This is a genomic window from Photobacterium sp. GB-36 (genome assembly GCF_003026135.1).
Taxonomy (GTDB): domain Bacteria; phylum Pseudomonadota; class Gammaproteobacteria; order Enterobacterales; family Vibrionaceae; genus Photobacterium.
Genome location: NZ_PYNY01000004.1, coordinates 1 through 57,671, shown reverse-complemented (window position 1 = coordinate 57,671; position 57,671 = coordinate 1). Strand labels below are relative to the sequence as shown.

The window sequence follows — 57,671 nt, the reverse complement described above, 5'->3', positions numbered from 1 at the left end:
CTAGCGCCATGATCATACTGCGATAAAAAGGTTTGTTAGCTATCGCGATAGCTTCGCCGACGGCAGCACCTAAAACAAATAATACAATAACCCCAATGTAGTGCCACGCTTGTGGTGTATTGCCTGAGGTTAACAGTATGCCCACATGGGTTGTGTTACCACTCATAAAAGAGATAAACAGGCCATTTTTCAGATGGATAAAGCCAATAGCATCAACAATACCTGCAATAAAAAGCAGATAGAAGGGCATGGTTGAATGAAGGTGTTTTTTCTTAATCATTAGTCATATTCATAAAGTTAGGTGGTAAATGTCCATCGCATGAAGCTCAATTATAAAACAGTTTTTTCTTGTTTGTGGTTTTGTGTCGACACTACTGTCGAAATAAGGTGTCGATAGCAGTGTCGATAGGCGAACATCCTATGTTTATTTCCTTTTAGTAGTAATAAAAAGTGAAGAGTAGGAGAGCGCGCTAGGTATAAGTGAATGATCTTTAGCTAATAAAACACAAAGATACCTTATTGGTATGATTATTGCTTTTTGTGATGCTTTTTGCAATTAACTGGAAAGATCATGAAAAGCTTTGTTGTTGCAGATCCCGACAAATGTATCGGTTGTGGCACCTGCATGGCAGCGTGCTCCGAAGAACATAAAAAAGTCGGACTGCAAAGCCATCCTCGTCTTACCGTGGTTAAACATGACAATGCTACGGCACCTGTTATGTGTCGTCACTGTGAAGACGCGCCTTGTGCGGCTGTATGTCCGGTACAAGCTATTTCTAAACAAGCAGATCGTGTTGTTCTTAACGAGTCGCTTTGTGTTGGTTGTACATTATGTGCAGTCGCGTGTCCGTTTGGTGCTATCGCTTTTGATGGTAGTCGACCAATTGCGATGGCAAACAGTTACGATACCTATATCCCTTCTACTCCTCGTTCTAGTAACCCATCAACGTCAATACCTAGCACTTTTGGTCAAGATATTTTGGCATGGGAACCGGGCGTGAAAAGTATCGCAGTGAAATGTGATTTATGTGGTTTTCGTGAACAAGGGCCTGCCTGTGCACAAGTCTGTCCTACTCAAGCAATTGTGTTGATTGATGAGAGTAAAGTGATGAAAGCACGCCACAGTAAACGTGAAAGCGCGGCTGACAGTGCCGTTTCTGTGAAATCAGGAGCTATGAACAAATGAATCCGTTAGTTTTAGTTTTATTTGCTGTGATCAGCTACGGTGTAGCAGCCCTTATTTCTTGGCTTGGTCGTAAGGATGAACGTGATAGTTTACGTTTGGCGGGTGTGATTAGTGCATTTGGTGGCGTGTTTGGTGTTTTAGCGGGTGTGTCTACCATTGTGGGTCATTATGACTCAGCCGATTTTGCACTGGCGACGCGCTGTATGGTGAATATGGATATGCTTTCAGCCTTAATGGTGGTGGTAATATCCATAGTGACCATGGCGGCGTCTATTTATTCGATTAATTATTTAAAAGAATATCTGGGTAAATCGGGTTGGAAAATCAATATCCTATTTAACATCTTTGCTGCGGCAATGACGGTATTAGTGATTTCAGCCAATGTGATCACTTTTATGGTGTTTATGGAAGTGGTCTCAATCGCATCATGGTTGATTGTGATCAGCGATGGTAGTTTGGCAAGTCGTAAGGCTGGTTTGAATTACTTTATTGTCGATCATATTGCTAGCTTTTTGATCATGGCTGCATTTTTGATCCTATCGATAAATGCCCATAGCTATGACTTTAGTGCGTTCACTACTACACCAATAAGTGCTGGCTTTGCATCATTAACCTTCCTATTAGCGTTAGTTGGTTTCGGTATTAAATCAGCGGGTGTTGGTTTACACGGTTGGTTAATTAAAGCCTATCCTATTTCGCCTTCGTACTGCTCTACCTTGATCTCATGTGTGATGGTGAAGATTGGTATCTATGGCATCTTAAAATTCAGTATTATTTTCCTTGGCGCAACCCAGTTATGGTGGGGTTTCCTTGTTCTGATCTTCGGTGCGGTATCGTCTGTTTTAGGCGTAATGTATGCGTTAGCAGAACATGATATTAAGCGTCTATTGGCTTACCACACGATTGAAAATATTGGCATCATCTTAATTGGTGTCGGTGTCAGTATGATTGGTATCGCAAGCCATCATCCAGTGCTTGCGCTATTGGGCTTACTGGGTGGTTTATACCACTTATTAAACCATGCGATCTTCAAAGGCTTATTGTGTTTAGGCTCAGGCTCTATTGTGTACCGTATGCATACCAAAGACATGGATAAGATGGGCGGTTTGGGTAAGACCATGCCAAAAACAGCCATTGCGTTCTTAATTGGTACCTTAGCGATTTGTGCGTTGCCACCGTTTAACGGTTTTGTGTCTGAGTGGTTTATTTATCAATCACTATTTAGCATGGGTAAAGTAGGAACCGCAGCAAATATGTTGTTTGGCCCGTTCGGTATGGTAATGCTGGCACTAACAGGTGCATTAGCTTGTATGTGTTTTGTGAAGGTTTACGGTATCTGCTTTACTGGTGCACCGAAAACAGGACAAGCGGCGAATACTCGTGAAGTGGGCGCTGGCATGACAACAGCAACAACGATGTTAGCGATATTATGTATTGTATTAGGTGTGGGCTCGCCTTGGATTGCACCTTATTTCTCTGATATTGCATCTTCAATTCTTCATCTTGGCCCTGTTTCTGTTGCAACAGGCAGTGCGGTTTATCCAGCAGTGGCTGATCAAGCGATCCTCTCTACCCCTGTAATTGCGATTATGCTAGCGCTATTAGCACTGGTTCCAGCGATATTGCTTTATGTGTTCCGTCAACGTCGTTTGGTACGTCGTCAACAAGGTGATCCTTGGGCGTGTGGTTACCAATATGAGCAGCGTATGACAGTTTCTGCCGAAGGTATTACGCGTCCAATGCGTCATATGTTTAGCCTTATTTATGACAACCGTCCAAAGCAATCTTTGATTGATCGTCATGTCTTACCACATTTATTTGCGGTAGCTGACGGTAGTCAACTTGATGGTCGAAAAGTCTGCATTATGTGCTGTGCGGCTGCGCTATTTGTGGTGTTGTTCTTTCCTTTCATTTCAGGAGTGAGTTGCTAATGTCCCCACTTGAAATGCCTTCTGCTAGTTGGATCACGCTAGCTGTTGTTCAGGCTTTATTGATGCTACTGCTTGCCCCTTTAGCCACCGGATTTTCCCGTGTTATTCGCGCTAAAATTCATTCTCGTAAAGGGCCGGGAGTACTCCAAGACTACCGCGATATTTATAAGTTATTGCAGCGCCAGTCGGTATCACCGTCAAATGCAGGCTTTATTTTCTGGATCACGCCTTGGGTAATGGTGATCACTATGATGTTGATCGGTATGGCATTGCCAACCGTGACGCAAGTGTCACCTTTCCCTATTTCGGGCGATATTATTACCGATATTTACTTATTGGCTATTTTCCGTTTCTTCTTTGCGTTATCAGGTATTGATTCAAACAGTATGTTTGGTGGCTTAGGTAGTAGCCGAGAATTGACTCTTGGTATCTTGGTTGAGCCAATGCTGATCCTGTCGATTGTAGTTGTTGCATTAGCAATGGGTACAACCGATCTTGGTTATATTAGCCATGCGATGGCAAATGACAGCTGGCATTCGCCATTAGCGATTATCTTGGCAGGTCTTGTGTGTGCATTTGCACTGTTTATTGAGATGGGTAAATTACCGTTCGATAGTGCAGAAGCAGAGCAAGAGCTACAAGAAGGCCCTGTGACTGAATACTCAGGTGCTGGTTTAGCGATGGTGAAATTAGGCCTAGGTCTAAAACAGCTCGTTGTCGCTCAGTTCTTCCTTGCGATTTTTATTCCTTGGGGTAAAGCCCAATCATTAGGTTTCGGCAGCTTATTTTCAGCAACCGTGATCTTATTCATCAAGCTTTTTGTGGTTTTCTTCATTGCAGGTATTGCGGAAAACACCATGGCGCGTTTCCGCTTTATGAAAATCCACCGCGCTATTTTCCCTGTATTTTTAGTGGCCGTGTTGGCACTTATCTTTTTAATTTTTGGTTGGTAAGAAACAGTAATGACAAACAATACATTTGAACAATATGCCACTAAACCGCAATCAAATCGGATTGGCAAACAGTATGTCGATGGTGTGAATCATTTCTTTCCATCAGCCATTATTGATGAAGAGTGGCAAACGGATAATCAAGTGACCATCACGGTAAAAATGACCTCTTTGGTCGAAGTGATGAAGTGGCTTTATTACGATCAAGGCGGTTGGCTGACCGTTACATTCGGTAATGACGAGCGTACCTTAAATGGTCACTTTGCGGTTTATCACGCGCTTTCTATGGAAGGGGAAGTTAAAAGTTGGGTAACGGTAAAAGTACTGGTTGATGCCAATAGCCAAGAGTTTATTTCTATTACGCCAACCATTCCTGCTGCTGTGTGGGGCGAGCGTGAAGTGCGTGATATGTACGGCTTACGTCCAGTAGGTTTACCTGATGAACGTCGTTTAGTCCTTCCTGATGATTGGCCTGAAGATCTCCACCCACTACGTAAAGATGCGATGGATTACCGTCAGCGTCCGCAACCTACCACAGAAACTGAAACTTATAATTTTGATAATCAGTTAGGTGATGACAGCAACCGTATTGTACCTGTTGGTCCATTACACATTACCTCTGATGAACCGGGCCACTTTCGTTTATTCGTTGACGGTGAAGACATTATTGATGCGGATTACCGTATGTTCTACGTTCACCGTGGGATGGAAAAACTGGCAGAAACACGCATGGGTTACCACGAGGTCGCGCAGTTAACGGACCGTGTTTGTGGTATTTGTGGCTTTACCCATAGTGTGGGTTACAGCAACACGATTGAAAATGCGTTATCGGTTGATGTGCCATTCCGCGCCAAGATGATCCGCACTGTTTTACTTGAAGTTGAACGTCTACACAGCCACTTACTAAACATTGGTTTATCTAGCCACTTTGTTGGTTTTGACTCAGGTTTCATGCAGTTCTTCCGTGTCCGTGAAAAGACTATGGAGCTTGCTGAGCTACTAACAGGTGCCCGTAAAACTTACGGTATGAACTTAATTGGTGGTGTACGTCGAGATTTTCTTAAAGATCAACGCTTAAAAGGTATTGCGATGGTCAAAGAAGTACGCAAAACCTTTTCTGAGTTGGTGGAAGTGCTTCTAGCAACACCTAATATCGAAAGCCGTATTGCAGGTGTAGGTATTTTATCGAAGCAAGTTGCTCGTGATTACAGCCCTGTTGGGCCACTTATTCGTGCTAGCGGCTTTAAGCGTGATGTACGTATTATTCATGGACAATCTTTAGAGTCTTACGGTGATGTTCCAATGGAATTACAAACCATGGACGGCGGTGATGTGCAATCACGTGTGATGGTTCGTATCCGTGAAGTATTTGATTCACTAAATATTGTTGAATACGGCCTTGATCACCTACCACCGGGTGCAATTCTCACTGAAGGTTTTAACTACGTACCGAATAAGTTTGCGTTGGGCTTTACTGAAGCGCCGCGTGGTGAAAACGTGCACTGGAGCATGACAGGGGATAACCAAAAACTATTCCGCTGGCGTTGTCGTGCAGCAACGTATGCGAACTGGCCTACGTTACGCTACATGTTACGAGGTAACACCGTTGCTGATGCGCCGTTAATTATCGGTAGTTTAGATCCATGTTACTCATGTACTGACCGTGTCACCATTGTCGATACGAAGAAGAAGCGAAGCAAAACTATTCCATATAAAGCGATTGAGCAGTACAGCATCGACCGTAAAAACTCACCGTTTAAGCTGTAGGAGGCGTTGTGTTTAAGTTATTAAAGACCGTCTTAAAAACCGGTGAAGTCACAACCAAATACCCATTCGCACCATTGGAAGTGAATGAAGACTTCCGTGGTAAGCCAGAGCTAGATGCAGATCAGTGTCTGTCTTGTGCTGCGTGTATGCGTGCTTGTCCTGCCAATGCGTTGGTGATGGAAACTGACGAAAAAGCCGGTACACGCCGTTGGGAATTGTCGATGGCGCGATGCATTTACTGTGGTCGCTGTGAAGAAGTCTGCCCAACGAAAGCCATTAAGCTTTCGCAGAACTTTGAATTAGCGGTAACCCGAAAAGAAGATCTGTACGAACATGCGGTGTTCCAACTGGCGAATTGTCGCCAATGTGAGCGTCCGTTTGTAGCGAAAAAGCTATTGGACTATGTGCTAGACACTTTGGCACAAACGGGTGTTTCAGCTGATCAATTAGAGTTACGTCGCCAACAATTAGAAACCTGTCCTGAGTGTCGTCGCAGTAACAATATGCTAGATAGCGAAAACGTTAGCCATCTACGTTACCTTGAGGAGGAAATGTGAAAGGTATTAAACAGCTAAATGGTACAGCTCATACCCAAACTGTTCCTGTTCCATTACCGCCTAATAGCCAGAAATTAAAAGACGCGCTTATTAAGCAGATTCGTCGCTCGGCGTATGTTTACCGTGTTGACTGTGGTGGTTGTAACGCCTGTGAAATCGAAATTTTTGCAGCCACAACCCCTGTATTTGATACTGAGCGTTTTGGTATTAAGGTTGTTGCATCGCCTCGCCATGCCGATATTCTTCTCTTTACGGGGGCTGTGACTCGCGCAATGCGTGCACCCGCGCTTCGTGCTTATGAAGCGGCGCCTGATCCTAAAATTGTGATTTCTTATGGTGCATGTGGTTGTGATGGCGGTATTTTCCACGACTTATATTGTGTTTGGGGCGGTACTGACAAGATTGTACCTGTTGATGTCTACATTCCGGGCTGTCCTCCAACACCTGCGGCAACGATTTATGGTTTTGCAGTAGCATTAGGCCTACTTGATCAGAAACTGAAAGCGAAAACACACAATCCTGATGAGCAAAAAGCGAGCCTTAAACATACTGAAATTCCACTGGATATTAAGGTGATGATTGAGCGTCAAGCCCGCTTACTTGCCGGTTATGTTCAAGGCCAACGTATTGCAGATGAAGTGATGGATGTATTGGCAACCTGTAGTGCGGATAACGTTGATAGCAAGATTGCTGCTTACTTAGCGGAAAAAGACGATCCACGTTTAACCGAAATCGTGAATATTCTGCTGAGCAAAACCATGGCTGCATTAACGGGACAACCTGCGTGCGGGGCAGAGCAAAAAGCGTGCTGTGGAGGCGAAAATGCCTAATAGCAAGATTGCCGATTTACCTGAAGAGTTAACGCAATCTCGTCACCTTGAGCAGAATGTGTATTTCTACAGCTTGGGTCGCAAGTTTGTTGATGAAAGCTACGATGTACCAGAAGAAGCCAAGCAAATTATGTACTACAGCTTGGCGATTGGTCACCATCTTGGTGTGGTCGATTGCTTAGATGCGGTATTGAAATGCTCAGGTCATGAGTATCTTGAATGGATCAGTGGATTAGACCAAAGCGGTGAAGCATTTCGTAAAATGAAAGGTTTTCTAGTGTTTGGTGAAATCACGATTTATCCCGAGCATTTAAACATGTTGGCACTGGCGTTTGATGGTATTAATAGTACGACTCAAAGTGAGAAGTCAAAGCAGTTAACCCATGGGTTTATTGCAGCCTTAGGGGATATTCATCGCGAACCAACCATGTACATGATGATCCGAGGAGGACAGTAATTGTGCTAGAGGAAATTAACCTCTCTTCTGTCATGGGCGTAACGGTGTCGAATGACGATGTCGATCTGTCGGTCAGCAATATTGTATTGACGGTTGGTAACAGCATGATGGCAGACGATGGTGCTGGTCCATTACTCGCAAAGATGATGAAAGAGAATCCGATAGCGGATTGGAGCGTGCTGGAAGGCGGCTCGATGCCTGAGGATTGCTTACACCTTATTCGTAAAGCAATGCCGAAACGGGTGCTGGTGGTTGATGCTGCAGATATTGGTGAAGAAGCAGGGGAAGTACGAATTATTGATCCTGAGACTATCGTTGATATGTATGTGGTGTCGACCCACAGTTTGCCGTTGAATTTCTTAATCGATGAATTAAAGACCTTTGTACCAGAAGTGATCTTCATTGGTATACAGCCTGCGATTGTTGCTTTTTCATTCCCTTTAACGGAAATGGTACAACAAGGTGTTGAGCAAATTTATCAACAATTACCAACTTGGCAAGGCTCGGGCGGATTCACCCACTGTTAGCAGTAAACTGCGACAGTGACGATGCTTAATCGTTGGCCTGTCGATAAGGTGTCGATGAGATGTGACGAAGTGTGTCGATGATGGTTATCGATACATATCAGACATGTTCATTGCTATAAATAAAGCCTGATTTCGATCAGGCTTTATTTTTTTGTCTTAAATATTAATAGTTTGCGTTTTTGCTGTTCAAGGTGTAAAAACTGGCATAGCTCATGCTTATAAGGTATCGCAATGCGGATATGTATTGCGATGTATCGACATCAACAAGGGATACACCATGAACCGATTTGTTTTTGCAGATCCAAATTTGTGTATTGGATGCCGAACTTGTGAAATCGCTTGTGCGTTATCGCATCAAGCAGAAAATACGGTAGCAGGAATGGCACCATCGGATTTTGCACCACGTTTAACCGTCGTGAAAAATGCCCATGTAACTACGCCTGTAATGTGTCGTCAATGTGATGATGCGCCGTGTGCTCAGGTTTGTCCCAATAACGCCATCGTATTAGAAGATGGTTTTGTCAAAGTGATTCAATCTCGTTGTATCGGTTGTAAAACCTGCGTTATTGCATGCCCCTACGGTGCAATGAATGTGGTGACAACGATGGTTGAAGAGACAAAAGGTGCTGCGTTGTTTACGCGCAAAGTACCGCAAACCCAAGCATTAAAATGTGATTTATGTCATCACCAAGAGTCAGGCCCTTCTTGTGTTCAAGTTTGTCCTACTGGTGCGATTCGAATCATTGAACCTGAGACGTTGACTGAAACTAGCCAACAAAAACGTGAAGCAGCGGCAATGAGCGCTGTAGTAGCAACAGGTTGCTAAGGTGATTGTTTAATCACAATGCTATTGACGTTTATTATTACAACCCAAGGTTAGTATGAAAAAATCAATTGTTGTTTGTCCCTACTGTGGTACTGGGTGCAAACTAAAATTGGTTGTCGAAAATAACAAAGTAATTGCAGCAGAGCCTGCAGATGGCCGTACCAACGAAGGTCAACTGTGTTTAAAAGGTTACTATGGCTGGGATTTCCTTAACGACACCAATTTATTAACTCCACGCTTGAAGCAACCGATGATCCGCCGTACACGCGATGCCGCGTTAGAAGCGGTTTCATGGGAAGAAGCTATTGATTTTGCCGGCGAAAAGCTAATGGCAATCAAGAAGCAATATGGCCCTGACGCGATCATGACAACTGGCTCTGCGCGCGGTCCAGGTAACGAAGCTAACTATGTGATGCAGAAGCTCGCACGTGCGGTGATAGGGACGAATAACGTCGATCACTGCGCCAGGGTGTGACACGCTCCATCAGTCTCCGGTCTGGAGACAACAGTAGGTAATGGCGCAATGAGTAACGCCATTCCCGAAATTCAAAAAACAAAATGTTTACTCATATTCGGTTACAACGCGGCTGATTCTCACCCAGTTGTAGCAAGGCACATTCTTAAGGCTCGCGCTAATGGTGCGAAGATCATTGTTTGCGACCCACGTAAGATCGAATCTGCACGTGTCGCTGATCAATGGTTAGCGTTGAAGAACGGTTCAAACATGGCACTGGTTAATGCGTTAGCGAATGTCATTATTGAAGAAAACTTATACGACAAAGAGTACGTTGCAAATAACACTGAAGGCTTTGATGCGTTCCGTGAACTTGTATCTCGTTATACACCTGAAAGTGTTGAAACAACAACAGGCTTAAAAGCGGAAGATATTCGTTTAGCGGCACGTACTTATGCGGCAGCACCTGAAGCGATGATCCTTTGGGGTATGGGTGTTACCCAATACGGACAAGCTGTTGATGTTGTGCGTGGTTTAGCCGGTCTTGCATTATTAACCGGTAACTTTGGTCGTGAAGGTGTAGGTTGTGGTCCTGTTCGTGGACAAAACAACGTACAAGGTACCTGTGATATGGGTATGTTGCCACACCAGTTCCCAGGTTATCAGTCAGTAGAAGATGCCGACATTCGTGCAAAATTTGAAGCGGCTTGGGGTGTACAATTATCTGGTAAGCCGGGTTACCGCTTAACAGAAATTGGTCACAAAGTTGAGGAAGGGATCTGTAAAGCATTTTATGTTTTCGGTGAAGATCCAGCACAAACTGAAGCCGATCTTGCAGCGATGCGTGAAACCATGCGCAAGATGGAATTGGTGATTGTTCAAGATATCTTCATGACACAAACAGCAGAATTTGCTGATGTGATTTTCCCTGCGACAAGCTGGGGTGAGCATGAAGGTGTATACAGTAGCGCCGACCGTGGTTTCCAACGCTTCTATAAAGCGATTACACCACCGGGAGACGTGAAACCTGACTGGGAAATTTTCAGTTTATTAGCAACCCGTATGGGTTACCCAATGTCTTATCAAAATACCCAAGAAATTTGGGATGAGATGCGTCACCTTGCACCACTATATACAGGTGCAACGTACGAGAAGATGGAAGGGTTAAAATCTGTACAGTGGCCATGTCCAACTGAGGATCATCCGGGTACACCTTTCTTGTTTGAAGGTAATAAATTCAGTACACCATCAGGTAAAGGTCAGTTCATTGCTGCGGAATGGCGTGCGCCATTAGAGCAACCAGATGCCCAATACCCGTTAGTATTATCTACTGTGCGTGAAGTAGGCCATTACTCTTGTCGTTCAATGACGGGTAACTGTTCTGCATTACAGACATTGGAAGATGAACCGGGTTATGTGCAGATGCACCCGGATGATGCACGTCAGTTAGGTATTGACGATCAACAATTGGTTTGGGTTTCATCACGTCGCGGTAAAGTAATTTCACGTGCAAACTATAATGAGCGTGTAAATAAAGGCGTGGTATACATGACTTACCAATGGTGGATTGGTGCATGTAATGAATTAACCATTGAGCATGTGGATCCGATTTCAAGCACACCTGAATTTAAATATTGTGCCGTTAAGGTAGAAAATATTGAAGATCAGTCATGGGCGGAAAATTACGTACAAACAGAGTACAGTAATTTGAAAGCACGCTTGAAGAGCCATGTTGTTAATGCTTAATAACAAAAAATGAGTGTATTTGTTTATTTTATTATTCAAATAAACCATTAATGAAAATAAGGTTTCCAAGATAGAATATTGTATATTTTAAATTTGGAAACCTTATATTTCATTGCTTTGCTGTATATTGCTACTAGTCATTCATATCGCTCAAATAATTAGCATTTACTCTGTTTTTCATCATTAGTTTGCATTTATATTTATTGTTTATTGATTGATATCAATACTTGGTTACTAAAATGGTTGAGAATTGTATAATAAATGCTTGAATTATTACTCTCTATTCGAGCGACATTATCAGCAAGAGTTAATGCCAACATGGAACGCTTTGAAAGTGATTTGATGACTTTTTCTAAAGCCTTATTATCAATCAATGATATTTCAGGCGTAATGGATTTTCTTAACAATGAAGATCTATTATTTATCAATGTTGAACGTGTGAATCTACTTTTAAAAAATGATCTTGATAGTCAACCAAGCCTTTACTACCTTGATCAAGATAAACAATGTCAGCAATTTGATTACACTGGCTCAAGTATTGGATTGCATGGCGCTACCATGCGTGATTATTGCCATCAGATGGATGGTGAAACGCTATATCAAACTTTTCCTCAGCTAGAAAGTCATCCTGCGTATGACTCGGTTTTTAATTATTGCAAAATACCGCTATCTATTTGTAATCAACCTTTAGGTGCGATTGAATATATTAATCTAACTATGCCTGATGATAGTGAGAGCGAGAAGCAATTCAAATTATTTAATAATATGATTTCAGCAATGATTGAACATATTATAGAGCACCAAACGGCATCAACATTTACTGAAAAACTAACAACTGAAAAAAACAATTTTCAGGTTCTGGTTGATGTGACGAATACTGTTATAAGTCAAAGTACAAAAAAAGAATTGATAGGTTCATTATTACGCTTTTTATATCAGCATTTTGGTATGACTGATCTATCGATTATTCAATTACAAGATGGGCATTACAATCAACACTCTGCTTGTTTTATTAATAATGAAATTGATTATCAATGTCATTTCTTTACCAATGATAAACTAATTAAAAATGCAATTAAGAATAAACAGCCTGTATTTTTAAATGCGATAGATATTAAGAAAATGCAGGCTGATAATAATAGCCCGTACTTTCCTCGTAGTGTTAAAACTGCTTGTGTTATGCCACTCATATTTAGAGGCATTGCAGTGGGTTATATCAGTTTTATGAAGCCTATTGAAGCGCCATATCAAAATACGGATCTTGAGTTATTTAAACAGATAGCTGCGCGTGTTGCGTTAGCAATGCATAGTATAAAAACACATCAAGCGAGCATTCCTAATCAACCTATTACAAAGTTTGTAAACATCGATGAAGGGATGGGTGAACACGTTATTTTTGACGATATTATTAGTCAAAGTGAAGTGATGAATAAAGTCCTTGAACAAGTTGCCCTTGTTGCTTGTTGTGACAGTACGGTGTTGATTTTAGGCGAGTCGGGGACGGGAAAAGAATTAATTGCTCGTGCTATTCATAAGTTAAGCCTACGCAGCAAAACGGATATGGTGAAGATGAATTGTGCCGCCATTCCTGCTGGTTTATTTGAAAGTGAATTGTTTGGTCATGAACGTGGCGCCTTTACTGGCGCGATTAGCCAGCGTGTTGGTCGTTTTGAACAAGCGCATAAAGGTACGTTATTTTTAGATGAAATTGGTGATATGCCGTTAGAGCTTCAGCCTAAATTATTACGTGCATTACAAGAAAATGAAATAGAACGTGTGGGTAAGAACGCATTAATCAGTGTTGATGTGCGAATTGTTGTCGCCACGAATGTTGATTTATTACGCCGTGTAGAAGAAAAGAAATTTCGTAATGATCTTTATTACCGTTTGAATGTTTTTCCTATCCAAATTCCGCCACTGCGTGAACGTGCCGAAGATATCCCATTATTGGTTAAACATTTTACCCGTGAATTAGCCAAAAAAATGGGCAAAACGATCACCGTAATTGCAGCAGAAGATTTAGCGGTTATGAGCGCATTTCCATGGCCGGGCAACGTTCGTGAATTGCGTAACTTTGTTGAACGCTCTGTGATTTTAACGCGTGGTAATGTGCTTAATGTTCCTGTTCATGAGCTAAAAACAGCGTCTCATTCTGCCTGTGTACCAACCGAGAATGCGCCTTCTGTCGGATTGGTTACCCCTGAAGCTACTGGTGTTATCAATACGCCAGAATCAACAGTGAAAGGTGACGTAGTTAAACCCATTATTAGTAAAGCAGACGTGATTAAAGCATTAAAGGCTTGTCATGGTGTGGTCGCAGGGCCGAATGGTGCGGCAAACCAATTAGGACTGAAACGGACAACCTTGTTATCTCGAATGCAGAAAATGGGGATTAATAGCCAAGATTTTCGAGGTGGTATCTGATGCGTTTTATACCAGCCTACATTTTTATTTAATTATAGGATCACTATTTTGACCACTCTTGAGGTGCAATCAACCGATGCCGTTAGTGATGCTTGTCAGCGTCCGATCATTCGCTATCGCAAAGGAGAAAGCGATTTTAGAGAGATGGATTTCATTATTGAAGAAACGCCTGTTGCTCTTGCGTTTAATGGCGTTGCGTACACCGTGATGATGTGTACTCCTCATGATTTAGAGCCGTTTGCGATAGGCTTTTCATTGTCTGAGGGAATTATCGATCATCACCGTGATATTCACGATATACTGATTACCCATCATGATAATGGGATCAATCTTGATATTACAGTTGCAAATCGTTGTGCTGAGCGTTTAAAGCAGAAACGTCGTTCATTAGCGGGTTTAACGGGCTGTGGTATTTGTGGTGAAGAAAAATTGGAAACCGTATGTCGGATGCTAATGCCATTGCCGATGACAGTTGAGTTTGATTTAAGTCATTTAGAACAAGCGTTACAGCAATTACTTCAACACCAAGCACTTAATCAACTCACAGGTGCAGCACACGCGGCAGCATACATCGATGCCAATGGTCAATTACTCGCAACATTTGAAGATGTTGGTCGCCACATCGCGTTAGATAAATTAATTGGTTATATCCATCAACAGCGTTTATCTGGCGGTGCTGTGTTAGTCACCAGTCGCGCTAGTTTTGAAATGGTACAAAAGGCGGCCTCAGCCGGTGTTGAAGTGTTACTTGCCGTATCTTCTGCAACAAAAATGGCTGTCGATTTAGCGGATCGTTTAAATATGACGTTATTAGGGCATTGTCGCCGTGGTCGAGCCGATGCTTATGCTCACCCAGAACGTATTTTTGGCATGATTTGATCTCGTGCTTTCATCGTACTTTACGCTTAGTTATCGCGTGAAGTGTTTTATAACCCTCCGGATTTCCGGTTACTTTTATTAAGAAGATATTAATATGAAAATGAAACATCTAATGTTGGGCTTGCTAACTACTTCTTTTTCTCCTCTTGCTTTAGCACACCCTGGTCACATTGGTCCTCACGCTTCTGCGTTCATGAGTGGTTTTGTTCACCCATTTACTGGCATGGATCACCTAAGTGTTATGGTGGGTGTGGGTCTATTAGCAGCAATGATGGGGGGGAAAGCGATTTCACGTTTACCTCTTGCTTTCATCTCAATCATGATTGTAGGTGCTGCATTAGGTGTATCAGGTGTTGTGATCCCAGGTGTTGAGCTAGCTATTGCAGTGTCTGTGATTGCGATGGGTGGCATGCTATTAGCGGGTGGTCGTATCTCTGCAAAAGTAGCGACAGGTGCAGTAATGGCATTTGCATTATTCCACGGTATGGCTCACGGTATGGAAATGCCTTTAGGCGCTACGGCTGTTGAGTTCTTTATCGGTTTCGTACTTGCAACGGCAATTCTACACGCGTGTGGTGTGGTATTAGGTAAAGCTATCGCGTCTTCAGCTGCTAATCGCCGTGTTACTAATGTCCTAGGTGTCGTTATGGCGGCATTTGGTGGCATCTTAATGCTGTCTTAATTCAGGGCAGTTAGCGTGACAGACAACATTGCACGACAATATATTCATATTACCGGCATTGTACAGGGGGTCGGTTTCCGCCCCTTTGTCTACCAACTAGCGACACAACATGCGCTAGTTGGTTCGGTGATCAATGATTCAGAAGGGGTGAAAATTGATGTGCAAGGCTCTCTTGATACATTAGCTATTTTCACTTCGCAGTTAATTGACCAAGCGCCTCCTTTAAGTCGCATTGATGATGTGGCAGTTCGCACTTTATCGCTATGGTCTGAATTGGAAAAGCCGAATACTTTTGATATAGAGCAAAGTCAGTGCGGTGACAGCACAACGGTATCTATTTCACCAGATCAAGGGCTTTGTGATGCTTGTAAGCGGGATATTTCCAATCCAGATTCTCGATACTTTCAATACCCATTTACCAACTGTACCCATTGCGGTCCACGTTACAGCATTATAAAAGCGCTACCTTATGATCGTGCAGCAACCAGTATGCAGGATTTTTCGTTGTGTTCTGATTGTGCCGAGGCATATCAAAATCCAGTCGATCGTCGTTATCATGCTCAGCCCATTAGTTGTGACTGCTGCGGCCCTTGGGTAACGCTTTATGATGCACAGCAGCGAGTAAAATCTAGCGCAGAATTACCACTTGTTGCAACCAAACAAACAGCGATTGAGCAGCTTGCGCAACAGATTAAAGACGGCGAAATTGTTGCAGTTAAAGGCATCGGTGGTTTTCATTTAGTGTGTGATGCCACGAACGCTCAAGCTGTGGCGAGTTTACGTAAGCTTAAGCATCGGCAGTCAAAACCGTTAGCCATCATGGCGGCAAGTGATGACATTGCTCAACAATTCGTTGCAGGCTGTGATGCGGAATGGAGAGCATTAGCAGCGCAAGCGAGACCGATTGTTCTTATGAATAAGCGGTTAGATATTGTGGCAGAAGAAGTGACACGAACAGATGGCGTATTAGCTGAAAATGTTGCTCCGAATGTACCGTATCTTGGAATCATGCTGCCGTATACGCCATTGCATTATTTGTTGTTTGATGAATTAAAAGCAATCGATGCGACAAGTACACTTGTTATGACCAGTGCGAACTTATCAGGTATGCCTATTGCGACTGAGTTAGCTCAAGTCTGTACTCAATTTTCAGGGAAAATCAGTGGTGTTTTAGATCATAATCGTCCGATTGTGAGTGCGTGCGATGATAGCTTGGTACATTATGCTGGTGGAAAGCTCCGTGTGCTACGTATGGCAAGAGGCTATGCGCCTGTGAGTCATTTCGGTACAGGTAGTGAACAAAGTACAGGTAATATCACCGTTGCTTTAGGTGCTGAGCAAAAATCAACCATAGGGTTAGCATTACCTCAGCAATGGCTAATATCCCCTTATATTGGTGATTTAGACGATCTCGATACCGAGTTACGTTATCAAGAAACCTTTAACCATTTAACAGCGCTTTATAATGTTAAGCCACAGCAGTTGGTGTGTGATAAACACCCTAATTATCATTCCTCTCAATTTGCTGAAAAATACCAAACCCAAGCCCATTTGGTCACACCACTTTTAAAGGTGCAGCACCATCATGCCCATGTATTAGCTGTGATGGCTGAGCATAATTTAACGGAGCAGGTTTTAGGTTTTACCTTTGATGGGACTGGTTGGGGTGACGATCACACCGTGTGGGGAGGTGAAGTCTTACTTTCTACACCACAAAGTTATCAACGTGTCGGACATTTACGTCAATTTCGCTTAATTGGAGGCGAAAAAGCGATAAAAGAGCCAGCTCGTTTGTTATTTGCCCTTTTATTGGAATGTTACTCAGTCGATGCGATTAAAGCGATGCAGTTATCAGCCTTTAAAGAGTGGAGTGATATTTATTTTAATAATTTATACCAATTATGGCTAACAGGCAGTCAATCGCCTTATACCTCATCGATGGGACGTTTAATTGATGCGTGGGCAAGTTTGTTAGGTTTGGTTGATCGCGTTGATTATGAAGGTGAATGTGGGTTGAAACTCGAACAAGCGGCAATGAAAGATCGATGCCATCAACCTATTTCTTTTGCTGTTGATGCTAATGGTGTGATTGATTGGCAACCACTTTTTGAATATGCATTACCACTGTTAAGTTTAGTTGCCGATGATTATCGCCCAGCATGGCGAAATTGTTTGGCGCACAGTTTTATTAGTGCCATTGCTGACGTCATTGTCACCATAGGACAAACGTATAAGCCATTACCGATTGTTTTAGGCGGTGGGGTATTCCAAAACCGTGTATTAGTTGATGAAGTGTTTGAAAAAGCCAGCGCGCACAGTTTATCCCTTTTTTGTGGTGAATCACTTCCTGCTAATGATGCATCTATTTCAGCAGGTCAGTTGTGGTTTGCCATACATCAAAAATAAGAATGAAGAGATCTCGTCATGCATGAATTATCACTGAGTATGAATACGGTAGATACCGTGGTTGAACAGGCGAAAAAGCAAGGCTTTCATCGTGTAACTCGAGTGACATTATCGATTGGGACATTATCGTGTATAGAGCCCCATGCATTGGCAACAGGATTTGAATTTGCAACACGAGGAACGATTGCAGAAGGCGCGAAGTTAGCCATTGAGTCTGTACAAGCTCAAGTTTGGTGTATGGAGTGTCAGCGCTATATCGAAATGGATGAGCGTGGTGTCTGCTGCCCTCATTGCCAAGGTTATCAGCTTAAAGTTGAAACCGGTGACGAATTAATGATTAAAAATATTGAGGTAGAGTAATGTGTAATGTATGCGGCTGCGGAGATAGCCATGTAGAAGGTGTCGATCACCATCATCATGGTTCTCACCACCACGATCATCATGGGCATAGTCATCACAATGACCATCACCATGATCACGCGCACTCCAATGTTCATAAAGCGAGTAATGAACAGCCTGTTGTGATCCATCATCACTACTATCATCAAGGTGATGTTCATCATCATGTGCATTACACGTTACCTGCAACATCGCACCATGAACACAGCCACCCACATCATCAACATTCTCACCATGACCATGCATCGCACGTACATCACAACCATGCTCATGATAGCCATGACCATCATCAGCCTGAAACCTTAGATAAAGGTGATTTGCACTACGGTAAAGGCGAAGCTGAAGTGCATGTGGCTGGGGTTTCTCAACGTCAACTTCTGACGTTAGAGATGGATATTCTAGGTAACAACAATAAACTGGCTGAACATAATCGCGAGCATTTCAAAGCCAATAAACAGCTTGTGCTGAATCTAGTATCAAGCCCAGGCTCTGGTAAAACGACCTTGCTTACTGAAACCCTGATGCAGCTAAAACAGCAGTATCCATGTGCAGTGATTGAAGGGGATCAGCAAACCTCTAACGATGCGGATCGTATTCGTGCTACCCAAGTGCCCGCTATTCAAGTTAATACAGGAAAAGGCTGCCATTTAGATGCACAAATGGTGCACGATGCTTATCATCAATTAGCAATGAATGAGCCAGGTTTCTTGTTTATCGAAAACGTGGGTAACTTGGTGTGCCCTGCGAGTTTTGATTTAGGTGAGGCATGCAAAGTCGCGATTTTGTCTGTTACTGAAGGGGAAGATAAGCCGCTTAAATACCCTAATATGTTTGCTGCCGCTGACTTAATGCTGATCAACAAGGTCGACCTATTGCCGTATGTTGATATCAACATAGAAGATTGTATTGCTAATGCACGAAAAGTGAATCCCAATATTCAGGTCATAAAACTTTCAGCTAAAACGGGTGAAGGGATGGATGCGTGGTTAAATTGGCTGACTGAGCAACTTCAACAACATCAATAGTTATTACGGTTCAGTAGACATTTAAAACCACAGGTTCATGAAAAGTGCCTGTGGTTTTTTATAAAGATGCGCACAAAAGTATGCATTAAAATGTAATGCCCCTTATTTACCTTCCTCTCAATTCACATCCTCTGTGTTTAATTTTGCTATAACTAATCGTTTCATCAATAGTTTACAAGTTAAAGAAATGAGGTGAGATGATGATAAGTGCTACAGGTATTGAGTATCGCTATATAAAGCATCACAGTGCTAAAGATTGTGTAGTGATTAATACGGGAGCTAACGTTACCATTGAAGATAACCGATGGTTACAAGACGAGTTAGCAAAGCGTTACAGTGTACTTTTATTTAATCGAGGTGGTTATGGCAGAAGTCCACTCAATACAAAGGTAAGGACACCAGAGGTTGTATCTCAGGAGTTGCATAGTTTACTTATAGAGTTAGATATTAAAAACGCCATCTTACTTGGTCCGTCCTTGGGGGGACTTTACGGTCGATATTTTAACTATAAATACCCTGATTTAGTTAAAGCCTTGGTGGCTGTTGATTCGCCAATTAGCTTTATTTTTGAGAAAATTGAAGCGCGCCTTCCAAAAGATATTAAGCAATTTGTTCAGCAAGAACTTTCTCTTTTAAAGCCAATAAATCCCGTTGTTGACTCTGAGCTGCTGGAGGTAACTCAACTGGAATTTACGGATTTTTCTTATCACCAAAAGCCGGTATTAAATTTTTATAATACCTATTTAGGCGATGGCGCAGAGTTTGTTAGTCAGTTGATTGTTGATGTTGCTAAGCAAGAAGCAGAAAAAGAAGGTTGCGTTAGATTGGCATTTTCAGCAACAGGACATGATATTATTTCTAATGATTTGGATTTTTTCTTGGCAACATTTCATCGTTTTATCGATGATATAAATAGTGACTCTAAATTTTAAATAACACAGTGAGGTTAAGTATCGGCTTTGATTGAAGCCCTGATAAACAGGGCATTATTGCTTACTTTTTATAAATAACAGAAATGATGTCTTCAGGTTGCTGATGATTTAATTGTGCTATTTGTACAATGGACTGCTTAGGATCATCAATCGTAAAACCAGCCAATTTTATTTTATCTACTAAGTTATTAATGGGTTGATGAGTTAGCTCTGACATCAACGTAATTGGAGCATTATCGATAGAATCAAACAAGGCGACAGAGACATTGTTAGACTGTTCGACTTCTTTATCACTTTGGATCATTGCGATACCCAGTAATAAAATAGCCGCCATCATGACAATGTTATTCTTACGTGATAAGTGCTTGATAATTGAGTTCTTATATAAGAAAGCATGCCCGAGAACGGCAATGACCATTAAGATACCAATCCATTCATGCATAAGAACAATATTTTTCGAATTAATATCTAAAAATAGGAGAGAACCAGAAGTTAGCACAAGTAGTGCACAAACGAGTGTTAGTGGTGTCCAGTATTTTTTCATTTGATCTACTTTTAGTGTTTATAAAGACAGAGCAAAAAGTAGCATGATTAAGCTTTGCTCATTTTCGTTTGAGCGCCAATATCATCATTCTTTACGCCATTCCTATGAATAAAGACATTCTCTAAATTGTGTATCTCGAATAAGGTGCAATATTCATTAGCCTGTTGCTAATTGATGCAACTAAGCAAGTTGCGTTAGATTGTTTTTTTTCGATAGGACATGACACAATGGCTAATGATTTGGGCTTTTTATTGGCAACTCTTCATTGTTTTATCAGTGGCTTAATAGCTTCTTAATAGGATATTGCTTCGATAATTAATTTCAGCAATGTTAAATTATCATATGTATTCGTTAAGCGTTATTTTTACAAGGAATTAACGTAATGCTTTATGAGAGTGACTGTCTTCAAAAGAATGATGATGGAGGTTAATTAACACTACCAATTTGTTTTTTTATCTATACAATTCCGCGCAACTTCGCTAATGGCATATCGTTGATATTCATTTTTCGCCTGCAATTAGTGACACATTTTGATGCTATGAATAGTCTACGATGAAAACTAAAATCTTACTGCTTGCTCTACTGCTTTCTGGCTGTGATATGACAGCAACTCCTTTTACTCCACCTTCTACCAATGATATCGAGCAGTGCCAAATTTTGGTAACGAATAAAACGCAATATACTGCTGAAACCATTATTGCTAATGATGTTGATAATCAATCTGAAAGTAATCGAGGCTGGGTGTTTGTCGATCATATAAAGCCGGCACATCGTGGTGATATTAACTTTCGTTGTAATTTAGAGAAAAATAGAGTGGAAGTATGGGCGCCGGGTGCCGCAATGTGGAATGAATTGTAATACTTTCATTGCTAGCGCTTAAAGTGAAGCCTAGCTTTTTGCTTGTATAGTAAAAACAACAGTAAAAAAACGGCGATACCCCAATATCGCCGTTTTTTTTAATCGTTATTTGCCGTTTTTAATCGGTAGTCAACACGCCCAAATTTTTTCTCTGCACTTGCTGTACGCCCAATCATCGCCGTCGTAATTAACATGAATAAAGACGGTAATAACCAACCTGCATGTGCGTTGTAAAGCGGTAATGTATCGCTGAAAAAGTCACCGAGATCTTTTGGCATCTTACCTAAGATATTAATCGCATCAATAGTACCGAAAAGCGTCGCTGTGATCAGAACCGCACTGTGTGTAAGGCGTGAAACGGTAAATGTTGAAGCCGCCAATGATGCTAATACTAATGCGATGGCAACCGGACAAAGTACAAGGATGGCAGGTAAACTTACTTTCAGAATATCGTTTAAACCAAAGTTTGCGATAACCCCTGTTAGCACAACAATGACTGTTGCTGTGAAACCAAACGAAGCTTTAAACGTATCTTGATAATACTCAGCACATGCATTGGTTAAACCCACTGTGGTGGTTAAACATGCCATTAAGATAATAGCGGCTAATAACCATTGACCATAATGACCAAACTCACCTGCAACGTAACGAGTTAAGATCACGCTACCATTAACACCATGTTCAGCAATCGTTGATGATGTTGCGCCTACGTAGCCCATAATGATGTAACAAGACGCCATTAACGTGGCGTAAATTAATGCGACTTTAATAGAAGTTGATGCAATACCTTGTTGTGTTGTAACACCCTTAGCTTTTATTGCATGAATGATAACCCAGCCGAAACCGACAGCAGCAATGGCGTCCATCGTCATGTAACCTTGGATCAAACCACTTGTAACAGCACCGACTTGGTAATCACCAGATGGAGCAGCAGGTGTACCGAGAGGGCTAAGAAATGCTGCTAAGCCTAATCCACATAGTAAAATAATCAGTGCAGGCGTCATGATCTTACCAATGTAAGTCACAAGGTTTCCTGGTTTAAATGCAAGAAATAGGGTAGCGGCAGAAAAAATGATAGAAAAAGCAACTAAATGGTCATGAGTAAAAAATGGTTGAATACCCATTTCATAAGCAACAGTAACGGCGCGAGGCATACCAAATGCAGGGCCAATAGCGGTAAAAAGTAATACCCAAAAAGTTGTACCTAGCCACTTAGGTAAAGCCTTGGTTAAATTATTGGTATTACCAATTCGACCTAGCACAATAATAGTAAATGCGGGTAAGCCTACGGCAGTAATTAAAAATCCGGCCATTGCGGAGGTCAGAGAAGTCCCAGCATCTAATCCCATTGCTGGTGGAAAGATCAAGTTACCTGCACCAAGAAAGAGGGCAAATGTTGTGAGACCGAGTACGAAGATGTCTTGTGTTTTCAAATGTAGTTCCTGCATTTTTGAAGTTATAGACAACCATCGCGATTAATGCGCAATGCGTTAAACGTCCATGATTGAAATCGTATTCCGCAGGTTTGCTGAAAGAAGATATTTGACTTGATAGTATCCTCCGCCAGCTCGGCTGACGGAAGCTTGCCCGCCAGCCTAGCGAATAATCACTAGGATAATAGCGGTAATAATTCGTGTTGTATGTTTTATATCAACAACAGAAGCCTCGCTCCAATTAGTAAATTGGCTCGATGCTAAGTTTTTTCGTGTTTTATGTTCGCAAAGTGCTGAATACATAACTTAACAACTTCTGTTTTGTGATTGAATTAACGCTTACAACATATAAAGAAAATATAGAGTTGTAAACGATTTTTTTATGGTATGCGTTTTATTGCGACTAAGTAAAAGCAATTAACTAAATAAAATCATATTGATAGTTAAATATGTGAGTGCTAGTGCCAGGTTTTGTATTTTTATGCTTCGATATAATAATTGAAAGCAGTGGTAACGCTGATATTGAAGCTATACCAATGGCATAGCTTCAATTTTAGTATCAGTAGGTAGCAACTGTATTTCGATTACGTTGAATAATATGGGTCACTTTACTGATACAAATGGTTACTAGAACAGGGAGTAGCCATGACGCATGAGCATTAAACAAAGGTAACCATGCCGTTAGATCTTGATGCATAGCGGAAGGGATCTTACCTAAAATGTTTAGTGCATCAATACTGCCAAATAACGTGGCGATAATGACGATCAGTGTTTGGCTCATCGAGAATTTACGCTTTGCGTTACTCACAGTGTTCGGCATAAAAATAATGGCGATGATGAGTGATACTGCGATAGGGCATAAAATCAAAATAGCAGGTAGGCTGACTTCAATAATCGTTTCTAAGCCAACATTAGAGATAATGGCTGTTAAGCTCATGATCACAACAGCACTGATTTTAAAAGGGATGTTATAAGTATTTTTGTAGTATTCGCTATTTGCATTGGTTAAGCCAATAGTTGTGGTTAAACAAGCCATTAAAGTAATCGTTGCTAATAAAATTTGTCCAAATGTACCAAACTCACCAGCAGCATAGCGTGTTAGAATTTCACCGCCATTGGTTGAGTTGGGAGCAATTGAAGAGGACGTCGCACCTAAATAACCCATAGCTAAATAACACAAAGACATCAGTAATGCGTAGATACCAGCAATACGTAATGTGTAGTAAGAAATCGCTTTATTACAGCTAATACCCGTACTACGAATCGTTTGAATAATCACCCAACCAAATGCGACCGCTGCGATAGCATCTAATGTCATATAACCTTGGATCATACCGTTAACCGTCGGTGCTGCTTTATAAACAGCAATGGCATCTGTCGGAGAGCCTAATGGGTTAATCAAAGCGGCAATCACTAAGACCGCTAGCATCACGATTAATGCAGGCGTCATTACTTTACCAATATAGCTAACTAACTTACCGGGCTTCAGTGCCAAAATTAAGGTTAATAAGCAAAATAGCACTGAAAACAGCATTAACCCGTTACCGTGGTAGAAAGGTTTAACACCCATTTCATACGCCACAGTTACCGCTCGAGGTAGAACAAAGGCTGGCCCCAGAGTCGTTAATACTAAAAACCAGAAAGTACGATCCATCCAATGTGGTAATGAGGCAGTGAGTTTATCTGCAGATGACAGTCGACCTAAAACGATCAGTGTTAAGGCGGGTAAACCAACGGCGGTTAGTAGGAAGCCTACTATGGCGATTAACCAGTTTTCACCGGCTTGTTGTGCCATCATAGGGGGAAAAATAAGGTTTCCTGCCCCTAAAAATAAGGCAAAAGTCATAAATCCAATGGCGGCAAGTTCTCTTCTCTTCAAACGGCGTACCTTCTACATGAATGGTCAGTTTGGCCGGAAGATAAAAAGGAGAGTTAACATATCCGCCAGCAATAGTAACTGACGAATAAGCTTAAACGTCAGCGTTATTTGACGACGACGACAGAGACAAGCGCAATAGTATTCATAACAAATACAGTAGAAGATACTGCTAAATTGTTGTGCTTAACTGAATACATAAGTGATGCGCTCGAATGAAATAATTGACCTAAAACTAAAGCTATTTAAGATGATTGTAAAGTGATATTCGGTAATTATTCGTATTTAATACGGAATGTATAATGTATGTATCGCGAATATAGAATAAAAATTCGCGATACATATCCGTTATTAGATTTAACCTGTTGTTTTTAAGCTAATATTTTTTCAAGTTCAGCCAGTGTTGAAACTTGATAAGTTGGCTTTATAGTATCTGGCAATAATTGATTTTGATGATTAAACCAGCATGTGTCTAAACCTGCATTGATACCGCCTAAGATATCTGATTGCGGGTTATCACCGACCATAAGTACAGAAGTAGGTGCAGGGTTGCCCATTTTTTCAAGACTATAATCAAATATACGGCGATCGGGTTTAGCGACGCCGACCTGCTCTGAAATAACGAGCAGATCAAAATAATCGGCTAGTCCTGTTTTTTCTAAGCGGATTTTTTGCAGTGCAGTAAAGCCATTAGTAATGATGCCTAATTTAACTCGACCATTAAGAGATCGAATCAGTGATGTTGTCCCCGGTAATACTTCGCAAATATCAGCCATTGCTTGCATGTAATCATCATTAAGCTGTTGTTCTGTTGTTTTTAGTTTTTTTGCCCACTCCCGAAAACGTGTTTGCTGAAGTTCACTGGCTGAAATATCGCCATTTTGATATTGCACCCATAGCGGGCGGTTAATTAATTCATATTGTTTGAAGTCAGCGTCACTAAAGGCGATATCATAACGAGAAAACATGAGCTGTAGCCCTTTAAAAGCATCAAAATAGAACAGGGTCTCATCAGCATCAAAAAGAATCCAATCGTATTTCATATGTATTATTGCCTTATAATATCTATCTATAGTCATCGAATAGCGCGCATATTACACTATAGTGAATGAATAAAAAGAGTGATTTTAGGTGAGAGTAATTTAAACGATCTTATGCCCTCAAAGTTAATCTAATCATATTTGGTATATAAGTTTCTTATGATTTTATAAACTTCCTGACAAAGAATTGAACTTCGTTAGTGGATACCTGTCTACACTTACCAATTATAAGTATTTACTATTTTTAAAAGTATAGGGGCTCTTAATGGGTATTTTATCTTGGATTATTCTTGGTTTAATTGCTGGTGCATTGGCAAAGTTTTTAATGCCTGGTAAAGATGGCGGTGGTTGGATTGTAACAATGGCATTGGGTATTGGCGGTGCATTTGTTGGTGGTTTTGTGGGTAAATTTATTGGTTTAGGTCATGCAACAGGTGTAAACATTGGTAGCATTATTACCGCTACCTTGGGTGCATTTATTATTCTGTTTATCTATAACCGTTTTATTCGTTAATCTAATGTAATAATACATTATAAAAGCGAGAAATTACCGCTAATATGACGGGTGATTTCTCGCTTTTTTCATTTTAGCTACTTAATGCTAAATGCTGCTCCGCCCCCCGAAGCATCGCATGTATTAATTCATTTGCTTCAAATTTTGTCAGTGCTTCTTGAGCACCAACTTGGTGTGCTTGAGACACACTTATTTCACTTGAAAGGGAGGTGTGTAAAATAATATAGGTTGAGACGAGCGCATCGGTGTTTTTGACATTGAATGCCAGCTCATACCCATCTAACCCTGGCATTTCGATATCACTAACCAAAATATGGAACGGATCGTTTGCTTGCGCAGCCGTTTGCATCATATTAAAAGCATCTTGCCCATTTTTGGCAACAAAGTAGGGCACACTGATACTATCAAGTGCTTGAGTTAATTGTTTTCTGGCGACGGCTGAGTCATCAACTAATAAGATTTTTAACGGACGTAAAATCTCACGTTCAATATCGGTAAGAGTAGGCAATAACGTTGAAGGATCATCTGGAAATATTTTAGAGAGAAGCAATTCAACATCTAGTAGTTGAATCAACTTATCGGCATCGCGCATAACACCAGTGACAAAAATATCGCTACCTAAATGTTGGGGAGGTGCTTCAATATTTTGCCAGTTACACTCGGTGATCCGTTCAATACCTCTGACTAAAAATCCAACTAACTTACGACGACAATCTGTAATGATAATAAAGCAACGTTGGCGCTCTTCAAGACTGATAGCGGGATAACCAATTGCTTTGGCCATATCAATAACAGGGACAGTGTCGCCACGTAATGTAGTGGTGCCAAGTACGGTTGGGTGAGATTTTGGGATAACACTTAAATTTGTATAGGGTACGATTTCACGGACTTTAAGCGTACCAATCGCAAAGCTTTGTAGTGTGGACAGCTTAAAAAGTAACATCCCTTGTGATGCATTCGTTGCATTCTTTATCATACCGAATCCATTGCATAGATAATTTATGTTAATAATTCATTATAATAACACTATCGTAATTTATACCAAACGTTTATAAATAAAAATTCACAATTAATATATTAGTAAATTTCGATATTGATTATCTTTTTTCTGTCTTAACTGGTTTTCTATGCGTTCGAAATAAAGGACATCAAATTGTTTTTATCAATGAAAACTTGAAGCATGAGCTGATTTTTCATATTAATGTTGATTAATTAGGTATGACGTATAAAGAAGTGATGTCGAATAATATTCTTTCATCCGATTTTATAACTTACCTTAACCATCATAGTTTAGCGACTGATGTGAGTGAAGATTCACAGCAAAGATTACTGAATGAAAATAAAAGGATAATACTCTCTATTTTGATATCATGGAATTTGACGCAATTATAAACACAGAAACTTTTTATTATACAGTTGAAAAGATATTACTTGCCTTTATAGAGAGAAAAAGCAATATCAGCATATCTCATTAATTGGTGAATTTAGTGGTTTATATAATAAGCGATTTATCAATAACCATTGTTTAACAAAAAAATCTTAATTATCATTGGTTTATATAGATTTAGGCGTGCGAATTATAATCATAACGATATAAAAGTGATGAATTAATTAAAAAATCATCTTCATTGTTGTGTTCAACTTTTTATTCGGAGGGCTCAGCTATTCGTTATGGTGGAGTGAATTTGTTTTCATTACTGAAAAAATAATTCCTTGGGAATTAAATACATAATTAATTTTATTAATGAAAAATAAGTTATGATTTTAGTGACTGACTATTTAGTTATGGTGCTGAAAGTTATCAAGGTGAACTTATTAAGATAATGAATGTTATAGATAAAAAAATGTATGAGAATAAGAAAGCAAAATTGTAAAATAATTTACCTTGAATGAATTTAATTATTTGAGGTCTTGTTCATCTTCGATTAATTTAAGAGACATAATATATCTGTTACAGGTTATATGCGTGGTCAACCAGTATTTTTGACCTTTTAAATTATGTCACTGTGCATAGAGGATATTTTATGAAACGTTCTATTCTAGCATTTGCAGGTATTGCCGCTGTAGCATGTATGAGTACTGCTGTGTGGGCTGCTAATAATACCACTGAAACTATCAAGCTATATCAAGAGCCTAATGTATCAGCTAAGGTAATTGAAACGATAAAAACAGATGTACCTTTGATCACTATCTATAAAAATGAGGGTTGGTCAAAAGTCGGTGATCCAAGTAATGGTCAAACGGGTTGGATTCAAACAGTTGATTTGAAGAATGTAGATAGTGCATCAGCTAATGTGCAACCAAACCAAACGACAAAAACGGTAAAAACCGATAATGGTGAAAAAACGGTTACTAAAGGGACAGTGCAGACTCCACAGGGCCCAATGAATTATGAGATTGTTCAATTTCAATCCAAAGGTGATAACGCCAAAGTAGATAAAGCATTCTTTAAACAGTTGCAGCAACAACAAATTGAAATGAATAATGTATTTGCAAACTCATGGAATGATATGGGGGGGATGCAAATGAATATGTCTAACTTAATGGCAAAACAACAGCAGCAAATGATGGAAATGCAAAAACAATTTCAGCAACTTACGCAGCAAACAACCGTGCCTTCCAATCATAAAATTGAATTAAAAGATGCAACACCAGCGCAGGTACAGCCAGCAGCGAAATAAGCTTATTTTTAGTTAAGCAAGAAAGCCTCCAATAGCTTTAACTCATAGAGTATAAAGGTTATTGGAGGCTTTTTTTTACTGAAATTAACAAGCCGTTTATGCAAAGCTCAGGTTTCAGATTGATTGAGGTGCTTGATTTGCTGAAATAGTTCATCAGCTTCTGCTGTTAAGCGGGAATAGGTTCTGATGTCGCCATTCCTTTGAGCATGCATGGCTTCTTCAAGTAGCATTGAGTGGCGTTTCTTTAATTTTTTAGCGGGATTATTTTTAAACCAAGAAAACATGTATATAACTCCAATAATTATATTTATATCGTATACGCAGTATGCGTAATAAAAGATTAATTAAGCTAGAGAGACTAACTTTAATTATGTTAAGATTTTGAATAGTAAGCGTTATTATGTTTTATTGTTTGTCTTATCTCGATTGGGAATACTACTGTGTTAATTGATATTCACTGCCATTTAGAAGGTGTATTAGCGGTCGATAGGGAGCGGTTTTTTAAGCAAAGCGGCAAAATAGGTGCCGTATCTATGACCAAGGCAAGTGCGTTAGAGTTGATACGCTTAAAACAACAATATTCAGAGCAGATTTATCTCTTTCTTGGTATTCACCCTGAGAAAGATGTCAGTGAACAAGAGATCCAAGCTGTTATTGATCTGATATACCAACATCGTCATTTATTATCTGGTATTGGTGAAATCGGCATTCCTTTTTTCTACTTAGACGAGAAAACAGAGCAAGAAAAACACCTTATTAAACAGCAGGGAAGTGAACGCTTAGCCCGTTTTGTTAAGATTGCAGCAGAGCTAGAACTACCTGTCAATTTGCATGTAGTAGAAGATGATATTCATTATGCGCTGCCTATTTTAAATACCTATCAAATCAAAGGGGCGTTGTTCCATTGGTATGAAGGCAGTGACGAAGACCTCGCCTTACTTCATCAACAAGCGCATTTCATTTCAGTAAGTCCTTGGATCTTTGTCGATCCTCATTACTTAGAGTTTGTTAAGAAAATTCCGCTTGATATGCTGTTGGTGGAGTCTGATTCGCCGTGTAAATACAATGGTGTGCAGGGGGAGCCAAATATGATCAATCAAGTGATTGACGTATTAGCAGAGCATCATCAATTATCACGGGATGTAATGACGACACTAATCCATGAAAATACCCAACGCTTTTTGAGAATTTGAATCTGATGGTTTGCAGGTTGTTTTTGAGTGCGGATATCTAGTTGACATATGAAAAGCAAAGCCGCCTTTAATATATTAAATCATGGAATATATGAAAGGCGGCTTTTATTGTGCTGTGTTTAGCAAAGTAGAGGGTTGCGCTTGGTCGCTTTAAGTACCCCAAGTTTGCTCAATAACTGTTTTTCAATACGATTCGGTGAGCGTCTGAAATAGAACAAATACTCGGTCATAACAGTCAGTTCTGCTTTTTCATTAACCGTTAACGCATCTACGCTTGCTAGTAACAAATCAACAGACTCAAGCTCTGTTATTTCACATTGTTTCTTTTTATGAAGTTGCTCATAGAAGAACTCTAAATTGATATCACACTCTTGTTTATAGCTCTGTCTTACCGCAATTAAACGGAGTAAAGCAATAATGTAAGCTTGGCTCATCTCTTTAGCTTCAAGTTCTGCTAACTGGTTAAGTACGTACACGCGTGCCGAAATACGTAATCGCACTTCGCTAAGGGCTTTTTGTTGTACCCATGCGTCCCAAAAACCCGTAATTAAGGTAGAAACCAACGGAATGTAAACACGCACGCTACTACGTGATAGTGATTTTTGTAGTAATGCCTTGATAATAAAATTACTGAGTATGTCTTTACCGGTATACAAGGCAACTTTGATATAGCGAAATTTACTAAACTGTTTATAAGGTTTTATTCCATGTATATTCTCAACGGGCTCTGACAGCTCCATAACCGCACGCACTAATGATGCTTTCATTCTGTCACAAAACTGGTATTTAGCTGACGCACGATTGATGAGAATTGCGGTGGTAATAAATCCAACCTCAAATAGTAAAAATAATTCTAAGCTGATAAAGACAATGTTAATAACAACGAGTCTAAGTAGGTTATCTAAGGCTAACCAGTTTTCTCCGAGTAACTCTAAATAGATTTCGAAAGAAACGATAAAAAAGGTTGTGATGAATCCAATAAAAAAAGAAAGCACAACACATAACTGACACAGTTTTTTATCATTTATTGTTTTAAAGAGACCCTGAGTTATGGGTAAATAACGCTCAACACGTTTGAGTCCCCAGTTTTCAATTTTTGCTTCAATCATGTTGAATATATCAAGCTCTTATAGAACATAATAATAGGTGAGCATTTTAATTTGTTGAGGGTGAAACACATAACTAATTTCTATAAGCGGATTAAAAATACGCAGTTAGAAAAAATATCTAACTGCGATTTAAAATAATGAGTTGCTTTTAACGCATAATCACACATGAAAAAGAATACAATGAAACAATGTTTATTGTAAGTGCTGCGTTAATTGCTACTTAGCAAGAAAACCAACGTGTGATAATTGTTTTTTTGCTGATTGTTCTGATGACTCATTTGATGATATTGGCGGTGTTTGTTCTGGCGTTTTCGCTGCTCGAGGAAGTAGACGGAACACGGGTTGACCATCTTCTTTTCTCACAAAAGCAACATCACGATAAAGTAGCTCGTTATCACTTTTAATGGCATCTAATTGTTGATCTTTAATCAGTGATAATGGGCCAATCATGGCTGTACAGTGATAGATTTTATGCTCGTAGTTATTAAATAATTTACAAGGTTGATCGAGTACAAAAGTTTCACCTGGTTCTAAATGACGGCTGTTTTCTACTGCGCGGTTGATGTCCGAGATGCTAGCAAATACTGTTGTTGATAAGCTTAATAACACAATACTCGCTAGCCTTGCTAAGGGATATTTCGATTTAAAAGTAGGCATAATGATTATCCAAACAAAAAGCCAATACCTTATTCATTTCGACTAAAATATTGGCTTTATTAGTATGATGGCTATTAAGACGGGAGTGTACTTCCGTCATGGGAAAATAAAAAGACAATTATCACAACGTCGTTTTTATTTACCACCGAGTGTTTGTTCTATAATCCAAACCCCGCCTAATTTTCTGAGTCTACAGCCCGTGAGATGCTAGCAAGTTATGGGTGTACATTGAGATACTAGCCCAGATTCGGGTGAACCAGCCGCCTTGCTGAACACTGTTGAGCGCGACAAGTGGTTCGGTTTTAATAACTTTGCCATTATAAGTGACAGTCATTTCACCTAACTTTTCACCCTTATCAACCGGTGCTTTGATGTCATGGTCAAATTGGAGATCAGTTTTCAGACCTTTTTCATCAACACTTGAAGGAAGAACCAAGGTTAATGGCTTCTCAAGACCTAAAGAGACTTTATCTTGTTTTCCTCCCCAAACGTGTTGTTCAGAAAGTTTGCTGTCTGCTGCATATAAAGTGTCTTGCTTGAAGAAGCGGAAGCCATAATTGAATAGCCCTTTGCTTTGCGCTGCGACATCATTCAGTGATTGCGTGCCCAGAACAACCGCAACCAACTTCATTGGGTTATCTGGCATTTGAGCAGAGCTTACCAGAGAGTACCCAGCGGCTTCTGTACTACCCGTTTTCATACCCGTCGCATATTGATAAGTGAACAATAAGCGATTGAAATTTGGTTGGCGGATATGATTGTATTCAAAATACTTCTGACTGAAAAAATGAAAGTATTGAGGGTAGTCGTTCATGATGTGCTCTCCGAGAAGACCAAGATCATAAGCGGTTGAGAAATGTGCAGGTGCTGGCAGACCCATAACAGTGGTGAAGTGGGTATTGTGCATACCTAACTTCACTGCCGTCGCGTTCATCATCGAAACGAATGAAGATTGCGATCCCGCGACGTAATTAGCCAGTGTTACAGCGGCATCGTTCCCCGATTCAACAATCACACCCTGAATAAGATCTTTCACTGACACATAAGAACCGGGCTTCAAGAACATTCTTGAACCACCAGTGCGCCACGCGACTTCTGGTACGAGTACTTTTGAGTCAAGTGAGATTACACCGTCAGCCAGTTTTTGCTCAACAATGTACATTAGCATTAACTTCGTGGTGCTGGCTGGGGCCATACGCATGTTGCCATTGTTGGATGCAATAATTTGTCCAGTGTTGGCATCGATTAAAATGAACGCCCGTGCTTTAAGACTAGGTGGGAATACGCCTGTCTGAGCCCACTTCTGTACCATAGTTTGTGGGATCCCATTCGCACCGCCGGCTTCTGCTGGAGCAGGAGGCACTTGCACATTTTCTGGGATATTGACTTTTACGTCGATAGCACCAAAGTTATTGAGTGGAGCTTTTGCTTCTTTGTATTGTGTTGCCGCATAGTAATCACTATCAGGCATGGTGTTCGCCGCATCGTTGCTAGGCGTGGCAAATACTGTACTGGAGGAAAATAATGCAGCGATTGCTACTGCTAAGGAAAGCTGTTTAATAGTTGTCATAAGGGTTTTAAATTTACAGTTATTCACAAAAAGCGCGATATAAAAAAGCGATTAGATTGGATACTGACTTCAGCAGGTAATTACTGCCCGTTGAGTCTATCCATCACTACCACGGCAATGGTGAGTGCTTTTCCGTTCTATTCAGCTTTACGATGACTTTGGTCACGGACCGCATTATCCATAATGATGTCCTGAGCGAGTGACCTGAATACTGTTGATAGCTATAACCAATCATGGTGCTTAAGCCCTGCCTTCTCAGCAAGTCATGCGTTCCCCGTATTGGTTATAGCCCTCGTATCTTGTCTACTTCTATCCTACCAGCTGAATCATTATGGAAACCTGAACGATAATGATGTTTATGCAGCAGCAAATTCGGCAAGTAGTTCTTTTTGACGTTCACTTAGGTTTTGTGGTGTTTCAATGACTAATTGAACAATTAAATCGCCAGTGTTGCCTTTACGATCTGTGACTCCTTTGCCTTTTAGGCGGAATTTACGACCGGTTTGTGTCCCTTCAGGGATCTTAAGGCTAATCGCACCATTTAAGGTATTTACTTCAATCTTGCCACCTAATGCAGCAGTCACAAAGTCGGTAGTCGCTTTACAATGTAAATTATTACCTTCGCGCGTGTAACGTGGATGAGGGCGAATATTCATTTGAATAAATACATCACCTTGCGGGCCACCGTTGATGCCAGGGTGACCTTTACCACTTAAGCGAATTCGACCGCCATCTTCAATGCCTGCAGGGATTTTGATATTCAGCTTTTTATTTACTTGGCTTGTGCCTTCAAATACGGGTAAATCAATAACACGAGATGCACCGCTAATTGCATCTTCTAAATCAATTTCCATGGTGTATTGAAGATCTTCGCCTTTTTGTGGGCGAGTGGAATGACGGCTACCAAATCCTCCACGACCACCGCGAGCATTTGAGAACATATCACCAAATGCGCCACCAAAAATATCTTCAAAATCACCGTAACCGCCACCTTGGAAACCACCGTGATGACCGCCACCATGATGTCCACCGCCCATACCTGGGTTATCAAACGCAGCATGACCAAATTGATCGTAGGCTGTGCGCTTTTCTTTGTCGGTTAAAATTTCGTAAGCTGCTTTTACTTCTTTAAATTTGTCTGCAGCCGTTGGATCATCCGGATTTTTGTCTGGGTGAAACTTCATTGCGAGCTTTTTGTACGCTTTTTTAATTTCCTTTTCTGATGCCGTTTTGGCGACACCTAGAACTTCATAAAAATCACGTTTTGACATTAGTAACACCTCTTATCTCAACTGAGATAACTATCTGGAATATTCTTTGCTAATCATACCTAAAAACGATAGCTGATTTAAGCGTAATCAACGATTAAAGGCACAGATAGTTAGCCAAATTAGATTTACATTTTGTCTGTTGTTATTGTAGAAAAGGGCGAGAGATGTTGATCTCTTCGCCCGTCTCTATTCATTGCGATTGATTGCTACCAATGATAGCAAACTATCGTGAGTAATTACTTCACTTCTTCAAACTCTGCATCTACAACATCGTCGTCTTTTGCATTGCTCTGAGCATCAGCTTGTTGCTGAGTGTTCGCTTGAGTTTGGGCATGCTCCATTAGCTTTTGTGCTGCAGTCATCAATGCTTGAGTGTGTTTTTCAATGGCGTCTTTATCATCGCCAGATTTCACACTCTCAAGTGCAGAGATAGCTGCTTCAACGCTTTCTTTATCTGTTGCTGGTAAATTATCGCCTGCTTCAGTTAACTGTTTGCGTGTGCTGTGGATCATGTGGTCAGCTTGGTTACGCGCTGTGACCAGTTGTTCAAATTGCATATCAGCGTCTTTGTTCGCTTCAGCTTCTTGAACCATTTTCTCAATCTCAGCCTCAGTTAAACCACCTGATGCTTGAATCGTGATTTTTTGTGCTTTGCCTGTCGCCTTATCGGTTGCTGATACATTCAATATACCATCAGCATCTAAGTCGAATGTCACTTCAATTTGTGGCATACCACGAGGTGCTGCTTGAATACCTTCAAGGTTGAATTGACCAAGTGACTTATTGTGCATCGCTTGCTTACGTTCACCTTGTAGTACGTGAATGGTGACCGCACTTTGGTTATCTTCCGCCGTTGAGAACACTTGTTCAGCTTTGGTTGGGATCGTGGTGTTCTTATTAATCAATGCTGTCATCACACCACCCATGGTTTCAATACCAAAGGATAATGGTGTTACATCAAGAAGAAGCACATCTTTCACATCACCCGCTAATACACCACCTTGAATTGCAGCGCCCATAGCAACTGCTTCATCAGGGTTTACATCTTTACGTGGCTCTTTACCAAAGAAATCAGCAACGGTTTTCTGTACTAGTGGCATACGTGTTTGACCACCCACTAAGATAACGTCAGTGATATCACTTACATTCAAGTTAGCGTCTTTAAGTGCTGATTTTACAGGGCTTAAAGTACCTTGTACTAGCTCATCAACCAGTGATTCCAATTTTGCACGTGTGATCTTAATATTCATGTGCTTAGGACCAGTAGCGTCCGCAGTCACATAAGGTAGATTCACATCTGTTTGTTGTGCAGAAGAAAGCTCAATTTTTGCTTTTTCAGCGGCTTCTTTTACACGTTGCATTGCAAGTGGATCATTGCGTAAATCAATACCTTGATCTTTCTTAAATTCATCAACAAGGTAGTTGATCATACGAGTATCGAAATCTTCACCACCAAGGTGTGTATCACCATTGGTTGCTAATACTTCAAAGGTTTGCTCGCCATCAACGTTATCAATTTCGATAATAGAAATATCAAAGGTACCACCACCTAAGTCGTACACTGCGATAGTGCGATCGCCACCTTTTTTATCTAAACCATAAGCAAGCGCTGCTGCTGTTGGCTCATTGATAATACGTTTAACTTCAAGCCCTGCAATACGGCCTGCATCTTTAGTTGCTTGACGCTGTGCATCATTAAAGTAAGCAGGTACTGTAATTACCGCAGCAGTCACTTTTTCACCTAAGTATTCTTCTGCTGTTTTCTTCATTTTTTTCAAAACTTCAGCAGAAACCTGAGGTGCCGCCATTTTTTGACCTTTTGCTTCTACCCAAGCATCGCCGTTGTCAGCTTTAACAATTTTGTATGGCATAACAGAAAGATCACGTTGAATTTCTTCGTCTTCAAAACGACGACCAATTAAACGCTTAATAGCAAATAACGTATTTTCAGGGTTGGTTACTGCCTGACGTTTTGCAGGTTGACCAACTAAGGTTTCACCATCTGTATATGCGATCACAGAAGCTGTAGTACGTTCACCTTCCGCATTTTCAATAACACGTGGCATGTCGCCGTCTAATACAGAAACACAAGAGTTAGTTGTACCTAAGTCAATACCGATAATTTTACTCATAAATCTTTTCCTCATTGTATCGCATTGATTAGTTATTCTTATCTGAACTATGTTCGATATTTTATTGAGGATAAGAATGTTGTTGGTTGAAGTACTGACTTCAAGCCAAAGATCAATGCAATTTAAATATGATTTCCCGATAGGGGATGAATATAGTGAGCTATCAACCTGTCGAATTTAGGTCGAAAAAAGGTGATAGCTCTAAATATGTTATCTACTCAAGGCTAATTAATAGCGTTGAAATTATTCTTCAGTTGGCAGTGTTGCTGCTTTACCGATAGAAATTTTACGTGGTTGCATTGCTTCAGGTACTTCACGTTCTAAATCGATATGAAGTAAACCATTCTCTAAGTTTGCACCAACAACTTTTACGTAATCTGCAAGTTGGAATTTACGTTCAAAGTTACGCTCAGCAATACCTTGATAGATAAAATTTTTGTTTTCTTCAGGAGCTTTAGTTCCTGTTACAACAAGCATATTTTCATTTTGAGTAAGATCTAAGCGATCTTCAGAGAAACCAGCCACCGCCATTGTAATGCGGTAATTATTCTCGTCAGTTTGCTCGATATTGTACGGAGGGTATCCGGTTGCCTGTGCTTTGTTGTTGCTTGCTTCAACGAGGTTGAATAAGCGATCAAAACCAATAGCGTGGCGGTATAGGGGAGTGAAATCTACATTACGCATAATAACTATCCTCAATAATAAGCAATAGTCTTAGTGTCGACAGAAGGTATATAAAGTTGTCGTTTATCACTAAGTGGATCTGTCTAAGATCCGTAAAAACAAAACTAATAAGGGTTTCCCTAATAAGGCGAATCCTATTAGCATTTCGAACTCCATTTGGCAGTTCGTGTAATTAATATATGCTTCCGTGATTGTGCGGTCAATACTTTTTAATAAGTTTTTCTAATCTTTTTGTTGGTTGGTGTATAACTGATTGATTTCACAAGTTAACCATAACTAAAAAAGTTTAGCTTCTCTCTCAATATGTACGATTTACAGCTTTAATAAAGGTAAATTGGTTTATTCAAATGGTGTCTCTAAACAAGAAATAAGGGTTGGAAAGTGATTTTCAAGGGGCTGTAATGCGTAAAGTTCAACCTTTAATTACTTGGGTTAACGTTTTAAAAGTATGGTGTGTGTAGATAAAGTAGTAATGATAGATCACATAATTAACGATCGGATGTATAAATATTCAAAAATAAGAATGACATAGTGAACAAACTCACACTCTATTACGTACGGTTTAATGTTACGTTTCTACTTTTGAGCATTCATCTATGCTCTACAATAGAAACAAGATCTGATTATTGAAATGCGCTGATTAGGGATTAAAAGCATGCATGTAATGGTAAGACGATTACTACCTTTGGTTATTATCGCAATATTTATTGTGGCGTCAGTGTTGTTGATAAATACCAAAAAACGCCCAGAGCAGCAAAAAGTTACAGTGCAGCCTCCTGTTTTAGAAGTGATTAAAATACAAAAACAAGATGTGCAACTCACCGTAGGTTCATATGGAATTGTTGAACCCAAGCAAAAAGCAGAAGTTGTCTCTGAAGTCGTCGGTTCGGTCAAATACATTTCTCCTGATTTTGCTGTGGGCAAGTTCGTTACAAAAGGAGAGTTATTAGCACGTTTAGATGATAGCGACTATCATGCCGATCTTGCTCAAGCTGAAGCGACATTGGCACAAGCACAAGCGAAATTAAAAGAAGAAATTGCGCGAGGGAAAGTCGCTAAAAAGATCTTACGTGATGTATCTGTGAATAAACAAACCTCTCTTGGTTTACGTGAACCGCAACGCAAACAAGAAGAAGCCAATGTAAAGTTTGCACAAGCGGCTGTAGAGCGTGCTAAACGTAATCTGACTAAAACAGAAATACGTGCTCCTTTTGATAGTTTAGTGACAGCGAAAGAAATCAATATCGGTAGTTATGTAACGAAAGGTAAGTTAATTGGCGAGTTGTATGGTACTCAAACGGCTGAAATTCGTTTACCTATCACGCCGCAATCGATGGCTTATCTTGATTTACCCCGTCTTGAAACCACAAAGATCACCTTAGAATCTCAATATAACGAAGTGAAAGTTATTCATTGGGCGGCACAGTTAGTACGTAATGAAGGTGTAATTGATAAAGATAATCGAATGATTTATCTCGTCGCAGAAGTCAACGACCCTTATAACCGTCATACATCCCCCGTTAATAACACATCCTCTTTTTCATTACCTATTTTGCAATTTGGTACATTCGTAACAACAAAGATCCAAGGGCGAAAAGTCAGTGATGTGATTAAGTTACCGCGCCACGTTGTTCGTTCTGAGCAGGTCATTGTGGTTGATGCGGATAATAAAACCACAACTCGAAAGGTGCATGTAGTCCGTTCAGATAAAGAAAATGCTTATATTATCGGGGGACTAAAAGATGGAGAGTTAGTTTCCTTAATAAGCCCTGATAGCTTAATTGATGGTACTGAAGTTATAACGGTGATGAGTAAAAGTTATTCCCCTGATATTTCACCACTAATGGCTGCCGATAAAAAAGTGGTAAATCCTAACGTCGTGAATAAGGGAGAATAGCGATGAAAGAAAAAGGATTAATTGCTTGGTTTACCCATAATCATGTTGCTGCCAATCTACTCATGTTGCTTGTTATTTTAGGTGGCTTATTTTCTATTAGTTTAATTAATAAAGAAATTTTCCCCGCTTTTGCTTTGAATCGCATTATGATCACAGCAAGTTATCCTGGCGCGTCTCCTGAAGATATAGAACAAAGCATCAACATTAAAATTGAACAATCGCTCGATAATGTAAAAAACATCAAGCGGATTGAATCTGTCGCTTCTCAAGGCTTGGCTTCATTGACTTTAGAGCTTGATACGGGAGCTGATCTTGAGAAAGTGCTAGATGATGTCAAACAACAAATTGATGCCATTACGACGTTTCCAGTCAATATGGAAACGCCATTGATCAAGCGGGCTGAATTTACCAGTAATGTCATGTTCATTTCGCTTTATGGCAATATCAATGAAAGACAATTAAAAGAATATGCTAAACAAGTTCGAGACGATATTTTACTCGAAAGCAGTGCTTCTGACGTTGTCGTTTCAGGCGTAAAAGATTATGAAATAGCGATAGATGTCTCTGAAAATGCGCTAAGAAAGTATGGTTTAACCTTTGAGCAAGTCGCGAATGTTGTTCAACAGCGATCCATAGATTTACCCGGTGGCATTATTAAAGCTAAAGATGGTGATTTATTGGTTCGAACTAACGGTCAACTGTATAGCGGTGATGCGTTTTCATCGATTGTTTTACGCACGCGCTCAGACGGTAGCCGATTATTATTATCAGATGTCGCCACTGTTTCAGACGGTTTTGTTGAAAATAGGGTTTTAAATCGTTTTAATCGCCAACGAGCCGCAGTTATTCAAGTACGAAACTTAACGGATGAAGATGCGACTAAAATCTCACATCAAGTCAGTGAGTATATAGCCAAAAAGCAAGCTCAATTACCTTCGGGTGTTTATCTCGACACTTGGGGAGATATGTCACATTATTTGGAAGGGCGTTTGAATATGATGCTTTCCAATATGCTATATGGTGGCATATTAGTCTTTGTTATTCTTGCTCTTTTTCTTGATATACGCGTTGCGTTTTGGGTCATATTAGGGATCCCATTTTGTTTCCTTGGTACGCTTTTGTTTATGCCAACGCCGTTTATTGCGGTATCAATTAATCTTATCTCGCTGTTTGGTTTTATTTTAGTGCTAGGGATAGTTGTTGATGATGCAATAGTGGTGGGAGAAAGTGTTTACAGTGAAATTGAAGACAAAGGGCAAGGTATTGATAACGTTATAGCTGGGGCGAAGAAAGTCGCTATTCCTGCAACATTTGGCGTCTTAACGACCATGGCGGCGTTTATCCCCATGTTGATTTCGGATGCGCCTCGCACTGAGTTTTTCAAAGCTATCGCATGGATTGTGTTGCTGTGTTTAAGCTTTTCTTTGATAGAGTCAAAACTTATCCTTCCTGCACATTTAGCGCGTATGCGTTTAACGCCGCCGAGCAAGACACCTCATTTACTTTCACGCTTAAAATTGCGTTTTAACAATGCAGTCGATCGGTTTATAAATTATAACTATCGTCGATTTATTACCCTGTGTACGAGGCATCGCTATAGTGTCTTAGCGACGTTTTCTGGCATCTTAATGCTTGCTATCGCACTTGTGGTAAGTGGCCAATTACGATGGGTCTTTTTTCCTAATCTTCCATCTGATTATATTCAAGTAAATGTAGATATGGATGTGTCTTCTTCTGATGAAAATAACGCGCGTGTTGCGGCTCAAATAGAAGATGCATTGTATCAAGCAGATGCCAAAATATATCAAGAGCTGGGTGTGAATGTGGTAAAACACACTTTTATGAATATGGCGAATCGGCAAGATTTATTTATCTTAGCCGAGCTCCATAAAACAGAAACGTTACCGATCAGTAGCTTTGAAATATTAAAACAATGGCAAGCACAAATGCCACCTTTGGTCGGAGTGAAAAATATTACCTATGATGCCTCGATTGATCGTAAGCAAAGTGATTTACAGTTTAGTTTAAAAGGCGAAAATTTAACGCAACTTGCTGCCGCATCGAAAGCAATGCAACAACTGTTATCTGAGTATGATGGCACGTTAAATATTAAAGATGATCTCTCATCACCAATACCAGAAGTGAAATTACAATTAACCGCAGTAGGGGAAGCATTAGGCTTATCATTATCAGCATTAGCCAACCAAGTTCGTCATGCTTTTTTTGGTTACGAAGCACAGCGTGTTTTGCGTAATAATGAAGAGGTTAAAGTCATGGTGCGTTATCCGCAACAAGAACGCAGTACGATTGGATATTTGGAGAATATGAAGGTGAGATTACCAAGTGGCAAGTTTGTCCCTTTTACTGAGGTTGCCACGGCTAATATTGAATCTTCTTATACCAGCATCAATCGGGTTGATCGAAAACGATCTGTGATTGTGTCTGCCAATGTTGATAAAGCACAAACATCACCGTCTGAGATCTATAATGATATTCTGACAAATAAACTCGATACATTACAACAGCAATACCCTGATATTAAGATAGCGTTAGATGGTCGAGCAAAAGATGAAAAAAATACCAAAGGTAGTTTAATTCGTGATGCTTTACTGGCTCTTCTCACTATATTCGCTTTAATGGCGATTCCGCTGCGATCTTATAGCCAGCCATTGATTATTATGTCTGTGATCCCATTCGGTATTATCGGCGCAATAGCTGGGCACTATATTGCTGGGCTTACCCTTAATTTACTCAGTGTGTTTGGAATTTTGGCGTTAGCTGGGGTTGTGGTCAATGACTCGTTAGTGTTAGTTACCTTTATTAATCGAGCATTAAAGCAAGGCGTTGACTTACAACAAGCGGTTATTGATGCGGGGTGTGCACGATTTAGGGCGATTGTATTAACGTCATTAACGACCTTTTTTGGTCTCGCGCCTATTTTATTAGAAGATAGCTTACAAGCACAGATCGTGATCCCGATGGCAACATCATTAGCCTTTGGGATTTTATTTGCCACCGTTGTGACCTTACTATTAGTGCCATCATTGTATTTAATATTACAAGATGTTAAATCAGTAATAAGGCGGTTTTATCACTGGTGGTGGCAACCACGCACATCCGAGTAAATTGCGTCAAAGGATGAACGTGGTTACATTTAACGAGGTATTCGGTATGGATGGCCTAACCTAGAAACCAATACCGACACCAGCAGAGACGCCTGTATCATGCTCTGAGTCGTCAGATGCAGCAACAGTAATGATACCTCGTTGTCCAACATCAAATTTACCGCCTAATGCAATTGCAGATTGGTTATCGTAATTTGCCGTACCTAGGCCGATGGTATAGTGATAACCTTGACGGAAAGGAATGGCACTCATCGCCATTGCACTTGCAATACCAGCATTGGCTTCGTTATGTACTTTGTTAATATCTTGGCTAAGTTCACTAAAACGTTGATCGGTATAGCTATTAGCTTTATTGAGTGTTGCTGCAGCATTTTGATCTGCATAATGATCAGCTTTATTTACGGCATTATTAGCGTCAATATCTGAATAATGGTTAGCCTGTTTAACCGCTTCGGCTGTTTTATTATCGGTATATCCATTCGCTTGATGTAAAGTGTTAGCGGCTGAAGTATCGGTATACTTATTAGCTTGGTGCAAAGTGTTAGCCGCTGAAGTATTGGTATAACTCTTTGCTTGGTTTAATGTTGATGATACTTGAGTATCAGTATACTTATTTGCTTGTGAAATACCTTGGTGTAGCTGACTTACGTTAACCGCATCTGTTTGTGCTATACCGGCTTGTACATGCTCTAAACGACGTTGGATCTTATCGCTACCAAATGATACTTGGCCATCAGTAGAAACAGATTGATTGCCTATCGCAATAGAACCAGGTTTGCCTGATGCAGTCGCATAGTTACCAATAGTAATATCTTTTTCACCCGCTGACGCTTTAGTCCCCAGTGCCATTGAATAGTTACCGTCAGCATGACTACTTGTACCCATAGCCATTGCATATGTACCTTTCGCGACACTATTGGTACCCAACGACGTCGTTGAATACCCAGTGGCTTTAGCACTAGAGCCAAAGGCAATAGAAGCATTGCCATCAGCATTGGCTGTAGAGCCAAAAGCCTCGGTTTGAACGCCTTTTGCGATTGCACCAGAGCCAAATGAAGAGGAACTATTGCCGTATGTTTGTGCATTAGAGCCAAAAGAGGCAGATTGGTTACCTTGGCTTTTTGCCGCAATCCCCATAGCTATCGCAGCATTACCATTAGCACTTGATGAATAACCTTCAGCAACACTCGATTCCCCTTTTGCTGATGATGCGTAACCAATTGCAACAGAATTGTTACTTTGCGCAACAGAAGCACCTTGGCCCAAAATAACATTATTCGTATTCGTTGCTGCATTAGAAGAATTATCACTTAAATTATTACTTAAATTAAGGGGTTGAGCGAAAGCAGGTAATGAAAAAAGTGATATTAATAAATAATGTTTTTTATTTAATAGCATGGCATAACCCTAATAGTTTAATTTAGCGGAAGCATATACAATTTAATTAATAAAGTTAGAGTTAGGAATAGAATTAAAGTTACCAAAAATGTGATTTATGCATTGTGGCAGGGTTTATATTCATTAAAAGCGAATATATATTAGTGTTTGATGTTAAATGTGCCAGTTTTTTGACTTTTTAGGTGTTTTTTAAAATAAAGAAAAATATGGGTGTTTTTCAAAATTAAAAGAAAATTAATTAATCTTGACTGCAAATCTACATTTAAATTTTAGAATATATTTAATCTTTAACCTTATTTCTTTTAACAGTTAAACAAACCGAATAATCATTAATGCCATTTTCTTGACACTTGATAACATTTTCTTTTAATTTTTTTAACTCTTGTTGATTGCGGACAGAATAGACCATCCCGTTTACGCAAGAAATCGTGATCATGCCTTGCGGTGAGAATTGATAACCTTCTACTTCACTCCCGCACGGGTTAAAGCCAATGCCTGCATTTACACTGACTTTTTTGGGTACAACTCTCACACTTTCAGTTACGCAACCTACCAGTAAAAAAAGACTTAAAATAATGCTTTGTGTCGTTATCAATTTCATGAGTATTCTCAGTTTGTTAATCTTGATGATGTTGTGTCTAAATTAGGATGCAGCAATGCTCAATAGAATGAATGCTAACGAACAACAATTAATGATTTTAACATCTCACTATGCCGTTTATCTATAATATGAGTTATTCATATGTTAATAAACGTTCAGCCTGATTAAACATTAGAGCCGTTTTTAATTTTTTCTAAGTTTATGAAAATATTGCGTTATAATAGTTCTAATGCAAATGACTTTGTTTAAATTTAAAGGAGGAGAACTTAATGTTTAGCGATGTACTGTGGTTTGTTCCCTTCATGATTTTGTTTCTTATCTTTAATTTACTCTTTATAAGAAAACGAAAAAAGAAATCACATGGCAGTTATTTCTCTCATCTTAAAACGCGTTTGAACACTTATCAATCAATGCTAGAGAGTGAAAATGAAGAAGACGACAGTATTATTGAAGATGATTTCATCGAAGAAAAGCCGATAAAAAAACAAGGGACAAAAAAGCCTCGCCAACCTGATGCGATAGAGCCTGCGAAGAAAACAAGCCAGAGAAAAACACCACTAAGAAAGAATACCCAGATAGACAGTGACCATTGGTTAAATCAAAAAGCCAAACGAACGCCTGCCAATAAACCATAGAGGCTTGGTGTTGTTATAGGTATCACTAGAACGCTATACAGCTGCTATAGAAAAGGATAAAGGATAAAGGATAAAGGATTATGAAATCAAAGAATAAAGCACTCTGGGGAAGGGGGAGTTGGCTTGATGTCACGATAAGAGTGACGCTGTTATTAGCCTTTGCTTATACGGTAAAAACGTTTCATGAATTCGTGACCATTGATCGCTGTTTAGATGCTGGGCATAGCTATAATTACATAGAAAAACAATGTAATACGATAGAGTAAACCGCTTACCACTGCCTATTGGTGGGGTATGGTTATCGTCTGATATCCCACTTTTAACTTCTCTACAATCACCTTTCCCTCTCTGAAGATTTAAATACATCAAATAAACCCTTTTTCACATTTCGTTCACTGTTGACATTAAAAGTAGATCTACATATATTAAAAATCATATATATGAAAAATCGCATGTGAATTTATGGAAACACTATCTTTCTTCAAAGCCATGGCGGATGACACTCGCCTTAAAGTACTTATGCTCCTTAGTTTGAAAGGGGAGCTTTGTGTGTGTGATTTACAACAAGCATTAGATATTAGCCAGCCTAAAGTGTCTCGTCATTTAGCAGAATTACGTCGTACTGGGTTGTTGGTCGATGAGCGCCGAGCTAAATGGGTGTATTACCGACTGAATCCTGCAATACCACCTTGGATGAGCGAGATAGTTTCAACATCGTCACAAAACAGTCATCAATATTTAGAAGACTGTTTATCTCGACTCGAATCAGATTGTTCTAGTTGCTAATTACATATCGATTAGTGACAGAGTTAAAGACTATTTATACATAGGCCACAACATGGAAATTAAAGACTTATCGTTACCAAATCTTGATGAAAACCAGTTCAATGTTACGACGTCAGAAGATTTAGTTGCGCCAAAATCAACCCATAAACCGCGTATTCTGTTGCTTTACGGATCATTACGTAAGCGTTCTTTTAGCAAGTTAGTGATTGAAGAATCAGCGCGATTATTAGTAAAAATGGGCGCAGAAGTCCGTATTTTTGATCCACAAGGATTACCACTACCAGATGCAGAAGATCCAACGCACCCCAAAGTCGCAGAGTTAAGAGATCTTGTGATCTGGTCAGAAGGGCAAGTGTGGTGCTCACCAGAGCGACACGGTTCGATGACTGGCATTATGAAAGCACAAATTGATTGGATCCCATTATCTATGGGGGCTGTTCGTCCAACTCAAGGGAAAACACTGGCGGTAATGCAAGTGTGTGGTGGTTCACAGTCATTTAACGTGGTGAATCAACTTCGTGTGCTGGGTCGTTGGATGCGTATGGTGACTATCCCTAACCAATCTTCTGTCGCAAAAGCGTTTTTAGAATTTGACGATAACGATCGTATGAAGCCATCAGGTTATTACAACCGCATTGTTGATGTGATGGAAGAGCTAGTGAAATTTACGCTACTAACCCGCGATAACAGTGATTTCTTAGTCGATCGTTATTCAGAACGTGTCGAAAGTGCAGAGCAATTAATGCAACGTGTAAACCAAAAAGAAGGCTAATAAAATGGGACTGTTTGAACGTTACTTAACCGTATGGGTTGGGGCTGCCATTATTGCCGGTCTTATTCTTGGCAGTGCAATCCCACAATTATTTAGCGTAGTAGCATCGCTTGAATACGCGCACGTTAATATCGTTATTGCGGTATTAATTTGGTTAATGATCTTCCCAATGATGATGCAGATTGATTTCTCATCGATCAAAGATGTGGGTAAAAAACCGAAAGGCCTAGTGCTAACACTGGTGATTAACTGGTTAGTAAAACCATTTTCTATGGCGTTTCTAGGTTGGCTATTCTTCAAAGTTTTCTTCGCCTCTTGGGTTGATCCAGAAACCGCTTCTCAATACATCGCAGGTATGATCTTATTGGGCGTTGCACCTTGTACCGCAATGGTATTTGTGTGGAGCCAAATGACCAAAGGTGATGCGAACTACACCTTGGTACAAGTATCCGTTAACGATCTGATCATGATCTTTGCTTTCGCACCGATTGCTGCATTCTTGCTAGGCGTGACAGACATTACTGTGCCTTGGGATACCCTAGTATTATCAGTGGTGCTGTATGTGGTGATCCCATTAGTGGCGGGTGCCATTACTCGTAAAGCGCTTGATAAATCAAACGACCATTCTCGTTTAGATAACCTATTAGCCAAGCTAAAACCTTGGTCAATTATTGGTTTGTTATCAACAGTTGTTTTATTGTTTGGTTTCCAAGCTGAAACAATTATCGCTAACCCTGAAGCGATTGTATTAATTGCGATTCCATTGTTAATTCAAACTTACGCGATTTTTGCTATTGCTTACTGGGCTGCAAAACGCATGAAGTTAGCTCATAACATTGCAGCACCCGCTTGTATGATTGGTACCTCTAACTTCTTTGAATTAGCGGTAGCCGTTGCGATTTCACTGTTTGGTTTACACTCAGGTGCCGCTCTTGCCACCGTTGTTGGCGTGCTGGTGGAAGTACCCGTTATGTTGTCTTTAGTATGGTTTGCCAACCGTACTCGCCATTGGTTTGATGAAAACGAAATGTCATCAAACACTATTTCAAAAGTACACGGAGAGTAAAAAAATGGTTGTTATTCACCATAATCCAGAGTGCGGTACCTCAAGAAATGTGCTGCAAATTATCCAAGATGCAGGCTATGAGCCAGTTGTGATTGAATACATTCAAGAAGGGTGGACAAAACCTCAGCTTCAAGCGTTATTTGCAGCGGCAAACTTAACCCCACGTACCGCATTACGTACCAGTAAGTCGCCAGCTAAAGAGCTTGGTTTATTAGATGAAAGCGTATCAGACGACGTGATTTTAGAAGCCATGCTAGAACACCCTGTATTGGTGAATCGCCCAATCGTATGTACGGCAAAAGGTGTAAAACTGTGTCGCCCTAGTGAAGCGGTATTAGATGTGCTTGAAAACTGGCCGAAAGGACCACTAATCAAGGAAGATGGTGAAGTCATCATCGATGCCAACGGAAACCGTCTACTGTAATTGCTTTTGCCACTACAACTTAAGTAAGTATAAATAGACATGTTTAAAGCTCTGATGAAAGTCAGAGCTTTTTTTAGTTAAAAAGACAATCTATAGGGCTCTTAGTCCCTGCTCTACGATTACCAACTACATGAGTATAAATTTCAGTCGTCCGAATATCAGTATGTCCGAGGAGTTCTTGTACTGTACGTATATCGGTGCCATTTTCTAATAATCGAGTAGCAAAAGAATGGCGAAAAGTATGTGCAGTTACACGTTTATCTATTTGACTTAATTTCGCAGCACGATGTAAATGTTTTGAAAATGCTGATACATGTAAATGATGTCTACAAATATATCCATCGTAAGGATGAGTACAACGGTGTTGAGAGGGGAATATATACTGCCAACCGCACAGTTTTAATGCGCCTTGGTATTTACGATAAAGTGCTGTTGGGGCTGAAGCGATACCATAACCATGATTGAGATCATCAGTATGTATTCTTTTTACGTATTCAATTTGCTTTTTTAAAGGGTTAATTAAGGTATTAGGCAAAAGTGTATATCTATCTTTTCGTTCCTTCCCATTAAAAATGAAAATAGATTTAGAATCAAAATTAATATCTTTAATTCTTAGGGAAAGAGCTTCAGTTATTCTTAATCCGCAACCGTAAAGAATACCTGCAATTAATTTATATTCATCTAATAAATTATTAAAAATCGCTGTAACTTCATTATTGCTAAGGACATTAGGTAAACGCTTCGGTAATTTGGCATTATGATATTTGAGATTAGTAATTTCTTTTCTTACGACATAGCGATAAAGAAAAATGATGGCACATAAGGCTTGATTTTGCGTTGATACGCTTACTTGGCGAGATGATTAAGGAAACGTTCAATTTCGTGATTACCCATGTTATTTGGATGTTTTAAATCGTTAAAACGAATATATAAACGGATCCAATACATGTAGTTTTTTTCGGTACGAAGGCTGTATTGATGAGTGCGCAGTTCCATTCTGACTTTCTGCATAAATGGGGATGTTGCCATAATGCGCTCCATTGCTGTATTTATATACAGTTATAATAGAGTTAGGGAAAATATCTAGTTATTATCGGTATTTAATAAGAAAAATTTCTTAATTATCTCAGTTTGTATTTGTAAGGCATTGATATATATAATGTAAAATTCATGGTTGTGCTTTTAATCCGACGGGTTAAAAACAGTTCTTACTTTTATCGAGAGCCATTAATCAATTAAAAGAGGTTTTTTGCGACTAAGTTAATGAAAATAAATGTTTTTATTTATTAGAATGATGAGAATTTGCTGTATTAATATAGCGTAAAAGTAAGAATGCTTATTAATATACTGTTATGTACTTGAAGAGAAATTGTAAGTAACTCTATAGGATTGAGAGTGATAGATCATTTTGAAATTAAGGTAGCTGCATTCGAAGAATGTCGTACGTTTTACAAGAATGCATTAAAACCATTGGGTATTGAACTCAAGTGGTCAGATGAAAGTGCAGCTGGTTTTGGTCTTTCAAGCGAACCAAATGTAAGGTTTCTAATCGAAAAAGGCGTCAGCAATTCAAAGTGCCATATCGCTTTCTCCGCAAAGGACAAACTACAAGTTGCTGCGTTTCACGAAGCTGGCTTATCCGTAGGTGGTAAATGCAACGGTAACCCAGGTTTACGGAGAGACTATGCTCCAAACTATTACGCGGCATTTTTGATTGACCCCGAGGGTAACAATGTAGAGTCTGTTGTGTACCTTTAGTACGTACATAACGAATAAGGATATGTGTCGCGTAGCCGACACCTATCCGAAGTGTTGGACAAGCCCAAGCCACCTTATATAAGTAAGTATTGGAAATAGCATGAAGGGGGATGCCAAAAAGAAGTCGAGCGTTATCCTTGGTGTGAACCAATCATTTTAATACTCTGATTTATAATAAAATCCTCTTTAATTATGAAGCGTGAAAGCCATTATCCTTATTTTTGAACGTCGGTTATCTATTCCCGTTAATTGCATGACATGTTGGCAGTAGGGGCAAAAGGTTGGGCTTTTATACGTACCGTTTTATTCGGTGAGGGCAACGTGCGTGTTTTCATCGTTTGGTTTTGGACGAAATGTCACCTGATCATTATTGATATTCAATTGTGTAAAATACCGCTTCAGATCGTCGGTAGTTAATGTGTCTGGTGATTTATCCAATTGGTGAGTAATGCGACGTAGAGCACGACTATAAGCATCAATCGTAGAGGGACGTTTACCTTGCAAGGTGAGATGGGTAAGGTGTTGTTCATAAAGATAATCTGAACGATGTTGTTGCGCTTTGTTCATGATAAATATTCCTTTTTTAAAGGTATATTTACCGTAGTCGAGCTTATGGGCTTTCACTCTGCCGCGAAGCGGCTTCGTTCAACAAGCAATTAAACAGGGATTAAAAGCAGTGGGTTCTTCGCTTCGCTCAATTTTAGCCCGCTATTTTTAACCCGTTAATCGAGCGTTATGTGTAGATTGAGGATTTAGAGAATTGAGAAGCACAGTATTAAAGAATATCCGTCAGCGTTCCAAATCGCTGCTTGAATTAGTTGAGTCTCTTGAGCCCTCACTGCTTGAGGTACAATTAGATGTGCCAAAGAGTAAATCAATTGGTGAGCACATGTGGTGTATTGTAGGTGCAAGAGAAAGTTACGCACGTTCACTCTTAGTTGGTAAGTGGGACGGTTTTACTTGCTCTCTTGAAAATACTAACAACCTACTTGATATCGTAGCAAAGCTAAAGTCTTCAGAGGTCAAGTTCGAAGAAGCGGTTACTACTATAAAGAGTTGGACAGAGGAGAGAGATGATTTATTAGTCGACTTACTTGAGCATGAATCAATGCACGAAGGGCAGTTGATTAGGCATGTTTATGCCCTTAAGCAAGAAGTGCCAAAGTCAGTAAAATGGGCGTAAACACATAACGAATAAGGATATGTGTCGCGTAGCCGACACCTATCCGAAGTGTTGGATAAGCCCAAGCGACCTTATATAAGTAAATATTTGAAATATCAAGAAGGGTGATGCGAAAAAGAAGTCGAGCGTTATCCTTGGTGTGAACCAATAATTTTAACACGCTGATTGATAATGAAATCCTCTTTACTCCTGAAGCGTTAATTCGATGACGCTATTTCTGATTACGACCACGCAGCAACCCATAATCACGTACTCGCTGAAATCCTTTCGATAACACATAGTATAAACCGAATATTTTTAGTGTTCGATGACGAAAAGTTAACAATGCATGAAATAGATTATGGTGAAATGAATGTGGTTGGCTTAACGGTATTTGATTGACTGTTTAGATAACTAGCTTGTTGCTGGCTATTATTAAATAATGGCAATGCGGGTGTAAAATTAAATCAAAAGCGAATGAATCGCGGCTTACAGAATAAGGATATTGTTATACATGCCAATAAATAAAGTGATAGGTGCAAGTGTTATCTTTATCACTATTCTGACAGGGTGTTCCTCACTGCCTAAACAAGCAGAGCATCTTGATGCGCCACTAACACCAAAATTAACCAGTGCGTTATCGACATTAAACGATCGCCACAATCCATTTATAACGCCACAAACACCAAGCGCAGTTCTGGTGCAAAATACGGGCTGGGATGCATTGGCTCAACGTTTAGCTTTGGTTGAAGCTGCCGAACATACGATAGACATTCAATACTATATTTGGAACTCAGATAGTTCTGGTCGTTATTTAGCGAGTCGTTTAGTCGCAGCCGCTGATCGTGGTGTTTATGTTCGTGTGTTGCTTGATGATATTAACTTAAACGATCGTGAAGCACTGCTAACAAAACTCGATGCACACCCTAATATCGATATCCGTATTTTTAATCCGATCCCAACCCGTAATGCTGGCAAATGGATAAGTTTTGTAGGGGACTTTTCACGTTTAAATCGTCGTATGCATAATAAATCTTTCACTGTTGATGGTGCTTTTACTGTTGTTGGTGGACGTAATATTGGTGATGAGTATTTTGATCTTTCCCATGAGTTGAACTTACGTGATCGTGATGTATTAGCAAGTGGAAAAGTTGTCGCTGATGTTCAACGCAGCTTTAATGATTATTGGAATAGTGAATGGGCATATTCAGTTGATTTATTAAGGGATAAAGCTAAGCCACTACCACAGTTAATGCTTAACACTATTCCTGTACCTGAATATAAAAACTATCCAGCATTGCCTCAAAGCCAAAATGCAGCCATGACGTACTTATCGACGCAGTTAAAGAAGATGACTGGAGCCAAAGCCACATATATTGCAGATAAGCCGATTCCAGATGATGTTGATAATACAGATCAGCCAAAAGCAACGGCGCAGTATTTATCTACACTGGCGAAAAATACAAAAAATGACATCATTATTGAATCGGCATATTTAGTCTTTGATGATAAACAGCTAGAGGGTTTACAACAGCTCTCGCAAAAGGGCGTGGAGATCAAAGCGCTGACAAACTCAATGGCATCAAATGATCTTGTGACTAATCACTCTGGTTATGCAGGCAGACGGCAAGACATGCTAGAAAGTGGCATGGATTTATATGAATTAAAGCCTGACGCTAAGTTATGCAAGATTGTTATTCAAGATAACGACAAATGTGCACCGAATGCGGTATACGGTTTACACGCTAAATCAGCGGTATTTGACCATCAAATAGCGACGATTGGCTCATTTAACTTCAATTTACGCTCTACCTATCTTAATACTGAGTCGCTATTGGTGATTGAAAACCCTAAGATTGCCACAGAGCTGGCTACGACCTTAGAGGGCGCAATGCAAGACACTAACAGTTGGCATTTAAGTCTGGATGATGGCGATGTGTATTGGCATTCGGGTAACGAAACATGGGACAGTGAACCGAACACTAAACAATGGGATCGTATGAAATCAGAATTATTACAGTTATTGCCAATAGAGAAGTATTTGTAAGCACTAATTTTAATAAGAGATTGCAAAGTCAGCCTCTGAGGCTGGCTTTTTGTTTTTAATGCAATAGTTGCTCTTTTCTCTATTGTTTCACGCTTGGTTTCTAAGTTTATTTGTTACTCACTTCAGTATTAATAACATATTTATTAGTATCTGCTATGGGTTAATTATATAAAGGAGCATTTATGAAGGTTATTATTGTCACCGATATTTTTGGTTTATGTGAAACCACAGATAAGATGGCCTCATTTATTGCTCAGCATACTGACAGTGTAAAAATCGTTGACCCTTACCAAGGTGTTCGCTTTGAGTTTTCTAGTGAAAAAACTGCGTATGAACAATTTATTAAAGCTTGTGGGCATGATGATTACTTATCTTTAGTTTGTGAGTCAGTATTAAAAGATAAGCCTGATGTACTGATAGGTTTTAGCGCAGGCGCAAATGCTGCTTGGCGAATATCCGAATTAGTCGCATCTGATTGTAAAAGTATTCTTTGCTTTTATCCTTCACAAATACGTAATCACGTGGATATTGAGCCGAAAGTACCAACAGCGGTTATTTTTCCGAAAAAAGAAGCCTCTTTTGACGTTTTAACCATGAATACAGTACTTCTTCATCGAGTAAATGTAACGACTCAAATCATGCCTTATAAACACGGTTTTATGAATTGTTTATCTGGTGCTTATGATAAACAAGGTGAGACGATGGGGTTCGAATATATTCTGAATAGAATAAGAAAAATATAATTCATATTAATCATTTTGTTATAAGGTTTATGTGATGTTGCTGAATCAAAATAAAATAGAAATATCACAACTTATTGAAAGTGATAAATTTGCTGTTTTCGACTTACTTCAAGATAAAGAAACGATGCGATTTCTAGGCCCAAGGCGTCCATTAACTGATAAAGAGTCAGAAGCATGGTTTATTAATGAGCAAAAAGCAGAGCATAGGTTTGCCTTTCGGTCTATTGAAACGAATGAGTTTATCGGTTTTTGTGGAATGTCGTTAATTGATGGTGAATTGGATTTTGGTTATTTCCTGCGTAGGAAATTTTGGGGGCAAGGGTTAGCTATTATTATGTGTGAATTAGCAATCGCTAAACTGTCTGATACTATCGATTTTACCCAAGTTAATGTATTTATTGCCTCTGATAATATAGCAAGCCAAAAGGTTGCTAAGAAATTAGGTTGGAAAATAAAGTGTGCAGTTAAGAATGAATTTGAAACGGGGAATTTGTATCTCATTCAGAATTAAGGTTTATCACTTTTATCTTCTGCCATCTCGGGTTAGGTAATGAAAATTAGGTGATCTCATCGGCAGATAATAAGATGTACTTTGTATCTCAACGGATAGCCAACTAGTTTGTTTTAAACTTGGCGCGATCTCTAGTATTGAATACTTAATATGGAGGTGACTATTTTGGGTAAACAATTTTCTGAATTATCAGATAAACATGTAGAGTTTATCGAAAAGCAAAAAATCTATTTTGTTGGTACTGCCGCTGATAGCGGTAATGTGAATTTGTCACCCAAAGGTGGTGATTCATTGAGAGTCATCAATTCAAAGCAAATAGCGTGGTTAAATTTAACAGGTAGCGGTAATGAGTCTGCATCGCATGTTATTAAAAATGCACGAATGACACTCATGTTCTGTGCATTTGAAGGCGCTCCGCTCATTTTTCGAGTATATGGGGAGGCAAAAGTCTTACATACTAAAGATGAGGAATGGGGTCAGTTTGTGCAGCTATTTCCAGAAAGTGTCGCTTCTAGACAAATATTTATCTTAGATATTGATTTTGTTCAGTCATCTTGTGGCATGTCGGTTCCGTATTTTAGCTATGAGGGGGATCGTGATGACTTGGCGAATTGGTCAAAAAAGCAAGGTGTCGAAGGAATAGAGCAATACTGGCTCAAAAAGAATCAAAAAAGTATCGATGGCTTTGAAACTGAAATAGCGAAAAGATCTGGCTTGGACGTAGAGTAATGAATTAAGCGGTTATTTCGTGCCTAATACTTCATCATACTACTCACGATATAACGTATTCACGGCCTGTTACGCTAGTATTTTGCTAGAAAACGCTCATAATCTTGCAAAACAACATTTAAAGAAGAAATTATCTATGACTGACTTTCAATATTACTTTCAGAAACTGCCATGTTTTAACTGTAAAAAAAATACAGTTAGCATTGATCTTGGTTGGTTAACCGCAGCGATGAAAGAAGATGTTATTGCACAAGCGTCTGCGATTATTGCGCAAGATAACGTTGAGCCTGAAGTGTCGGTGAACGTAACTTGTACAAAAGATGAAGCTCGTGATTATTTATTGCTTAATTTCTACGGTTATTCTGAAGAAGAGTTAGCGCATCAAGTTAAAGCTGAAGATGAACAAGAAGTAGCAGAAGAAATTGCTGAGCTTTTTGCTGATGGTAGCGATGTAGGTGTATTTGAACACGAAATCGTACTGCTAAGTTGCACTGATTGCGGTATTGACGATTAGTTTAATTCAGCGTTGTAAGTATAAGGCAATGCTTTTGATAGCGTAATGCCAATGAAAAAGTCCGCAGTTAACTTATTACTAGCGCCTAGTAGTAAAAGATTGCGGACTTTTTGATATGTTTTTTAAGGTTGTTATTTGTCGACGTTTAACGCAATGGCGTTTTCAGTTGCAAATGCGGTTGCCACGTTACCTCCCGCAAGCGCTACATTGGTCGCTGTTAGCAATACATTGGTTGTCCCTGCTTCTGCCACGGCGAAATCGTAATTACCTTCACCCACGTTAAGTACAGCAGAGTCTTTGAAATTCACATTTTGTAATACCGCAGTATCGGCTGAGAATCCTGTACCGGTAGGGGCTGCGTGAATATCCACTGTGCCAGCTATTGGATTAGCATGAACGACTCTTAATTTTGCATATGTCGCAACACTTCTTAAATCATCTTCAATAATAACAGGTTCTATAGATTGAGCGGCAAATTGTCCGACGGCAAAAATGGTTGTTTCAGAGCCTGCTGCAAAAGGGGTGCCTGGAGCTTTAATGGCTTCAGGTGTTGTTGATCCAGAAGGAGTAACCGTTAAATCGTAAGTGTTCGGCGCTAAATCAAGGCTTTTAATTGTTTCATAGCTTATCGAATCAAGTCCAGACACAACATTGCCACTGGCTCTTACATCGACATCACCTAAATCAGCGACGGCATGACCAACACGCACCGTTGAGTTTTCGCCAGTGTTTCTCAGTACATTAACGGTTGATCCGTCTGCAACAAGAAGATTGACAGGAGAAACGGCACCACCGCTTACATTGGGTACTGCTGTGACCATTAAGTCGCTACCACCATCTAATGCGATGTTGCCACTGTCATATACTACATCGGCATCAGTACTGTTACCTGCTAACGTGATCCTTATTCGGTATTCACCAGCGGGAAGTGTAACGGGGAGATTTGCATCGTCTTCTTTAAAGGTGAGATCGGAAACCGCAATTGTATCTGCACTGATACTAGGATCGGTCGTTACGTGAATATCAACACCACCAACGTTGGGGTGTCCATGTAACACATCGACGCGAATAGATTGGTCATCAGGGGCTTCATTAGACCGAGAAAGAATCACAGGCTCTATAGCATTCACATTATTTACAGCAAAGACGTCATACTGCATATCTGGTGCAAGGTTTACTGCGTTTGCTGTGATCACATCAGCGGTCGCATCGTTTGCAAGAAGTCCACGCACAATCAGATCATGACTGCCTGAATTAACAGTAAGTAATGGGCTACCTTGCTGATAATCAACGTTAGATAAGCCACTAACTACATCACCATCCATTAAAATAGAAACAAGCGGAGCATCCGCACTTGCATGCGTGACCCTTAACTGTGAAGTAGGCATTTCAGCTTGTTTTGTCTCATTTTCATCATGCGAATCGCTGTCACAACCGTTTAAGATTAATGCCGCAGTTGTAAGTAATGTAAGTGTTGTTTTTTTCATATAAAACCTCTTCCTTGCTTGATTAAGGAAAAATTTCTACGGCAATATGAATATATTGGTTCACAAGCAAAAAATCGTCACTGTGCATCATTTGTCTTATTGTGAGGAATATCACTCAATAGCTATGAATTATTACTTTTTTCATATTAGAAACCTTGGATAAGTTGTTGTGAAAATTAAAAATAGATAAATATGCTTACGCTCTGTTTGTTATCATTTCTATTACATTGATCTAACTTGTTTGTATATGAAACTCATTTTTAAAAGCAACAAATTTATAAAATAGGTGATTTATTAATAAGGAAGTTAAATATTACTCTTATGAAGCGTTTTATTGCTCGCCTGTTAATTTAAATGTTCTGTATTTTATTATGGAGAGAGTCATTTATCAGGATGATTTATTGATGTGGGATTGTTACATTTATACTTTTATTTCATTAAAAATAACAATGCTTTATCACATGTTATTCTTAATT

54 protein-coding genes and 1 pseudogene (1 of these 55 running past the window's edge) are annotated in these 57,671 nt (G+C 39.8%); 36 read left to right on the top strand and 19 right to left on the bottom strand.

Annotation, left to right across the window (positions count from 1 at the left end; translation table 11 throughout):
* Positions 1-280, bottom strand: partial view of a YoaK family protein gene (locus C9J46_RS05120; RefSeq protein WP_107206732.1) — the 5' end (the start) only. 374 nt of this gene lie to the left of the window's left edge; only the first 280 of its 654 coding nucleotides appear in the window; its start codon is at positions 278-280; its stop codon lies beyond the left edge, outside the window.
* A gap of 291 nt (positions 281-571) precedes the next feature.
* Between C9J46_RS05120 and C9J46_RS05115 the strand changes: the two genes are divergently transcribed.
* The 17 genes from C9J46_RS05115 to C9J46_RS05035 all read left to right on the top strand — a co-directional run bounded on the left by C9J46_RS05115 (position 572) and on the right by C9J46_RS05035 (position 19,978).
* The gene (locus C9J46_RS05115; protein ID WP_045083233.1) at positions 572-1,186 is read left to right on the top strand and encodes a 4Fe-4S dicluster domain-containing protein; all 615 of its coding nucleotides are present in this window, start codon (positions 572-574) and stop codon (positions 1,184-1,186) included.
* Positions 1,183-3,117, top strand: coding sequence for a proton-conducting transporter membrane subunit (locus C9J46_RS05110; RefSeq protein ID WP_107206731.1), 1,935 nt, complete (start codon positions 1,183-1,185; stop codon positions 3,115-3,117). The genes C9J46_RS05115 and C9J46_RS05110 overlap by 4 nt, the downstream gene beginning before the upstream one ends.
* Entirely contained in the window at positions 3,117-4,070 is a 954-nt protein-coding gene (locus C9J46_RS05105; protein ID WP_107206730.1) for a respiratory chain complex I subunit 1 family protein, read from the top strand. Before C9J46_RS05110 ends, C9J46_RS05105 begins: the two co-directional genes overlap by 1 nt.
* Positions 4,071-4,079: 9 nt before the next feature.
* Positions 4,080-5,834, top strand: a complete 1,755-nt coding sequence (locus C9J46_RS05100) for an NADH-quinone oxidoreductase subunit C (RefSeq protein ID WP_107206729.1) — start codon at positions 4,080-4,082, stop codon at positions 5,832-5,834.
* 8 nt (positions 5,835-5,842) lie between these two features.
* Positions 5,843-6,391 carry a formate hydrogenlyase complex iron-sulfur subunit gene (locus C9J46_RS05095; protein WP_045132255.1) on the top strand — a complete coding sequence of 183 codons (549 nt, stop codon included), beginning with the start codon at positions 5,843-5,845 and terminating at the stop codon, positions 6,389-6,391.
* Entirely contained in the window at positions 6,388-7,221 is an 834-nt protein-coding gene (locus C9J46_RS05090) for an NADH-quinone oxidoreductase subunit B family protein (RefSeq protein WP_107206728.1), read from the top strand. The genes C9J46_RS05095 and C9J46_RS05090 overlap by 4 nt, the downstream gene beginning before the upstream one ends.
* Complete coding sequence (locus C9J46_RS05085) at positions 7,214-7,678, top strand: formate hydrogenlyase maturation HycH family protein (RefSeq protein ID WP_107206727.1); 465 nt, start codon at positions 7,214-7,216, stop codon at positions 7,676-7,678. Before C9J46_RS05090 ends, C9J46_RS05085 begins: the two co-directional genes overlap by 8 nt.
* 32 nt (positions 7,679-7,710) lie before the next feature.
* Positions 7,711-8,205: a hydrogenase maturation peptidase HycI gene (gene hycI, locus C9J46_RS05080; protein WP_107206800.1), complete on the top strand. Its 495-nt coding sequence runs from the start codon at positions 7,711-7,713 to the stop codon at positions 8,203-8,205.
* A 277-nt stretch (positions 8,206-8,482) separates the two neighbouring features.
* Positions 8,483-9,031, top strand: coding sequence for a 4Fe-4S binding protein (locus C9J46_RS05075; protein ID WP_005366157.1), 549 nt, complete (start codon positions 8,483-8,485; stop codon positions 9,029-9,031).
* Positions 9,032-9,086: 55 nt separating this feature from the next.
* Positions 9,087-11,231 (top strand): formate dehydrogenase subunit alpha, encoded by a 2,145-nt coding sequence (gene fdhF, locus C9J46_RS05070; protein ID WP_107206726.1) that lies wholly within the window; start codon positions 9,087-9,089, stop codon positions 11,229-11,231.
* Positions 11,232-11,492: 261 nt separating this feature from the next.
* The gene (locus C9J46_RS05065) at positions 11,493-13,655 is read left to right on the top strand and encodes a sigma 54-interacting transcriptional regulator (RefSeq protein ID WP_107290624.1); all 2,163 of its coding nucleotides are present in this window, start codon (positions 11,493-11,495) and stop codon (positions 13,653-13,655) included.
* 48 nt (positions 13,656-13,703) lie between these two features.
* Positions 13,704-14,534: a formate dehydrogenase accessory sulfurtransferase FdhD gene (fdhD, locus tag C9J46_RS05060; RefSeq protein WP_107206724.1), complete on the top strand. Its 831-nt coding sequence runs from the start codon at positions 13,704-13,706 to the stop codon at positions 14,532-14,534.
* 94 nt (positions 14,535-14,628) lie between these two features.
* On the top strand, positions 14,629-15,216 hold the full coding sequence (locus C9J46_RS05055; RefSeq protein WP_107246235.1) for a HupE/UreJ family protein: 588 nt from the start codon (positions 14,629-14,631) through the stop codon (positions 15,214-15,216).
* Between the two features lie 15 nt (positions 15,217-15,231).
* Entirely contained in the window at positions 15,232-17,622 is a 2,391-nt protein-coding gene (gene hypF, locus C9J46_RS05050; RefSeq protein WP_107290623.1) for a carbamoyltransferase HypF, read from the top strand.
* Between the two features lie 18 nt (positions 17,623-17,640).
* Positions 17,641-17,982 (top strand): hydrogenase maturation nickel metallochaperone HypA, encoded by a 342-nt coding sequence (hypA, locus tag C9J46_RS05045; protein ID WP_045128683.1) that lies wholly within the window; start codon positions 17,641-17,643, stop codon positions 17,980-17,982.
* Positions 17,982-19,046, top strand: a complete 1,065-nt coding sequence (gene hypB / locus C9J46_RS05040) for a hydrogenase nickel incorporation protein HypB (protein WP_107290622.1) — start codon at positions 17,982-17,984, stop codon at positions 19,044-19,046. The genes hypA and hypB overlap by 1 nt, the downstream gene beginning before the upstream one ends.
* A 197-nt stretch (positions 19,047-19,243) precedes the next feature.
* Complete coding sequence (locus C9J46_RS05035) at positions 19,244-19,978, top strand: alpha/beta fold hydrolase (protein ID WP_107246230.1); 735 nt, start codon at positions 19,244-19,246, stop codon at positions 19,976-19,978.
* 61 nt (positions 19,979-20,039) lie between these two features.
* Here the strand turns inward: C9J46_RS05035 and C9J46_RS05030 are convergent, their stop codons facing one another.
* Positions 20,040-20,522, bottom strand: a complete 483-nt coding sequence (locus C9J46_RS05030; RefSeq protein ID WP_107287524.1) for a hypothetical protein — start codon at positions 20,520-20,522, stop codon at positions 20,040-20,042.
* Between the two features lie 552 nt (positions 20,523-21,074).
* On the opposite strand from C9J46_RS05030, the gene C9J46_RS05025 reads away from it, so the two are divergent.
* Positions 21,075-21,380, top strand: a complete 306-nt coding sequence (locus tag C9J46_RS05025; RefSeq protein ID WP_107206718.1) for a hypothetical protein — start codon at positions 21,075-21,077, stop codon at positions 21,378-21,380.
* 98 nt (positions 21,381-21,478) lie between these two features.
* Here the strand turns inward: C9J46_RS05025 and brnQ (C9J46_RS05020) are convergent, their stop codons facing one another.
* The 3 genes from brnQ (C9J46_RS05020) to yjjG all read right to left on the bottom strand — a co-directional run bounded on the left by brnQ (C9J46_RS05020) (position 21,479) and on the right by yjjG (position 25,732).
* Entirely contained in the window at positions 21,479-22,813 is a 1,335-nt protein-coding gene (gene brnQ / locus C9J46_RS05020) for a branched-chain amino acid transport system II carrier protein (RefSeq protein WP_107261243.1), read from the bottom strand.
* Positions 22,814-23,372: 559 nt separating this feature from the next.
* A complete protein-coding gene (gene brnQ, locus C9J46_RS05015) occupies positions 23,373-24,692 on the bottom strand; it encodes a branched-chain amino acid transport system II carrier protein (RefSeq protein ID WP_107206716.1) in 1,320 nt (439 codons plus the stop codon).
* Positions 24,693-25,060: 368 nt separating this feature from the next.
* Positions 25,061-25,732: a pyrimidine 5'-nucleotidase gene (yjjG, locus tag C9J46_RS05010; protein WP_107206715.1), complete on the bottom strand. Its 672-nt coding sequence runs from the start codon at positions 25,730-25,732 to the stop codon at positions 25,061-25,063.
* Positions 25,733-25,994: 262 nt separating this feature from the next.
* Here yjjG and C9J46_RS05005 point away from each other — a divergent pair, with 262 nt between their 5' ends.
* Positions 25,995-26,243 (top strand): GlsB/YeaQ/YmgE family stress response membrane protein, encoded by a 249-nt coding sequence (locus C9J46_RS05005; protein WP_105062604.1) that lies wholly within the window; start codon positions 25,995-25,997, stop codon positions 26,241-26,243.
* A gap of 73 nt (positions 26,244-26,316) precedes the next feature.
* Here C9J46_RS05005 and C9J46_RS05000 read toward each other — a convergent pair whose 3' ends face one another.
* Positions 26,317-27,219 (bottom strand): chemotaxis protein, encoded by a 903-nt coding sequence (locus tag C9J46_RS05000; protein ID WP_107246225.1) that lies wholly within the window; start codon positions 27,217-27,219, stop codon positions 26,317-26,319.
* 1,048 nt (positions 27,220-28,267) lie between these two features.
* Here C9J46_RS05000 and C9J46_RS04995 point away from each other — a divergent pair.
* Positions 28,268-28,924, top strand: coding sequence for an SH3 domain-containing protein (locus C9J46_RS04995; RefSeq protein ID WP_107290621.1), 657 nt, complete (start codon positions 28,268-28,270; stop codon positions 28,922-28,924).
* Between the two features lie 107 nt (positions 28,925-29,031).
* Here the strand turns inward: C9J46_RS04995 and C9J46_RS04990 are convergent, their stop codons facing one another.
* The gene (locus tag C9J46_RS04990) at positions 29,032-29,208 is read right to left on the bottom strand and encodes a DUF6435 family protein (RefSeq protein ID WP_006644842.1); all 177 of its coding nucleotides are present in this window, start codon (positions 29,206-29,208) and stop codon (positions 29,032-29,034) included.
* Between the two features lie 156 nt (positions 29,209-29,364).
* Between C9J46_RS04990 and C9J46_RS04985 the strand changes: the two genes are divergently transcribed.
* Complete coding sequence (locus tag C9J46_RS04985; RefSeq protein ID WP_107290620.1) at positions 29,365-30,117, top strand: TatD family hydrolase; 753 nt, start codon at positions 29,365-29,367, stop codon at positions 30,115-30,117.
* 119 nt (positions 30,118-30,236) lie between these two features.
* On the opposite strand, the gene C9J46_RS04980 is transcribed toward C9J46_RS04985, so the two are convergent.
* The 6 genes from C9J46_RS04980 to C9J46_RS04955 all read right to left on the bottom strand — a co-directional run bounded on the left by C9J46_RS04980 (position 30,237) and on the right by C9J46_RS04955 (position 37,540).
* Positions 30,237-31,226 (bottom strand): hypothetical protein, encoded by a 990-nt coding sequence (locus tag C9J46_RS04980; protein WP_107206711.1) that lies wholly within the window; start codon positions 31,224-31,226, stop codon positions 30,237-30,239.
* A 216-nt stretch (positions 31,227-31,442) separates the two neighbouring features.
* A complete protein-coding gene (locus C9J46_RS04975) occupies positions 31,443-31,883 on the bottom strand; it encodes a hypothetical protein (RefSeq protein ID WP_107206710.1) in 441 nt (146 codons plus the stop codon).
* A gap of 190 nt (positions 31,884-32,073) precedes the next feature.
* Positions 32,074-33,453 (bottom strand): D-alanyl-D-alanine carboxypeptidase family protein, encoded by a 1,380-nt coding sequence (locus C9J46_RS04970; protein ID WP_107290672.1) that lies wholly within the window; start codon positions 33,451-33,453, stop codon positions 32,074-32,076.
* 356 nt (positions 33,454-33,809) lie between these two features.
* Positions 33,810-34,724, bottom strand: a complete 915-nt coding sequence (locus C9J46_RS04965) for a DnaJ C-terminal domain-containing protein (protein ID WP_107206709.1) — start codon at positions 34,722-34,724, stop codon at positions 33,810-33,812.
* Between the two features lie 236 nt (positions 34,725-34,960).
* Positions 34,961-36,856, bottom strand: a complete 1,896-nt coding sequence (gene dnaK / locus C9J46_RS04960) for a molecular chaperone DnaK (protein WP_107206708.1) — start codon at positions 36,854-36,856, stop codon at positions 34,961-34,963.
* 243 nt (positions 36,857-37,099) lie between these two features.
* Complete coding sequence (locus tag C9J46_RS04955; protein WP_107206707.1) at positions 37,100-37,540, bottom strand: Hsp20 family protein; 441 nt, start codon at positions 37,538-37,540, stop codon at positions 37,100-37,102.
* Between the two features lie 655 nt (positions 37,541-38,195).
* Here C9J46_RS04955 and C9J46_RS04950 point away from each other — a divergent pair.
* Complete coding sequence (locus C9J46_RS04950) at positions 38,196-39,437, top strand: efflux RND transporter periplasmic adaptor subunit (RefSeq protein ID WP_107290619.1); 1,242 nt, start codon at positions 38,196-38,198, stop codon at positions 39,435-39,437.
* A 2-nt stretch (positions 39,438-39,439) separates the two neighbouring features.
* A complete protein-coding gene (locus C9J46_RS04945) occupies positions 39,440-42,562 on the top strand; it encodes an efflux RND transporter permease subunit (RefSeq protein ID WP_107290618.1) in 3,123 nt (1,040 codons plus the stop codon).
* A gap of 60 nt (positions 42,563-42,622) precedes the next feature.
* Here C9J46_RS04945 and C9J46_RS04940 read toward each other — a convergent pair whose 3' ends face one another.
* Together C9J46_RS04940 and C9J46_RS04935 are read right to left on the bottom strand one after the other, a co-directional pair.
* Positions 42,623-43,960: a YadA-like family protein gene (locus C9J46_RS04940; RefSeq protein WP_107290617.1), complete on the bottom strand. Its 1,338-nt coding sequence runs from the start codon at positions 43,958-43,960 to the stop codon at positions 42,623-42,625.
* A gap of 280 nt (positions 43,961-44,240) precedes the next feature.
* Positions 44,241-44,561 (bottom strand): hypothetical protein, encoded by a 321-nt coding sequence (locus C9J46_RS04935; protein WP_107206703.1) that lies wholly within the window; start codon positions 44,559-44,561, stop codon positions 44,241-44,243.
* Positions 44,562-44,830: 269 nt separating this feature from the next.
* Here C9J46_RS04935 and C9J46_RS04930 point away from each other — a divergent pair, with 269 nt between their 5' ends.
* From C9J46_RS04930 to arsC, 6 genes are all read left to right on the top strand, one after another.
* Positions 44,831-45,196, top strand: a complete 366-nt coding sequence (locus C9J46_RS04930) for a hypothetical protein (protein ID WP_107206702.1) — start codon at positions 44,831-44,833, stop codon at positions 45,194-45,196.
* 80 nt (positions 45,197-45,276) lie between these two features.
* Positions 45,277-45,462 carry a hypothetical protein gene (locus C9J46_RS04925; protein ID WP_107287530.1) on the top strand — a complete coding sequence of 62 codons (186 nt, stop codon included), beginning with the start codon at positions 45,277-45,279 and terminating at the stop codon, positions 45,460-45,462.
* A 196-nt stretch (positions 45,463-45,658) separates the two neighbouring features.
* On the top strand, positions 45,659-45,982 hold the full coding sequence (locus tag C9J46_RS04920; RefSeq protein WP_107206700.1) for a metalloregulator ArsR/SmtB family transcription factor: 324 nt from the start codon (positions 45,659-45,661) through the stop codon (positions 45,980-45,982).
* Between the two features lie 52 nt (positions 45,983-46,034).
* Positions 46,035-46,754: an arsenical resistance protein ArsH gene (arsH, locus tag C9J46_RS04915; RefSeq protein ID WP_045185791.1), complete on the top strand. Its 720-nt coding sequence runs from the start codon at positions 46,035-46,037 to the stop codon at positions 46,752-46,754.
* 4 nt (positions 46,755-46,758) lie between these two features.
* A complete protein-coding gene (gene arsB, locus C9J46_RS04910) occupies positions 46,759-47,820 on the top strand; it encodes an ACR3 family arsenite efflux transporter (protein ID WP_107287531.1) in 1,062 nt (353 codons plus the stop codon).
* 4 nt (positions 47,821-47,824) lie between these two features.
* Positions 47,825-48,244, top strand: coding sequence for an arsenate reductase (glutaredoxin) (arsC, locus tag C9J46_RS04905; RefSeq protein ID WP_105062586.1), 420 nt, complete (start codon positions 47,825-47,827; stop codon positions 48,242-48,244).
* Between the two features lie 73 nt (positions 48,245-48,317).
* Here the strand turns inward: arsC and C9J46_RS04900 are convergent, their stop codons facing one another.
* Both C9J46_RS04900 and C9J46_RS21740 read right to left on the bottom strand, forming a co-directional pair.
* Positions 48,318-49,055, bottom strand: a complete 738-nt coding sequence (locus tag C9J46_RS04900) for an integron integrase (RefSeq protein WP_233217701.1) — start codon at positions 49,053-49,055, stop codon at positions 48,318-48,320.
* A 35-nt stretch (positions 49,056-49,090) separates the two neighbouring features.
* Positions 49,091-49,273: a phage integrase N-terminal SAM-like domain-containing protein gene (locus C9J46_RS21740; RefSeq protein ID WP_233217684.1), complete on the bottom strand. Its 183-nt coding sequence runs from the start codon at positions 49,271-49,273 to the stop codon at positions 49,091-49,093.
* 366 nt (positions 49,274-49,639) lie between these two features.
* Between C9J46_RS21740 and C9J46_RS04895 the strand changes: the two genes are divergently transcribed.
* The gene (locus tag C9J46_RS04895) at positions 49,640-50,002 is read left to right on the top strand and encodes a VOC family protein (RefSeq protein WP_107287532.1); all 363 of its coding nucleotides are present in this window, start codon (positions 49,640-49,642) and stop codon (positions 50,000-50,002) included.
* 378 nt (positions 50,003-50,380) lie between these two features.
* Here C9J46_RS04895 and C9J46_RS04890 read toward each other — a convergent pair.
* Positions 50,381-50,569, bottom strand: a pseudogene (locus C9J46_RS04890) (phage integrase N-terminal SAM-like domain-containing protein); the annotation flags it as partial.
* A 193-nt stretch (positions 50,570-50,762) separates the two neighbouring features.
* On the opposite strand from C9J46_RS04890, the gene C9J46_RS04885 reads away from it, so the two are divergent.
* The 6 genes from C9J46_RS04885 (at position 50,763) to C9J46_RS04860 (ending at position 55,708) form a co-directional block, all read left to right on the top strand.
* A complete protein-coding gene (locus C9J46_RS04885; protein ID WP_107208391.1) occupies positions 50,763-51,185 on the top strand; it encodes a hypothetical protein in 423 nt (140 codons plus the stop codon).
* Positions 51,186-51,678: 493 nt separating this feature from the next.
* Entirely contained in the window at positions 51,679-53,211 is a 1,533-nt protein-coding gene (locus tag C9J46_RS04880; protein WP_107290616.1) for a phospholipase D family protein, read from the top strand.
* Between the two features lie 182 nt (positions 53,212-53,393).
* Complete coding sequence (locus tag C9J46_RS04875; protein ID WP_107290615.1) at positions 53,394-53,954, top strand: dienelactone hydrolase family protein; 561 nt, start codon at positions 53,394-53,396, stop codon at positions 53,952-53,954.
* 34 nt (positions 53,955-53,988) lie between these two features.
* Entirely contained in the window at positions 53,989-54,465 is a 477-nt protein-coding gene (locus C9J46_RS04870) for a GNAT family N-acetyltransferase (RefSeq protein WP_107290614.1), read from the top strand.
* A gap of 165 nt (positions 54,466-54,630) precedes the next feature.
* On the top strand, positions 54,631-55,194 hold the full coding sequence (locus C9J46_RS04865) for a pyridoxamine 5'-phosphate oxidase family protein (protein WP_370444981.1): 564 nt from the start codon (positions 54,631-54,633) through the stop codon (positions 55,192-55,194).
* A gap of 136 nt (positions 55,195-55,330) precedes the next feature.
* On the top strand, positions 55,331-55,708 hold the full coding sequence (locus tag C9J46_RS04860; RefSeq protein WP_107290612.1) for a hypothetical protein: 378 nt from the start codon (positions 55,331-55,333) through the stop codon (positions 55,706-55,708).
* A gap of 131 nt (positions 55,709-55,839) precedes the next feature.
* On the opposite strand, the gene C9J46_RS04855 is transcribed toward C9J46_RS04860, so the two are convergent.
* Entirely contained in the window at positions 55,840-57,195 is a 1,356-nt protein-coding gene (locus tag C9J46_RS04855) for a DUF4397 domain-containing protein (protein ID WP_107262176.1), read from the bottom strand.
* Positions 57,196-57,671 lie beyond the last annotated feature (476 nt).

Coding starts and splice junctions, on each gene's coding strand:
- C9J46_RS05115 (WP_045083233.1), top strand. CDS start 572: ATGAAAAGCTTTGTTGTTGCAGATCCCGACAAATGTATCGGTTGTGGC.
- C9J46_RS05110 (WP_107206731.1), top strand. CDS start 1,183: ATGAATCCGTTAGTTTTAGTTTTATTTGCTGTGATCAGCTACGGTGTA.
- C9J46_RS05105 (WP_107206730.1), top strand. CDS start 3,117: ATGTCCCCACTTGAAATGCCTTCTGCTAGTTGGATCACGCTAGCTGTT.
- C9J46_RS05100 (WP_107206729.1), top strand. CDS start 4,080: ATGACAAACAATACATTTGAACAATATGCCACTAAACCGCAATCAAAT.
- C9J46_RS05085 (WP_107206727.1), top strand. CDS start 7,214: ATGCCTAATAGCAAGATTGCCGATTTACCTGAAGAGTTAACGCAATCT.
- hycI (WP_107206800.1), top strand. CDS start 7,711: ATGGGCGTAACGGTGTCGAATGACGATGTCGATCTGTCGGTCAGCAAT.
- C9J46_RS05075 (WP_005366157.1), top strand. CDS start 8,483: ATGAACCGATTTGTTTTTGCAGATCCAAATTTGTGTATTGGATGCCGA.
- C9J46_RS05065 (WP_107290624.1), top strand. CDS start 11,493: ATGCTTGAATTATTACTCTCTATTCGAGCGACATTATCAGCAAGAGTT.
- C9J46_RS05055 (WP_107246235.1), top strand. CDS start 14,629: ATGAAAATGAAACATCTAATGTTGGGCTTGCTAACTACTTCTTTTTCT.
- hypA (WP_045128683.1), top strand. CDS start 17,641: ATGCATGAATTATCACTGAGTATGAATACGGTAGATACCGTGGTTGAA.
- hypB (WP_107290622.1), top strand. CDS start 17,982: ATGTGTAATGTATGCGGCTGCGGAGATAGCCATGTAGAAGGTGTCGAT.
- C9J46_RS05035 (WP_107246230.1), top strand. CDS start 19,244: ATGATGATAAGTGCTACAGGTATTGAGTATCGCTATATAAAGCATCAC.
- C9J46_RS05030 (WP_107287524.1), bottom strand. CDS start 20,522: ATGAAAAAATACTGGACACCACTAACACTCGTTTGTGCACTACTTGTG.
- C9J46_RS05025 (WP_107206718.1), top strand. CDS start 21,075: ATGAAAACTAAAATCTTACTGCTTGCTCTACTGCTTTCTGGCTGTGAT.
- yjjG (WP_107206715.1), bottom strand. CDS start 25,732: ATGAAATACGATTGGATTCTTTTTGATGCTGATGAGACCCTGTTCTAT.
- C9J46_RS05005 (WP_105062604.1), top strand. CDS start 25,995: ATGGGTATTTTATCTTGGATTATTCTTGGTTTAATTGCTGGTGCATTG.
- C9J46_RS05000 (WP_107246225.1), bottom strand. CDS start 27,219: ATGATAAAGAATGCAACGAATGCATCACAAGGGATGTTACTTTTTAAG.
- C9J46_RS04995 (WP_107290621.1), top strand. CDS start 28,268: ATGAAACGTTCTATTCTAGCATTTGCAGGTATTGCCGCTGTAGCATGT.
- C9J46_RS04990 (WP_006644842.1), bottom strand. CDS start 29,208: ATGTTTTCTTGGTTTAAAAATAATCCCGCTAAAAAATTAAAGAAACGC.
- C9J46_RS04980 (WP_107206711.1), bottom strand. CDS start 31,226: ATGATTGAAGCAAAAATTGAAAACTGGGGACTCAAACGTGTTGAGCGT.
- C9J46_RS04975 (WP_107206710.1), bottom strand. CDS start 31,883: ATGCCTACTTTTAAATCGAAATATCCCTTAGCAAGGCTAGCGAGTATT.
- C9J46_RS04970 (WP_107290672.1), bottom strand. CDS start 33,453: ATGACAACTATTAAACAGCTTTCCTTAGCAGTAGCAATCGCTGCATTA.
- C9J46_RS04965 (WP_107206709.1), bottom strand. CDS start 34,724: ATGTCAAAACGTGATTTTTATGAAGTTCTAGGTGTCGCCAAAACGGCA.
- dnaK (WP_107206708.1), bottom strand. CDS start 36,856: ATGAGTAAAATTATCGGTATTGACTTAGGTACAACTAACTCTTGTGTT.
- C9J46_RS04955 (WP_107206707.1), bottom strand. CDS start 37,540: ATGCGTAATGTAGATTTCACTCCCCTATACCGCCACGCTATTGGTTTT.
- C9J46_RS04950 (WP_107290619.1), top strand. CDS start 38,196: ATGCATGTAATGGTAAGACGATTACTACCTTTGGTTATTATCGCAATA.
- C9J46_RS04945 (WP_107290618.1), top strand. CDS start 39,440: ATGAAAGAAAAAGGATTAATTGCTTGGTTTACCCATAATCATGTTGCT.
- C9J46_RS04940 (WP_107290617.1), bottom strand. CDS start 43,960: ATGCTATTAAATAAAAAACATTATTTATTAATATCACTTTTTTCATTA.
- C9J46_RS04935 (WP_107206703.1), bottom strand. CDS start 44,561: ATGAAATTGATAACGACACAAAGCATTATTTTAAGTCTTTTTTTACTG.
- C9J46_RS04930 (WP_107206702.1), top strand. CDS start 44,831: ATGTTTAGCGATGTACTGTGGTTTGTTCCCTTCATGATTTTGTTTCTT.
- C9J46_RS04925 (WP_107287530.1), top strand. CDS start 45,277: ATGAAATCAAAGAATAAAGCACTCTGGGGAAGGGGGAGTTGGCTTGAT.
- C9J46_RS04920 (WP_107206700.1), top strand. CDS start 45,659: ATGGAAACACTATCTTTCTTCAAAGCCATGGCGGATGACACTCGCCTT.
- arsH (WP_045185791.1), top strand. CDS start 46,035: ATGGAAATTAAAGACTTATCGTTACCAAATCTTGATGAAAACCAGTTC.
- arsB (WP_107287531.1), top strand. CDS start 46,759: ATGGGACTGTTTGAACGTTACTTAACCGTATGGGTTGGGGCTGCCATT.
- arsC (WP_105062586.1), top strand. CDS start 47,825: ATGGTTGTTATTCACCATAATCCAGAGTGCGGTACCTCAAGAAATGTG.
- C9J46_RS21740 (WP_233217684.1), bottom strand. CDS start 49,273: ATGGCAACATCCCCATTTATGCAGAAAGTCAGAATGGAACTGCGCACT.
- C9J46_RS04880 (WP_107290616.1), top strand. CDS start 51,679: ATGCCAATAAATAAAGTGATAGGTGCAAGTGTTATCTTTATCACTATT.
- C9J46_RS04875 (WP_107290615.1), top strand. CDS start 53,394: ATGAAGGTTATTATTGTCACCGATATTTTTGGTTTATGTGAAACCACA.
- C9J46_RS04870 (WP_107290614.1), top strand. CDS start 53,989: ATGTTGCTGAATCAAAATAAAATAGAAATATCACAACTTATTGAAAGT.
- C9J46_RS04860 (WP_107290612.1), top strand. CDS start 55,331: ATGACTGACTTTCAATATTACTTTCAGAAACTGCCATGTTTTAACTGT.
- C9J46_RS04855 (WP_107262176.1), bottom strand. CDS start 57,195: ATGAAAAAAACAACACTTACATTACTTACAACTGCGGCATTAATCTTA.